This is a genomic window from Dysgonomonas sp. 511, assembly GCF_010501105.1.
Lineage (GTDB): Bacteria > Bacteroidota > Bacteroidia > Bacteroidales > Dysgonomonadaceae > Dysgonomonas.
Genome location: NZ_QVMQ01000020.1, coordinates 1 through 57518 on the forward strand (window position 1 = coordinate 1; position 57518 = coordinate 57518).

General features: G+C 43.2%; 49 protein-coding genes, 1 tRNA gene and 1 pseudogene. 30 read left to right on the forward strand and 21 right to left on the reverse strand.

The annotated features are described in order from the left end of the window. Positions 1-203: 203 nt before the first annotated feature. Together D0T57_RS10035 and D0T57_RS10040 are read right to left on the reverse strand one after the other, a co-directional pair. The gene (locus D0T57_RS10035) at positions 204-818 is read right to left on the reverse strand and encodes a hypothetical protein (RefSeq protein WP_163273362.1); all 615 of its coding nucleotides are present in this window, start codon (positions 816-818) and stop codon (positions 204-206) included. A 94-nt stretch (positions 819-912) separates the two neighbouring features. Continuing rightward, entirely contained in the window at positions 913-1236 is a 324-nt protein-coding gene (locus D0T57_RS10040; protein ID WP_163273363.1) for a hypothetical protein, read from the reverse strand. Positions 1237-1749: 513 nt separating this feature from the next. Here D0T57_RS10040 and D0T57_RS10045 point away from each other — a divergent pair. Continuing rightward, positions 1750-2766, forward strand: coding sequence for a helix-turn-helix domain-containing protein (locus D0T57_RS10045; RefSeq protein WP_163273364.1), 1017 nt, complete (start codon positions 1750-1752; stop codon positions 2764-2766). Positions 2767-3109: 343 nt separating this feature from the next. Here the strand turns inward: D0T57_RS10045 and D0T57_RS10050 are convergent, their stop codons facing one another. The 3 genes from D0T57_RS10050 to D0T57_RS10060 all read right to left on the reverse strand — a co-directional run bounded on the left by D0T57_RS10050 (position 3110) and on the right by D0T57_RS10060 (position 6804). Continuing rightward, entirely contained in the window at positions 3110-5692 is a 2583-nt protein-coding gene (locus D0T57_RS10050; RefSeq protein WP_163273365.1) for a hypothetical protein, read from the reverse strand. 98 nt (positions 5693-5790) lie between these two features. Continuing rightward, positions 5791-6252, reverse strand: coding sequence for a hypothetical protein (locus tag D0T57_RS10055; RefSeq protein ID WP_163273366.1), 462 nt, complete (start codon positions 6250-6252; stop codon positions 5791-5793). Positions 6253-6261: 9 nt separating this feature from the next. Continuing rightward, positions 6262-6804, reverse strand: coding sequence for a hypothetical protein (locus D0T57_RS10060; RefSeq protein WP_163273367.1), 543 nt, complete (start codon positions 6802-6804; stop codon positions 6262-6264). A gap of 187 nt (positions 6805-6991) precedes the next feature. Here D0T57_RS10060 and pnuC point away from each other — a divergent pair, with 187 nt between their 5' ends. The 13 genes from pnuC (at position 6992) to D0T57_RS10125 (ending at position 21861) form a co-directional block, all read left to right on the forward strand. Continuing rightward, on the forward strand, positions 6992-7585 hold the full coding sequence (gene pnuC, locus D0T57_RS10065) for a nicotinamide riboside transporter PnuC (RefSeq protein ID WP_163273368.1): 594 nt from the start codon (positions 6992-6994) through the stop codon (positions 7583-7585). An 89-nt stretch (positions 7586-7674) separates the two neighbouring features. Then, positions 7675-8739: a glycosyltransferase gene (locus D0T57_RS10070; RefSeq protein ID WP_163273369.1), complete on the forward strand. Its 1065-nt coding sequence runs from the start codon at positions 7675-7677 to the stop codon at positions 8737-8739. Next, entirely contained in the window at positions 8736-9800 is a 1065-nt protein-coding gene (locus D0T57_RS10075; protein WP_163273370.1) for a glycosyltransferase family 2 protein, read from the forward strand. Before D0T57_RS10070 ends, D0T57_RS10075 begins: the two co-directional genes overlap by 4 nt. Before the next feature lie 9 nt (positions 9801-9809). Further along, positions 9810-11108, forward strand: a complete 1299-nt coding sequence (locus tag D0T57_RS10080) for a hypothetical protein (RefSeq protein WP_185154665.1) — start codon at positions 9810-9812, stop codon at positions 11106-11108. Continuing rightward, positions 11105-11809 carry a nucleotidyltransferase family protein gene (locus D0T57_RS10085; RefSeq protein ID WP_163273371.1) on the forward strand — a complete coding sequence of 235 codons (705 nt, stop codon included), beginning with the start codon at positions 11105-11107 and terminating at the stop codon, positions 11807-11809. The genes D0T57_RS10080 and D0T57_RS10085 overlap by 4 nt, the downstream gene beginning before the upstream one ends. Next, positions 11806-12393, forward strand: a complete 588-nt coding sequence (locus tag D0T57_RS10090) for an HAD-IIIA family hydrolase (protein ID WP_163273372.1) — start codon at positions 11806-11808, stop codon at positions 12391-12393. Before D0T57_RS10085 ends, D0T57_RS10090 begins: the two co-directional genes overlap by 4 nt. After that, positions 12390-13418, forward strand: coding sequence for a dehydrogenase (locus tag D0T57_RS10095; RefSeq protein WP_163273373.1), 1029 nt, complete (start codon positions 12390-12392; stop codon positions 13416-13418). Before D0T57_RS10090 ends, D0T57_RS10095 begins: the two co-directional genes overlap by 4 nt. Positions 13419-13420: 2 nt before the next feature. Further along, positions 13421-14263, forward strand: a complete 843-nt coding sequence (locus tag D0T57_RS10100) for a hypothetical protein (RefSeq protein WP_163273374.1) — start codon at positions 13421-13423, stop codon at positions 14261-14263. A 252-nt stretch (positions 14264-14515) separates the two neighbouring features. After that, complete coding sequence (locus tag D0T57_RS10105) at positions 14516-15967, forward strand: MBOAT family protein (protein WP_163273375.1); 1452 nt, start codon at positions 14516-14518, stop codon at positions 15965-15967. Positions 15968-16395: 428 nt separating this feature from the next. Then, positions 16396-17493 carry a hypothetical protein gene (locus D0T57_RS10110; protein WP_163273376.1) on the forward strand — a complete coding sequence of 366 codons (1098 nt, stop codon included), beginning with the start codon at positions 16396-16398 and terminating at the stop codon, positions 17491-17493. Positions 17494-17538: 45 nt separating this feature from the next. Beyond that, positions 17539-18603 carry a glycosyltransferase family 1 protein gene (locus tag D0T57_RS10115; protein WP_163273377.1) on the forward strand — a complete coding sequence of 355 codons (1065 nt, stop codon included), beginning with the start codon at positions 17539-17541 and terminating at the stop codon, positions 18601-18603. A 275-nt stretch (positions 18604-18878) separates the two neighbouring features. Then, positions 18879-20297: a glycosyltransferase family 39 protein gene (locus D0T57_RS10120; protein ID WP_163273378.1), complete on the forward strand. Its 1419-nt coding sequence runs from the start codon at positions 18879-18881 to the stop codon at positions 20295-20297. A 58-nt stretch (positions 20298-20355) separates the two neighbouring features. Further along, a complete protein-coding gene (locus D0T57_RS10125) occupies positions 20356-21861 on the forward strand; it encodes a glycosyltransferase family 39 protein (RefSeq protein WP_163273379.1) in 1506 nt (501 codons plus the stop codon). Between the two features lie 46 nt (positions 21862-21907). Here the strand turns inward: D0T57_RS10125 and D0T57_RS10130 are convergent, their stop codons facing one another. The 4 genes from D0T57_RS10130 to D0T57_RS10145 form a co-directional block, all read right to left on the reverse strand. Continuing rightward, positions 21908-24547 (reverse strand): TonB-dependent receptor, encoded by a 2640-nt coding sequence (locus D0T57_RS10130; protein WP_163273380.1) that lies wholly within the window; start codon positions 24545-24547, stop codon positions 21908-21910. A 98-nt stretch (positions 24548-24645) separates the two neighbouring features. Next, on the reverse strand, positions 24646-24930 hold the full coding sequence (locus tag D0T57_RS10135; protein WP_163273381.1) for a hypothetical protein: 285 nt from the start codon (positions 24928-24930) through the stop codon (positions 24646-24648). A gap of 36 nt (positions 24931-24966) precedes the next feature. Beyond that, the gene (gene lipA, locus D0T57_RS10140; protein ID WP_163273382.1) at positions 24967-25818 is read right to left on the reverse strand and encodes a lipoyl synthase; all 852 of its coding nucleotides are present in this window, start codon (positions 25816-25818) and stop codon (positions 24967-24969) included. 357 nt (positions 25819-26175) lie between these two features. After that, on the reverse strand, positions 26176-26358 hold the full coding sequence (locus D0T57_RS10145; protein ID WP_185154667.1) for a hypothetical protein: 183 nt from the start codon (positions 26356-26358) through the stop codon (positions 26176-26178). A 221-nt stretch (positions 26359-26579) separates the two neighbouring features. Here D0T57_RS10145 and D0T57_RS10150 point away from each other — a divergent pair, with 221 nt between their 5' ends. From D0T57_RS10150 to D0T57_RS10190, 9 genes are all read left to right on the forward strand, one after another. Then, positions 26580-27272, forward strand: a complete 693-nt coding sequence (locus D0T57_RS10150; RefSeq protein ID WP_163273383.1) for a hypothetical protein — start codon at positions 26580-26582, stop codon at positions 27270-27272. A 264-nt stretch (positions 27273-27536) separates the two neighbouring features. After that, positions 27537-27761 carry a hypothetical protein gene (locus D0T57_RS10155; RefSeq protein WP_163273384.1) on the forward strand — a complete coding sequence of 75 codons (225 nt, stop codon included), beginning with the start codon at positions 27537-27539 and terminating at the stop codon, positions 27759-27761. A 232-nt stretch (positions 27762-27993) separates the two neighbouring features. Further along, on the forward strand, positions 27994-28482 hold the full coding sequence (locus D0T57_RS10160) for a hypothetical protein (RefSeq protein WP_163273385.1): 489 nt from the start codon (positions 27994-27996) through the stop codon (positions 28480-28482). A 637-nt stretch (positions 28483-29119) separates the two neighbouring features. After that, positions 29120-31666 carry a hypothetical protein gene (locus D0T57_RS10165; protein ID WP_185154666.1) on the forward strand — a complete coding sequence of 849 codons (2547 nt, stop codon included), beginning with the start codon at positions 29120-29122 and terminating at the stop codon, positions 31664-31666. 284 nt (positions 31667-31950) lie between these two features. Continuing rightward, on the forward strand, positions 31951-33939 hold the full coding sequence (locus D0T57_RS10170) for a DUF4954 family protein (RefSeq protein ID WP_163273386.1): 1989 nt from the start codon (positions 31951-31953) through the stop codon (positions 33937-33939). A 124-nt stretch (positions 33940-34063) separates the two neighbouring features. Continuing rightward, positions 34064-34342 carry a hypothetical protein gene (locus D0T57_RS10175; RefSeq protein WP_163273387.1) on the forward strand — a complete coding sequence of 93 codons (279 nt, stop codon included), beginning with the start codon at positions 34064-34066 and terminating at the stop codon, positions 34340-34342. After that, positions 34339-34566 (forward strand): hypothetical protein, encoded by a 228-nt coding sequence (locus D0T57_RS10180; RefSeq protein ID WP_163273388.1) that lies wholly within the window; start codon positions 34339-34341, stop codon positions 34564-34566. The genes D0T57_RS10175 and D0T57_RS10180 overlap by 4 nt, the downstream gene beginning before the upstream one ends. Continuing rightward, positions 34563-35033: a terminase small subunit gene (locus D0T57_RS10185; RefSeq protein WP_163273389.1), complete on the forward strand. Its 471-nt coding sequence runs from the start codon at positions 34563-34565 to the stop codon at positions 35031-35033. Before D0T57_RS10180 ends, D0T57_RS10185 begins: the two co-directional genes overlap by 4 nt. A 197-nt stretch (positions 35034-35230) precedes the next feature. Further along, complete coding sequence (locus tag D0T57_RS10190) at positions 35231-36664, forward strand: carbon starvation protein A (protein WP_163273390.1); 1434 nt, start codon at positions 35231-35233, stop codon at positions 36662-36664. 73 nt (positions 36665-36737) lie between these two features. On the opposite strand, the gene D0T57_RS10195 is transcribed toward D0T57_RS10190, so the two are convergent. The 3 genes from D0T57_RS10195 to D0T57_RS10205 form a co-directional block, all read right to left on the reverse strand. After that, positions 36738-37664, reverse strand: a complete 927-nt coding sequence (locus tag D0T57_RS10195; RefSeq protein WP_163273391.1) for a putative 2-dehydropantoate 2-reductase — start codon at positions 37662-37664, stop codon at positions 36738-36740. A gap of 134 nt (positions 37665-37798) precedes the next feature. After that, positions 37799-38182 (reverse strand): hypothetical protein, encoded by a 384-nt coding sequence (locus D0T57_RS10200; RefSeq protein WP_163273392.1) that lies wholly within the window; start codon positions 38180-38182, stop codon positions 37799-37801. 229 nt (positions 38183-38411) lie between these two features. Next, positions 38412-39656, reverse strand: coding sequence for a DUF1015 domain-containing protein (locus D0T57_RS10205; RefSeq protein ID WP_163273393.1), 1245 nt, complete (start codon positions 39654-39656; stop codon positions 38412-38414). A 352-nt stretch (positions 39657-40008) separates the two neighbouring features. Here D0T57_RS10205 and serC point away from each other — a divergent pair, with 352 nt between their 5' ends. Then, a complete protein-coding gene (gene serC / locus D0T57_RS10210; RefSeq protein WP_163273394.1) occupies positions 40009-41082 on the forward strand; it encodes a 3-phosphoserine/phosphohydroxythreonine transaminase in 1074 nt (357 codons plus the stop codon). A gap of 121 nt (positions 41083-41203) precedes the next feature. Beyond that, a complete protein-coding gene (locus tag D0T57_RS10215; RefSeq protein WP_163273395.1) occupies positions 41204-42130 on the forward strand; it encodes a 3-phosphoglycerate dehydrogenase in 927 nt (308 codons plus the stop codon). 78 nt (positions 42131-42208) lie between these two features. Here D0T57_RS10215 and D0T57_RS10220 read toward each other — a convergent pair whose 3' ends face one another. The 4 genes from D0T57_RS10220 to D0T57_RS10235 all read right to left on the reverse strand — a co-directional run bounded on the left by D0T57_RS10220 (position 42209) and on the right by D0T57_RS10235 (position 45775). Further along, entirely contained in the window at positions 42209-43165 is a 957-nt protein-coding gene (locus D0T57_RS10220) for a CPBP family intramembrane glutamic endopeptidase (RefSeq protein ID WP_221412300.1), read from the reverse strand. Positions 43166-43326: 161 nt separating this feature from the next. Next, a complete protein-coding gene (locus tag D0T57_RS10225; protein ID WP_163273397.1) occupies positions 43327-44199 on the reverse strand; it encodes a hypothetical protein in 873 nt (290 codons plus the stop codon). Positions 44200-44235: 36 nt separating this feature from the next. Beyond that, entirely contained in the window at positions 44236-44910 is a 675-nt protein-coding gene (gene rsmI / locus D0T57_RS10230; RefSeq protein WP_163273398.1) for a 16S rRNA (cytidine(1402)-2'-O)-methyltransferase, read from the reverse strand. 88 nt (positions 44911-44998) lie between these two features. After that, positions 44999-45775: a TIGR02757 family protein gene (locus tag D0T57_RS10235; RefSeq protein ID WP_163273399.1), complete on the reverse strand. Its 777-nt coding sequence runs from the start codon at positions 45773-45775 to the stop codon at positions 44999-45001. Between the two features lie 153 nt (positions 45776-45928). Here D0T57_RS10235 and D0T57_RS10240 point away from each other — a divergent pair, with 153 nt between their 5' ends. The 5 genes from D0T57_RS10240 to D0T57_RS10260 all read left to right on the forward strand — a co-directional run bounded on the left by D0T57_RS10240 (position 45929) and on the right by D0T57_RS10260 (position 51829). Further along, positions 45929-46801: a mechanosensitive ion channel family protein gene (locus tag D0T57_RS10240; RefSeq protein WP_163273400.1), complete on the forward strand. Its 873-nt coding sequence runs from the start codon at positions 45929-45931 to the stop codon at positions 46799-46801. A 148-nt stretch (positions 46802-46949) separates the two neighbouring features. Beyond that, positions 46950-48650 (forward strand): lipopolysaccharide assembly protein LapB, encoded by a 1701-nt coding sequence (locus tag D0T57_RS10245; protein WP_163273401.1) that lies wholly within the window; start codon positions 46950-46952, stop codon positions 48648-48650. Between the two features lie 338 nt (positions 48651-48988). Continuing rightward, positions 48989-50503, forward strand: a complete 1515-nt coding sequence (locus tag D0T57_RS10250) for a Do family serine endopeptidase (protein WP_163273402.1) — start codon at positions 48989-48991, stop codon at positions 50501-50503. A gap of 238 nt (positions 50504-50741) precedes the next feature. Then, positions 50742-51602, forward strand: coding sequence for an RNA polymerase sigma factor RpoD/SigA (locus D0T57_RS10255; RefSeq protein WP_006797564.1), 861 nt, complete (start codon positions 50742-50744; stop codon positions 51600-51602). 144 nt (positions 51603-51746) lie between these two features. Then, positions 51747-51829, forward strand: a tRNA-Leu gene (locus D0T57_RS10260). A gap of 78 nt (positions 51830-51907) precedes the next feature. Here the strand turns inward: D0T57_RS10260 and D0T57_RS10265 are convergent. From D0T57_RS10265 to D0T57_RS15685, 5 genes and pseudogenes are all read right to left on the reverse strand, one after another. Then, entirely contained in the window at positions 51908-53938 is a 2031-nt protein-coding gene (locus tag D0T57_RS10265; RefSeq protein WP_163273403.1) for a TonB-dependent siderophore receptor, read from the reverse strand. Between the two features lie 135 nt (positions 53939-54073). Continuing rightward, positions 54074-54688: a hypothetical protein gene (locus D0T57_RS10270; protein WP_163273404.1), complete on the reverse strand. Its 615-nt coding sequence runs from the start codon at positions 54686-54688 to the stop codon at positions 54074-54076. An 86-nt stretch (positions 54689-54774) separates the two neighbouring features. Further along, positions 54775-55908, reverse strand: a complete 1134-nt coding sequence (locus tag D0T57_RS10275) for an ABC transporter substrate-binding protein (RefSeq protein ID WP_163273405.1) — start codon at positions 55906-55908, stop codon at positions 54775-54777. Between the two features lie 6 nt (positions 55909-55914). After that, positions 55915-57012, reverse strand: a complete 1098-nt coding sequence (locus D0T57_RS10280) for a YncE family protein (protein ID WP_163273406.1) — start codon at positions 57010-57012, stop codon at positions 55915-55917. 208 nt (positions 57013-57220) lie between these two features. Further along, a pseudogene (locus D0T57_RS15685) lies at positions 57221-57518 on the reverse strand (IS4 family transposase); the annotation flags it as partial.

Genomic DNA, 57518 nt, shown 5'->3' on the forward strand with positions numbered 1-57518 from the left:
TAGAGATTTGAAATATACACGTAAAATAAATCAATGTTATTGATTGCATATCAGATAATTACATCACTTGTTAATGACTTTTAGTGGACACTAGTGAATGATAATTCGCCCCTACAATGCCCAGAATTGAGTTTGGATAAATTTCATGCGTTTGCCCTGCTTCTTGTCTTTATATTTTTCATTCCTAATTCTTAATTTTCAACCTATTTCACCTCCCTATACCTCTCCATCAGCTTCTTGTTCGACCGTATATCTGTCAAAATACCTGATATGATACGCTGTATGGTATGCACCTTGATGTGAGTAAGGTCGGCAAGAGTGTGGTAATTGATTGCCGGCTTGAGGCTGACATACAGCTTGAACAGCTCAAACTCCTTGAGGGCGTAGTGCTGGTACACATAGTCGAACACATCGAGTTCGAGTTGCACCTGCTGACGCTCCCTTTCGTAAGGGTTGGTATGATGCGCCTCGAAACTGTCGTGGCGAGGCATAGCTACATAGCGATCGGCAGCTATGCGCCCCTGTATGTAATTGGTATAATACGAACGGCAAAAATAAGCCTTATAGTCGTTCACATCGGCACCGGTGAACAGCAGCTTTTCGCTGATGCGCATAAATGTGTAGCTGAAAGCATCCTCATCGAAAGAATTTTGCCCGATAAGGAAGTTGCGCAAATGGTCGTAATTGGCTGCAAACCATTGGTTGAAGTCATCGGCTTTGGCACGGTTTGCGTCACTTATCTTTTGTTGTTTTTCGCTATGGCTGCGAACGAAGTATTTTTTTCCTGTATTGTTTCCTTTGCTGTTTCCCAGTTTCATAATTATCTTTTTTAATGTACGGATTGGCTAATCTGCCAGTGTTTTCAAATTAATATTCTATTTTACTCTTTACTTTTTGTTTTTCACTCTTCACCTAAAAATTTAGAACGTGGTGCGCCTGATAAATACTCTCTTTGTGGTTGCGGTTGTACTCTTCGAGCAAGCTGCGGAGGCGCGAAGCGAGCACCGCCGAATCTTCGCTAAGCAAGTCCCAGTCGCTATCGAGCACCTCTGCCGACCTGAGTGTCACCACATCCATATACGTATCGAACTCCACACACACGCGCACATCTTCCATCACATCGTCGAAGTCTGCCACATCCCTCCTGTCGGCATCGCGCAGGTGGGCAGATAGCATCCTTACTATTTTTTCCATTTGGTTCTCGTTGCAATAACAGTCGATTTTCAATGCTCCCATAATGAATTTTGTTGTTTTAAGATTTTAGAAAGTTTATTGTTCTTCTATGGATAGATAATTTTTTTCTTTTTTAATTCAAATATTTCACTTACCAAGGTTTATTTTCGAATTATCATAGTTCAAAATTAATCTATTTTGAATCAAAAACAAAATATTCTACCCATTAATTCATTATTGAACCAAAATTTAGAATGAGGTATAAATAAGGATATAAGTAAGGAGTTAGCAGTAAGAATGTTATGTAAAAAAACAGTAAAAAAAGAAAAGACACCAACATATAACACACTACTAACCAATAGATTAGAAACATAGAAACACACCAATAGAGAGAAAACCAGAAATATTTTTGATACATCTTCCACAGACGGGCAAACAACTGTAAAGAATGTTAAAAAAAAGAAGCTTCCGGTATTGATTTTGTCAAATATTTCGTTAATTTTACGTTCAGTATATGTAAATGATATCGAAAGGAGACAATTTGAAAGAAAAAGAAATTAAAGGGGAGGTATTGCCATGACTATTACAAAAGACATATTAAACAGGAAACTTGTATCGGCTCTTCACGACATTTTTCCGAAGAATAAAGATATTGCAGACTTCCTTACAGATTTGCTCGATTTAAGCAAAGAATCGGTACATCGCCGCCTGAGAGGCGAAGTCACATTTAGCTTCGATGAAGTAGTCAAAATTTCGCACAAGCTGGAACTGTCGATCGACAAGCTTATCAACCACAACTCGTCGACTGTGTTTTTCAGTATGCAGATGTGCAAACCACCAAAAACCGAGGATATATACATAGATGTTCTCAACAGCAATATACAGTCGAGAGACCGGGCAAGAAAAGCAAAAAATGCCGAAATATTCACCGTGCTGAACAGGGTGCCTTTCGACCTAACACTGTACCACGAATATTTATGCAAGTTTTCGTACTACAAATGGGTTGTAAGCCGCTCTAATGCTGGCATGAAGGTAGATTTCGAAAACTTTGTGATGCCCGAAGTTATAAAGGAAAAGCAGCAGGAATACCTCGATGCCAGAAGCCTGGAAGGAGCCAGGCTCAACCTTATAATAGACGAGAATATATTCCTCTATAAGATAAGGGAGATAAACTACTTCAGGAAAAGGGGGCTGATAAAAGATTCGGACATACCGCACCTGCAAAAAGACCTCCACAGCGTAGTCGAACACCTGCAACACCTAACACGTACAGGTATAAGCAAAGGTGGATTTGACATCCGTATCTACCTGTCGGCAATAGATATAGAACCAAGCTATTCGTACAGCGAATGCGACGGAATATGCTCGCTGGTATTCTGGTCGCCGGCCGGCGAAGTGGTCACCACCAACAACCACGAGATGTGTGCACGCCAAAAAGAATGGATAGACTCGCTGGTGAGGTACACCACACTGATAACGCAATGCAATGAGATACAACAACTGGAGTTTTTCCAAAAACAATATAAATATATCAACGAAATGAGCGAAAACACGTGCAACAAGTATCTGGCTCACCAGACTCCGTGCTTTTAGCCTGCCAGTTGACGCGAAACCTTCTTTAACACTGTTAATTAACTATATGCAGCAAACATTTATCAATCGAGCAAGGTTATAGATGATGCGTAGTTTGTATAGTTTGTGATAAGGTGTTGGAAGTCTGCGATGAGATGTCGCGGGCTTTTTTTCATTGCTGTTTTTAGATGGATTTTATGTAAAAAGTTGCTAAGAACTATATTAACGTGAGTTCGATATAAAGAACCTATAAGAAATATTTTCGCTAAAATTTAAACAGGCCCTTAGTAACAAAGTTACTTTGCCCTGCGGGCAGTTACGAGTTACAAGCCGCTATATCAGCATTGCAACTCGTAACCTGTAACTATTTTATCCTCGCATTATACGAATCGGAATAATGATACTTCATTTGCAGAGTGAAAAGGTCGTCTTTGGTACTATGTTTCACATTCAGGTCGTCGATCAGCACATAACGCCCTGTCGATAGCTCGTAAACGGCAGGCGAAGCACTCATTTCCTTGAGCCAGTCGGCTACCGAAGCTGTGATAGGCGAAGTATAAGCCGTAAACTCCTCGGTCACATCCTTGTTAAATACCGATTCTATCTCGCTCGAAATGGTGTAATCGGGCGTTTGCGTCTTGAAAATACTCTCGCCATCAGTCTTGAAATCGGTCTGATGGTCGCCGCCGAAATTAAAAGAACTCCATCCGCCCAGCGCATTGAGGAAAGCAAAATCGTTGACCTTGTGCAGATGCGGCGGCAGCACCTTGTAGGTTTGCGCTTGGCTCACCACATGCCCGTTGCACCACAACTGCACCTTAACGATGCCTGTAGCTGGATAAGCTTCACTCAGGGCATCTATGCTCAGGCTGATAGTATTCACAACATGCAATTCCTCTGCCGGAATATTGTGCAGCACTTGTGTTGCCAGCTTCCTGCCCGACTGGGTGTAGAGGGTATATTGCAAGCCCAGTTCTGCGGAAACATTACCGGGGTTGTGCGACAATACAAAATTGAAATATTGCTTCTGCCCTTTTATATGTGAAAACTCGGTGCAGTTGGACAGAGGTTTTACGACATTGTTTTCCGTTGTACTATAAATATAGCTATCAAGATTGTTTTTGTTGAGGTTGCGGCAAAACCCTGTCAATGTATAAAATACGTCGGAACGGAAGAATGTTTCGGTATTGCAACCATCGAAACGTTTGGCTACAAAGCGAAAATCCTGCACAGTGCCGGCATCGCACCATCCGGCGGCCGTAAGGAATTGGTTGGAATATATTTTGCTGTTCGACCACAAGGCATTGACATCAAACCACAGCGGCCTGCCATAATAAGCCTTTGTGAGCGATGCCGCCAGCAAACCGCCGGAAGGCAGGCCTTCTTTCCCCAACGGGATGCCAGTATTCTTGTAAATATCGAGTTGTACTTCGCAAAGGTCGCTTTCGCCCAGTAGTGTATCGGTCTGCTCCTGCTGGTTTATCTGCCCTTCTTTTTTCACAAAAGTAGGGTCTGCAACCTCTACTGTGAGGTTATAAGCTTTGCCAATACCTTTGGCCGTGATGTGGATAACCGAACCGTTGCTCAGCCTATTTCCTTTCTCTACAGGAGGCACCGATATGTTGAAATTGCTGCTCAACGACGAATGCTGCATCATACAGGTACGGATATTTTCGGCCGAGATGCTTTTATCTTCGTCGAGGAAGAATGTCGTAGAATTGACCTTGTCGCGCGTCTTGGTTCCTTTCAGTTCGATGGAAGTTTCGTCTGTTTCGCGCTTGAGGGTTATTTTCGACTTCGATTCGTCTATCGCAGGATCTATCACTTCGAAGGTAAACCCTTTGGCTTCGACAGATGGGGATGGAGATGGTGCTTCTCCACGAACCTTCTGCACAGCATACACCGGACTGAAAGAAGCATTGAGCAACTCTATTTCGAAAGCGGGAGAGTTGGCATACCCCCTGATTCGCAATTTATTGGTAAAATCCCCTATCATCGACACATTGTAGCCGTTACGGGTAAAAAACGGATGGTTTGCCAGGCAATAAACCAGGTTGATGGTAGTTATCTCAAGGTTATCTTCATTGTACCCTGTCTCGAACAGGTTGAAGCCATCATAGACATTTCCGTCTTCAATTCCCATATGCTCCAGCATATTTATATACGATTCGCACGGCTTGCCCTTAAAATAATGCCTTTCGCCCGTAGACAAATCCAATATGCTAAATGCCGATGAGTTTGCCACAGTTCCTTTCCCGCCTATTTCCATATATACAAAATCGAATATATCCCTCAAAAACGATAGTTCGACATACGAATTGCTTAATGCAGCTTCACCTTCTGTTATAGTTTCCGTTTTGAATACAGATGGGTGCATTTCATGCTCATACACTATCTTGAAAGGGGTTGAATCGGCATTTCCCCTTATCTGTACGGTTTTGGGATCGGTATCTTCGTCTACCCATACCCTGTAATTATTATTTACAAAAAACGGGTGAGATACCATGCAAAGCTGCATGCTCATAGCGGCATATATCATATTTTCATTCGAATCGAACATATTGGTCATCGGATATACGCTGTAGCCATTGTAGTTGTCGGCATCAATAATATCCATACGGCCTAAATCCTCGTAAAAATCTTCGTCGGGACGTCCTTTGAAGTAATGTCTTTCGCCCGACACAAGGTCTTCTATATAAAAGGGAGTAGCATTTATCAGATAAGTGTTTCCATCATCAAAATCGTAATCAGCGTTTATTCCGAGGTCTAAGCGGGTTATTTTTGTTATTATATTGCTCAGTTCCGTTTCATCACCATCACCGTTATCACCGCCAGCCTCTTTCTTCGTCACATTTATCTCAAAGAAATTTGGGTTGCTGCCAAGCGATACTTTTGCCGGCTCTATTATATCTTCTTTTTTTATAATATCTTTTGTAATATATCCCATGATTTTTTTTGTTTTAAGCCCCTCCAACCTCCGCGATGGGGAGGCTACAAAGAGCGTATAGTTGAGTATGTAAAATATTTATATTATTCCGTGGCGGGCTAGAGAGCCAACCCGTGGCTTATAGCCTCTAGCAGTTCGTCGTTCCACTTTTCGTCCATCATCCGCTCCACCTCTTCTTCCAATGTGGCCAGTATGGGACGCGGCTGCTGCCCATCGCGCCAGATAGCCCTGCTGATGAGAAAAAGCGTACTATTATCGGTAGGAATACCTCGCGAGAGCGCCCAGTCGCGCAAGGCATCTATGGGCGGTTGCTTCCCCTGCCGGGGCCGGCGTCCATGCTCCAGATAATCTATATAGTTGGAGAAAAGCGTTTCTACAACCAGCGAGCCGTTTTTCTCGGCAACATTCACTTCCACCTCGTCTTTCAGCCGGCTATCGGCTAATGTATTCCGGCCTGTTTTCGGATTTTTCCCTATGCGGTCGGTTTCCATCAGGCTGCGGGCTATTTGTAGCACATCGGCAGAAATAGCGTGCAATACTTTGTTTACAGCATCATCCATCCTACCTCCTTATTTACTGGTTTTTATATCAAAATCGGGCAACTTATAGGCATACACTTCATACCCTCCGGCATCTATATCAAAACCTGCCAGCGAAGCATTTTCCACTAGCTGCCCCTCTGTATCGAACTGCTCTTCTATGAGGCACAGGTTTTGCATATTCACCTGCGTGAAGTTGATAGTAAAGCGGCATCCACAGGCATTGTTGTCGTAGTAGTTGCGCAAGGTGGTATATGTCCAGTCGGGGCGGATGGTGATGCCATATGACGGATTTTGCTTTATGCGCTCCACAATGTTGAGCCCGATGGAAAAGGCAAGGTTTTGCATCTGGGCAACCATTTCTTCGGTTTCGGGGACGAACAGTACGGAAAAATTCACAGTATTGACAAACAGTTTATCGTGGTTCTTTCCTGTCAACGGGTCTTCGAGCCACAAGAGGGGATGGTTTTCGTTGCCGCTGCCCAGCTCGTAGTTACGATTGTAGTAAAAGGCTTTTATCGTTTTGTGTTCGCGCGCCTGCTGGCGGAAAATGTTTAGAATGTCATTTATCATATTTTTTATTTGTTTTGAGGATTGGGTGTTGTAGTATGAAAGTTACAAGCCAATCCACTTATTCATAAAAACAGTTATCAATAGATAGATAAAGTTTTTCGAAAATGATTGATTTTTTTAATTACCAAACCCGTAGCCTATAACTCACAATTAAAAAAACATTACTTTTGCCGGAAACAATAAAACGATGGACGACATATTCCTCTTTTTGCAAGCCAACTGGGTGAGCCTTGCCGGAGCTGCTATCGGCATCCTGTTCCTCTATCTGGAATACAAGGCAAATGTATGGATGTGGGCGGCAAGCATACTGATGGCGGCATTCTATATCTATATCTTCTACCGTTCGTCGCTCTTTGCCAGCATGGGCATCTACATCTATTTCTTTCTGGCATCGGTCTACGGGTGGGTGATGTGGGTTACTCGCAACCGCAACCGGGATACAGGCAACGAAATCATCAGCCGCACGCCCTCCCGCTATTCATCACCTATATTTGCAGCTACAATTATCATAGCCATCGCCATTTACTTCATACTCGTAGCCTCTGGGCACAACCTGCAACTGATAACCATAGGCGATGCCCTCACCACCTCGCTCAATATTGTAGCCCTGTGGATGATATCGCGCAAATGGGCCGAGCAATGGCTGCTGGTGATCCCCGCCAATCTATTGTCGGCAATATTGCTTTTCGCACAAAACGATGCCCTGTCGGGCGTACTTTTCGCTATTTATTTCGTCGTTTCCATTTTCGGGTATCGCAAGTGGGTGAAAATGGCTGCTTAAAAAAACAAAACACCGATAAATGATTTGTCCGTTTTCAGAGAAAATCCTTTATCTTTGTCAACTTAAACCATACCCGACCAAGGCATAGGATGAGAATATTTCAAGTAATCACAGTATCCGAATACGGAGGAGCCCAAACTATAGTAGCCAACCTTGTAGAAGCACTTGCCCCCGAACACGAACTATTTATCCTCTACGGAGGAAATGGTGAAGCATGGAAGAAACTGGAAGGCAAATTTACCGGAATAAGACTCAACGACCACCGCAAAGGCGTGTCGTGGAAAGATCTCGGCTTGTTTTTCAAACTGCTTTACTACCGCTTGAAGTACAAACCCGATGTAATACATCTGCACTCGTCGAAAATGGGTGTGCTGGGCAGGCTTGCTTTTTCAAAAAAGAAGACAGTATATACCGTACACGGTTTCGACTCGGTGAGGAAAGCCTATCCGCGCTACCTTGCCGTAGAAAAAAAGCTTAAAGACCGCGCATTCCGCATAGTAGGAGTCAGCCGCTACGATGTAGAAGCCCTTGCCGAAGAAGATATAACACGCAATGTGGCACTGGTTTACAATGGAGTTTCGGATGTCTACCATTCACATTGCGACTTGTACACGCCAATGATGCACCTGCTGAGGGGAATAAAGAAAAAATACCCTAAGATAGTGATGTGCATATCGCGCCTGTCGAAACAAAAGAAATTCGACCTCTTTGTCGATATAGCAGCACAGATGCCGCAATACGCTTTTGTATGGATAGGCAACAAAGAACCCATAGAAGGGATGCCTGCAAACGTGTTCTGCCTGGGCGAAACCCATGCCGCCCATTGCTGCCTGCATTATGCCGATATGTTTATATTGCCCTCCAACTACGAAGGATTGCCCATGTCGATGCTCGAAGCATTGGCTATGGAAAAGCCTGTAGTGGCTTCGGCCGTAGGAGGCATACCCGAAGTGCTGGACGGGCGCAACGGATTTGCAGTAGAAAACACGACTGAGAATTTCTGCCAAAAGATAGAACACATACTTTCGGACGATAAAGTGCAGAAAAGTATGTCGCAACATGCACGGCTCACATACCTTTCCAACTTTACCGTAGGCAAAATGATAGACGGCTACCTTGCCATCTTTAACCAAATAGAGCAAAACAATAAATGACAAAGCCCCTGGTTTCGGTACTCATGCCCTGCTACAATGCTGAGGAATATGTGGAAGACGCTATAAGCTCTATCCTCAAACAAACGTACCCCAACCTGGAGATAATAGCCATCGACGACTGCTCGACCGACAGCACAGGCGCAATACTACGCCGTATGGCAGCCTCCGACAGCCGCCTGAACGTGATAAAAAACCCCGAAAACCTAAAGCTGATAAAAACCCTCAACAAAGGGATAACGCTCTGCAACGGCGAATATATAGCCCGTATGGATGCCGACGACATCTCTATGCACCAGCGGCTAGAACTACAAGTAGAGTTTTTGGAAACCCACCGCGACCACGATATCGTGAGTACGATGTTCTACACATTCAGGTCGATGAACCCGGGAAAGTTGCACCTATACACCAGTCCGCTGCGCGATGAGGAAATACGGGCGTTTATCCTCTTCAAACCCGGTATCTGCCACCCTGCGGTGATGATACGCCGCCGTGTATTTACCGAACTGGGTCTTAGCTTCGAGCAGGAATACCTTCATGTAGAAGATTATGCCCTTTGGTCGAAAGCCATTTACCTGACGCGCCTTGCCAACCTGCCACAGCCGTTGTTGCTCTACAGGGTACACAGGCATCAGGTATCGGCATTATACGAAGACCTGCAACTCGAAAACAAGAAAAAAGTATTTGAGATACACTGCCGGCATCTGGGCTTGCCAACCGACGATGAGGCAATGGACATTTACGCTTCGGTAGCCGAAAGCGTACCCTCCCAGTCGTCGTTTGCCTACGTAGACAAATGCGAAGCACTGATGCTGAGAATAATAGAAATAAACGGCGAAAAGCCTTTTTGCGACGACAAATACCTCAGGTATATGATGTCGATGCACTGGTTGCGGCTATGCGCCAATTCGCAGTTGGGACTAAAGGTGATAACCAGGCTGAAAAATTCCCCATTGTACAAAAAAGAGAATTACACAACGCGCGATTTGGTTATCCTCTATACAAAGTGTATTTTTAGGCTCAAATACAGAAAATCGTTTATATATAAAGTAATGTTCAGGTAAAAAGCAGCTATGATAGCGAAGATAAAAGAATGGATCCCGATGATCTTTCCCCTGCTGATGACTTTCTATCACATCTACCCGCAAGCGTTGGATGTGAGGGGCTCTTCGTATATATCGTTGGCAGGAGTAGTAGGACTTGGATTTTATGCCTACCACCGGTTTCCGTTCAAAGAAACGCTCGGAATACTAGCCGGTATGGGCATCATGCTCTTTTCGTTCTACACATCATCTTTCATCAACAACACTAACGACCCCTATACATTCGGATTCATCCGTAGCCAGATAGCCTGGCTGTTTTCAGCCTACCTCATCATACTCTTCATCTTCAAGATACACAAGCGCCCATCGCTCAACACCGTATTACTCTACATTGTGGGGGCAATACTCTTGCAATCTATTATCGCCTTTGCCATGAATATAAACGAATCCGTACACGACTTCTTTTTCGACCTACAGATGCAAGTCGAATATTCGGAAGCAATAGTAGACGAAGGACGCGCCCAACGCCTGATGGGATACGGAATCGGATTCTTCGGGGCGGGAGCCATCGCCGGTATTGCACTGGTGCTTATATCATACCTGTTTATGAGGATGGATCTGAAACCGGCCGGATTCTTCCTGCTCGTTGCCGCCTACGCCTTTATTTTCTACATTGGACTGTTTATGGCGCGTACCACAGTGGTAGGATGCGGAGTGGGGCTTCTAGTCATTGCCATATTGTACCTGTGGGATAACAGGTCGCTCAAGAAACAGGCAAGAAAATTTATCGTAGTTTCGGTATTCGCCATGTTTGCCGGATACACATTCGCCATGTTCTATTTCCCAAGCTTTTCCGACTGGGCTTTCGAGTTGTTTATCAACTTCATAAATACAGGAGAGATAAGCACTAGGTCGTCAAGCGGGCTGAGCCAGATGTTTATTATACCCGACGAGTTCGATACTCTGATGTGGGGTACAGGTCAGATGACATTTATGGGAACCGACGTAGGCTATTCGCGCATGCTCTTCTGGCTGGGAATCCCAGGTACCATTATTTTTTATTACTATCAGTTTTTTGTGGCTAGAATGAGTTTTACACGCGATTGGGGTGTGAATATAGCCGCCCTGTCGATGGTAGTGTACAGCCTGGCTCTGAATGTGAAAGGATGGATCGACCTCAATCTGGTTACATACCTGATCTTCTTTTTCTTTATGTTCTACAAATATTATGTCTATCTTCCTAAAGTGAACAAGACCGACAACTTCTGGGCACGTGCCCGCAGGCAGAAGATGGAAAACATTTATAACAAGAATAAGCAACTGAAATGAGAGAATGTATCATACTGGCTGGAGGATTGGGCACACGCCTGCAAAGCGTGGTGAACGACGTACCCAAATGCATGGCTGAAGTAGCCGGCAAGCCGTTTCTCGAACACCTGTTCAACTATGTTGAGGCACAAAAGACAGACCATGTTATACTCTCGCTGGGCTACAAAGCCGAAGTTGTCACCACCTGGCTGCAAACGCAAAACCGCCCATTCCACATTTCATCCGTAATAGAAAACGCCCCGTTGGGAACAGGAGGAGGGATAGCATTCGCCTTTACAAAAGTGAAGACTAACAGTGCATTCATAATAAACGGCGACACATTTTTCGATGTAAGTTTAAACTTGTTGAAAGAACAACACGATAAGAACAATGCGCATATATCACTGGCACTGAAAGCAATGCAAGACTTCGACCGCTACGGGTCGGTAGATGTAGACACCGATGGCAGGATAAAGCACTTCAACGAAAAAAAATATTGCAAAAAAGGACTGATAAACGGAGGAATCTATCTGGTAGAAAAAAGTATTTTTGCTGAATTAGGCCTACCTGAAAAATTCTCATTCGAAAAAGATATACTCGAAGCCCATATCGGCGATATGCCGATTTACGGCTTTGCCTACGATAATTACTTTATCGACATCGGTATTCCGGAAGACTTTGAGAAAGCAAACAGGGAGTTGAAAATAACGGATAAAAAATGAAGAATAAATCCCCGCTTGCACCCTCTCCCCTTCTTGGGACGGGAAGTTTCCTCTTCCTCGACCGCGATGGCGTTATCAACCAAGAGCTACCCGGCGACTATGTAAAGACTGTCGGCGAATTTATATTCACCCCACAGGCTACAGAAGCCATAGCGATACTTACCTCGTTGTTCGACCGCATATTTGTTGTCACCAACCAACGTGGCATAGGCAGGGGCGTGATGTCGCAGGCAGATGTAGACAATGTACACCAATATATGCTTGCCGAAATAGAAAAAGCAGGCGGACAGATAGACCGCATATACATATGCCCCGCTATCAGCCCCACCTGCGTAAACCGCAAGCCCAATACAGGAATGGCATTCAGGGCGCAAGCCGACTTCCCAGAAATAGACTTTCGCCGTTCGGTAATGGTAGGCAACAGCCTGTCGGACATCCAGTTCGGCAATAAACTGGGGATGTACACCGTATTGGTAGGCGATAAATACGAAAAAGAGCATAAAATATATGAACAGATAGACGCTTTTTGCGAAAATCTGTATAAGTTTGCAGATAATTTACAACACAACGTAAAACCTATATGATTGTAAGAAGTAAAGCCCCATTCAGGCTAGGCTTAGCCGGAGGCGGCACAGACGTATCGCCATATTCCGACCTGTATGGAGGTTGTATTTTAAATGCCACAATCAGCCTCTATGCCTACGCAAATATAGAGCCGAGAAACGACGATAAGATAGTTTTCCGCATACCGCAAACCGGAGAAGAATATATCTTCGATGCATCTATAGAACTCCCCATAACAGGCGACAAAGCCGACCTGATGAAAGGTATCTACAACCGTGTGGTAAGGGACTTCGCACAGCAACCGCTGTCGTTTACGCTTACCTGTGCGCTCGAAGTGCCGTTCGGTTCGGGATTGGGCACATCGTCTACTCTGGCAATAGCTATACTGGGCGCATACACCGAATGGCTCAAGTTGCCGCTGGGCGAATACGACCTTGCCTATCTGGCATACCTTATCGAACGTATCGATCTCGGTCAGGCAGGAGGCAAACAAGACCAGTATGCAGCAGCTTTCGGAGGGTTCAACTTCATGGAGTTCTATGCCGACGACAAGGTTATAGTCAACCCGCTGCGGGTACGCAACGAAACTATCAACGAACTGTCGAACAATATGTTGCTCTATTATACCAATTCGAGCCGCAATTCGGGCGACATCATCGTCAACCAGCAAAAAAATGTAAAAGAGCAAAAGGCAAAGTCTTTGGAGGCTATGCACCAGATAAAGAAACAGGCTTACGAAATAAAAGAAGCCATACTGAAAAACGACCTCGACGAGATAGGCTATATCCTGCATCGCGGATGGGAGTACAAGCGCAATATGGCAGACGGCATATCCACGCCATTTTTCGAGGAGATATACGATACCGCCATCAAAGCTGGAGCCACAGGAGGCAAGATTTCGGGCGCAGGCGGTGGCGGATATGTATTTTTCTACTGCCCGGGCAATACCCGATTTGCTGTAGGCAAGGCTCTCGACAAACTGGGTGGCAAAGTGCAGTCTTATTCATTCACTAAAAAAGGACTGGAAACCTGGCGTATAAAATAAGCATGAAAGTAGCAATACTTATAAGGGTTTACGACCGGACAGAAGACTTAGAACATAACCTCCGGGTAATACGCGACACCTGGAAGGAAAACGACTATTACATCATCGTAGTAAGCAACGGGAAGAACAACGGATACGAAATTCCCGCCGAATCGCTACCCCTTATCAATAAGCTGGTAATACTGGAACAAAACGCCGGACACAGGCGCGGCAATTCGCAACTATTGATGGAAGGTATGCACTATATACCCGACGATTGCGCCTACACGCTGATACTGGAAGCCGACACATGGATGTATGGCGACAGCGTGATAAGCAAATACACAGGGCTGCTTGCCGAAGATAAAACAAAGGTGTGGGCCAGTGCCGACTGGTACGACAAGTATTATGCCCTCGCCACCGATTTTGCCATTGTCAAGACAGAATATATAAAGGCTAACCGCGGAATATTCGATTTCGAACTTTTTCCCGAATGCCATATAGCCAATTTTCTGCGAGATACGAGCAAAGGATTCGTCTGGATAAGCGAAAATATGCCTGTGCACGTGCCCAGCTATATCCGGTGGGGTTATCCATATGTACCCAACATCAGGGAAGGGAGGTTTTACGTATTCCCAAAATCGAAAACAGTGACACATCATATAGAATTTCTGAAAGGCGGCATGACGGCAAAAAAACGCTATTTCAATATAGTGGCCGATACGGATTATTTTGCAGATGTACCGGTAGGAAATAAAAAATGGAACAGATTGAAAATGCGCTTCTGGATAGGGCTGAGCAAATGCTTTGTAAAAAGAAGCTGGTATAGTAAAAAAGTTTATAAAACTTTTTTAAATGAAGAATGAAAAATGAAGAATGAAAAATGAAAAATGAAGAATGAAAAATGAAAAATGAAGAATATTTTTGAGCTCTTTATTTTTCATTCTGGTTTTGAAAACGGTTTTTGAGATAATTTTTTCTTCCGCGAAGCGATAGTAACAGACTACTTAAACTGAGTGAAAGGGGAAATTTGCAAAAAACAGAATGAAAATGAAGAATGAAGAATATTTTTTGAGCCCTTAATTTTTCATTTTTAATTCTTAATTTTTAATTTAAAAATGGTTTTTTCTACATATAGCTTTGTACTGATATTCCTGCCTATTGTGCTGATTGTTTACTTCGGCATGGCACGGTTTGTACCCCGCAGGGTGCAGCAGGTATTTCTCATACTGGCATCGCTGGTGTTTTATGGGGCGTTGTTTTTCAACGGCTTTGGCAACCTGTCGTATATATGGCTTATACTATCGTCGGTGATAGTCAATTACAGTATATCGCTCGGCGTGCAAAATGCAAAAAACGGGACGGGACGGAAAATACTGTTTACAGCAGGTGTAGTGTTCAATGTCTGCCTGATAGGTTATTACAAATACTTCAATTTTTTTATAGAAAATATAAACCTTGTCTTCGGCACCGAATACCTGATTAAGTATATTGCGCTTCCTCTGGGAATCAGTTTCTTTACTTTCCAGCAGATAGCCTACCTCATTGGCGTATGGAAACGGCAGGAACGCGTGCCGCAGTTTTTCGACTACACTCTATTTATTGTCTTTTTCCCACAACTGGTGGCAGGGCCTATCGTTTTCCTCAACGATGTGATAGACCAGTACCGCGACGAAAAGAACCGCTTTTTCAACGTCGCTAATTTCTCACCGGGCATCTTCTTGTTTGCCATCGGGTTGTTCAAAAAAGCAGTGATAGCCGATACCTTCAGCGACTTCGTACTCAATGGGTACTTCCAAGTCGAAAATCTTGCTTTCGGACAAGCATGGATGACTTCGCTGTTCTATACCTTCCAGATATATTTCGACTTTAGCGGCTACTCCGATATGGCTATCGGCTTGGCGCGAATGATGAACATCGACCTCCCTGTCAACTTCTACTCGCCATATAAGTCGAAGAGTATCACCGAGTTTTGGCAACGCTGGCATATCACCCTGGGGCGTTCGCTCGCCGTACTTATCTATTTCCCGCTGGGAGGCAACCGCAAAGGAAAGGTGCGCACCTGCATCAACCTGCTCATGGTGTTCCTTGTCAGCGGTATATGGCACGGCGCGGCATGGGCGTTTGTGATATGGGGGCTGGCACACGGGGTGGTACGTGTATTCGAGAAAATATTCGAACGGCAGATAGTCAAAGTGCCTTCGCTGATACGGATATTCTTCACCTTCATGTTTGTAAATGCGGCATGGGTATTGTTCAGGCTGCAAGATACGGAAAGGGCACTCGTGGTGCTCAAGAAAATGTTCGTACCCGACAGTTTCAGTTTCGAAAATATCGGCATCCTGGCCTACAATGCCAATATCACATATCCCGACATATTGGCCACCATCTATATCTGTGTGGCTATGGCATTGGCATTCGTGATGGTTTTTGTATTCAGGAAAAACAGTATAGATTTGTATAATAATTTCCAACCTAAGGTAAAATGGGCGATAGTAGCGGCATTGCTGCTTGCTATCTCGCTTGTCCATTTTTCGAGGGTGGGAGCATTTATATATTTTAATTTTTAGGAAAAGTAGAAAAGTTTATCTATACAAGCCTAAGCCCCCTGCACCTCCCCCAATCCCTCCAAAGGGTGGGGAGTAGACAAGCGAAACTAAAATGGGGGAAAGTAACAATAAAAAAAGTAACGAAATGCTGTTACTTGTGTTACTTTTTAACTATATATTGTAAAATAAGGTTAAATAGATAAAGGTTTCACGAATATGAACGTTAACGAAAAAGCAAAAAGTAACAATGAAACACAGTACATGACAAAAAAATGATATTCCCTCGAAAGCCTGTAGGGGCGTAATATTTTACGCCCGATACAACCGACGGGCGAATGATAATTCGCCCCTACAAAGTTCATATTACAATGATTCAAATTTTTGTCATGTACGATGCAATGAAACCTGTTTGTTTATTCTTTAACTACAGATTAGCATAACGAATAAAGATGAGTTCGCCAGATAAAAATAAAAGTAAACGTTTCCTGCTGGTATTCACCATATCGGCAATCACGATGCTCTTCCTGATAGGATTGACAACTTATCTGGTAGACCCTTTTTTACAATTCAGGGTAAATCCCAATAAACGCTACCTGCTCAACGCCTGGTTTGTGAATGGAGGCCTGGCAAAGAACTACGACTTCAATACCGTTGTATTGGGATCGTCGATGATACAAAACTGCGACCTGAACGTAATCAGGAATAAATATCCGGGAGCAAAACCGTTGAGGTTGTCTATCGGAGGTATAAAACTGCTCGAAATGGAGCACCTCTATTCGCTGATAGACAAGCAAAAGGTAGACAGGTTTATCATCTGTCTCGACCTGCCACCTCTCAACGACCGCGAGGATGCCATACGCTATCCCCGCTACTTGTACGATGATGGGCTGCTAAACAAACTGCAATATCTGTACAGCTACGAATCTGTTGTCCGCTTCCTGCCCGTAGATGTAGGGGTAGACCTTTACCTGAAAAACAAGACCCATATCCCCGACGACTATGAGCAAAAAACCAATATAGACAACATCGGGAATAATTTCAAGGAAAGCTTCTATTACAATGCCGAGCAAACGAAAACTATATTCTCGGCAGGGATTACCGTAACGCCACAGTATCTCGATTCTATGGATACATTTATGCCGGCAAGGCTCGATTCTATGCTCAGCAGAATAGCTCCCGACAAATATCCCGATATAGATTATATCTTCATATTGCCACCCTATTCCGCACTATATTGGATTACAGCCCAAAACAGGAATTATTACGATTATTTCATGCATTTTCCACAATATATAGCCACACGCATGGCAATGTATAAAAATGTACGGCTGATGTATTTCTTCGATATACCCCAAGTTGCCGATCTCGAAAACTACCGCGATGTAACCCACTTCAGTCCGGCCATGACCGACTGGATGATGGACAATATAGACAATGACGACTATCTGGCCAACAGCCGGAATATAGACGACAAAATAGCACGGACTGACAGCATTGTAAAGGCGTTTATAAAAGAAAACGACTGGATACCCGATTTTATGAAATAAAAACCTTTTCCCCTCAGGGGGATACTTGTAACCCACAACAAAAAAATGTTTGTAGTAAACGGACGATTTCTTACACAAAAAGCAACAGGCGTACACCGCTATGCCTTCGAAATATGCAACAAGCTGCACGAGATGGGCGTAGACTTTCATGTAGCCACTCCGCAGGAGATAGACCCCGGCTATAAGTTCAGCTTCAAGACGGTGAAATGCGGTTCGCTCAGCTCGCACTTGTGGGAGCAGATTTCATTGCCCTGCTACCTGAAAAAGATAGGGAAACCGCTTTTGGTAAGCTTCACGGGTTGCGGCCCGTTGATGTACAACAACCAGATAATAACCATCCACGATGTGTCGCACGAGCGTTACCCCGAATGGTTTTCGCCCAATTATTACCGTTTCTACCACTTTATGATGCCGCGCACAGGCAGGAAAGCACATGCTGTGCTTACGGTCAGCGAGTTTTCGAAAAACGAAATAGTAGACACACTAAAGCTAGATGCCGACAAAATACATGTGGTACACAGCAATGTACCCTTCCACGATAAGCCCACCAAAGAAGAAGTAATGAATGATGAGCGCGACGAAGATGCCGGGCGGTATATAATAGCCGTATCGTCGATGGATCCGCGCAAAAACTTTGTACGGCTCGTTGAGGCATTCGCCGACATAGAAGACAAGTCGGTAAAGCTATACATCATAGGTATGTCGTTCAAAGCATTCAATACGCCCGATATGCAAAAGCTCATAAGCGAAAACGTACACCTGCCGGGCTATATTCCCGATGAGGATTTACAGAAAATGTACCGCAATGCCCTGATGTCGGTCTATCCATCGCTTTACGAAGGCTTCGGGCTGCCACCACTGGAGTCGATGACGTACGGTTGTCCTGCATTGGTATCGGACATACCTGCCCTGCGCGAGATAAGCGGCGATGCCGCCCTCTATGCCGACCCTTACGACAAGAAAGATATTACAATGAAAATAAACAGGCTGCTTGCCGACCAACAGTTGAGGCACGAACTAAGGATAAAAGGATTGGAGCAAACCACCCTCTACTCGTGGGACAAATCGGCTGCACAGGTGTATCGGATAGTAAAGAAATACATTTCGTAACTTACAGATATGATAGAGTGCTTGTTATGCAAAAAGAAGATAAAAAAGATCAACAAGGATAGCCATACGCTTGCTCTTGCGCCCATTCTTGTTAAAACGGCAGGTTTTCCCGTTCCGATTTCCATCTTCGGTTTTCCTAACCCGCGTTTTATTAGTACCTTTGTCGTCAGAGAGGTTTTTCACAAGCTACAATGACAGCATACACAACTTACGAATGGCCCAGGAGATTTCTGCGCTCTAACGAGTTATATTTACTTATACTCTCGTTTTTGATAATGTTCTTTGCTTCAAAGTGTTCCCCCCTTTATCTTTTCAATGAATGGGGCGATCCCCACATCTATTTCTCTATAGGCAAAGGCATCGTCAACGGCAAGGTGCTGTACAAAGACTTGTTCGACCACAAAGGCCCGCTGATATTCTTCATTTATGGATTGGGCTACCTGACATCTTCCTCCTCGTTTACAGGCATATACATACTCGAATCATTGTTTTTGTTTGCCAGCCTGCTGTTTGTGTACAAATCGGCAAAGCTCTTTGTGGCAAAAGAATATGCTTTCTTGAGCGCATTGCTATTTACCATCATATTCATATGGAGAAACGAAAAAGGAGGTTCGGCCGACGAATTTGCCGTACCGTTCCTTGTAGTCAGTCTCTACTATACGTTGCGATACAGCCTCAACACAGCAATGGATATAAAGCTACTGAAAAGGTACTACCTGATACACGGGCTTATGTTCGCAGCCGTATTCCTCATCAAGTTTTCCATCTGCGTGTTCTGGCCTTTCCTGCTGTTGATACCCGTTGTAGACATTATAAGGGAGAAACGCTATAAAGATATATTTGCCATATCGTTGAGCTTTGCATCGGGTTTTGCTCTTGTATTGCTGCCTGTATTGCTCTATTTTGCCGTGAACGGGGCTACCGGCGACTTTATTTTTGCCTACTTCACCATCAACAGCCTGTATGCAAGCAGCACCGGCGACACCATTACCGCCATTGCTGAAGCCATTGCCGGAAAGATACGCGGCATAGACCTTTACACATACCTGCTGTTGGCAGGGGTTGCAATAGCCGTATTGTCGAAAAGGTTTTTCGGGTGCACCCTTCACCGAATATGCTTCGTTGCTGCATTTTGCGTGACTTTTGCTGCTGCATCGCGCCCTTTCGATATGTCTTACCCGTATGTGGTGTTAAGTGTATTTGCCATTCCCGCGCTGATATGGTGTATGGCGATTCTGGCGGTGCGCGTTAAGATGAAAATAGATATAGCCGTCAAAGTTGCGTTTGCGTTGGGCGTACTTACGATAAGCATTTATAGTAAAAAACTGTTCGACTACGATATACCGTCGCTACTCAGGACTGAAGAACACAGCTATATGCAAAAAGAATTTGCCTCGATAGTAAATATGAAAGAAAACCCTACCCTGCTCGAACTAGAACACGACACAGGGGTCTTCACCGAGGCCAACCTCGTACCGGCATACAAATACTTCTTCCACCCTAATATAAAGAACGCTCTTTTTCCCGACATCAGGCTGTCGCACATCGAACTGGTGAAGGAAAAAGAACCGACATTCGTCATCACCCGCAACCTCGATTTTCCGTTCCTGCTCGACAACTACCATATAGTTGCCCGGCACTCCCTTTACAGCTGGGACGAAGAATATGTTTATTTGCTCGAAAGAAATAATTAACTTTGCCTGCTCAAGTGAGAAATAATCAACAATGCCCGGAGGGGATAAGAAAACTGCTATGACTGCAAATATCTTAAGAAAAAACACTTTTCTGAGCAACGAACCTATATTGTTTGCCCTATCGTTTATCGTACTGTTTTTTTGTTCGCAATGCTCGCCATTGTACCTGTTCAACGACTGGGGCGACCCGAATATCTATTTCTCCATAGGCAAGGGTATGTTTAATGGCAAGGTGATCTATAAAGACCTGTTCGACCACAAAGGGCCGCTTATATTCCTCATCTACGGGTTGGGATACCTTATTTCGCATACCACATTTTGGGGCGTATATATTTTCGAATCCCTGTTTCTGTTTGTCAACCTGCTGTTTGCCTATAAGATAGCTAAACTTTTCCTCGACAAAGACAAGTCGCTGCTAGTATCGCTTCTTTACCTTTTTTTCTTCCTCTGCCGTACCAAGCAGGGAGGCTCTGCCGACGAACTGATAACCCCTTGCCTGATGGTAAGCCTTTACTATACGCTGCGATATTGCACAAACAGGCAAAAAAGTGAAAGCCGCCTTAACCGCCACTTCGCCATACATGGGGTTATGTTCGGTATCGTATTTTTTGTAAAACTGAGTATCTGCACTTTCTGGCCGCCCTTGCTCGCCATTCCCGTTCTTTACCTGCTGAAAGAGCATAAATATAAGAAATTACTGTCGGCATCACTTTTCTTCGTATATGGATTCCTGCTGGTTGCGATTCCTGTTGTAGCATATTTTGTATGCAATTCGGCTTTCAACGATTTCAAATTTGCCTACTTCGAATTTAACTCATTGTATGCAAGTGCAAGTATGGGGCTTCATTTCGATGCCTTCGCCAATATTGTCGCCCGTTTTCTTCTTAGGCTCATTAGTCCCGACTTCTACGTTTATATGCTTTTGCTAAGCATGGCATTCTTGTTGTTCTCGAAAAAATATATATGCGATATCTTACCTAAAGTATGTATATTGCTCTCTTTCGTTCTCGTGTATATCATAGTCACCTCAGGCCCGTTCGACATGGACTATTATTACATTACTCTGAGTGTGTTTTCTATCATAGGTTTCATACATATTATTGGACTGGCAGACAGCAAGATGGAAAAATATAAATGGCTGAAACCAACAGCTTTGACAGTGGTATTATTTGCCTGTATTGCTTTTAAAGGCTTCTTTGGACAAAAAGCTGCCTGCCTGCTAAGAACAGAGGAATGTTCTTTCTGGCAAAAAGACTTCGCTGCCATTATCAACACCGCTCCCGATGCCATACTTATCGACCTCGAACACGAAACAGGTGTGAATACCATTGCAGGAATCGTGCCGGCATACAAGTATTTCTTCCACCCCAATATACACGACGACGCGTTCCCCCAACTGAAAGAATACCATATCAATCTGGTAAAAGACGGGAAGCCGGACTTCGTGATAACCAATAACAAGGAATTTCCGTATATCAACGAGAATTACCATATTGCTGCGCGTCATCGCCAATACGAGGGCGAAGAACATTTCATATACCTTTTCAGGCGGAACGGGCTGTAACGCCTGATGGCAAAAAATGGCTTGCGAAGAATAGTTAGCCCTATTGCTATTTATCCGTCCTCGATATCTTCCGCACTGTGCGCACAGGCATGCCATTACTCGTAACACCCTCTATCACTACCGAGTAGGTAGTAGAGCCATCGGCTGTATAGAAACTGAAAGCAGCATTGCCATCGTCGCCAGCCCTAAGATCGGGATTCCAATAAATGGTAGTCCTGAGATCGGGATTAGGATCAGCTAGTTGTTCGCGTGTTTCGTATTGCGGAGAGTAAAACTCCTTTGCTGTCTGATAACCTAGTGGCGTATATCTCTTTATATTAAACTTTTCCGGATTCCTGAACGGCATTTCACCCTTTTTTGTGGTGATGAGGATTGCACCACCTCCTCCCCTTACGCCAAAAATGGCAGCTCCGGCTCCTTTTACAATTTCTATTGCAGCCACATCCTGCATTATCAGGTCGGAAAGCATAGAGACTTCATATTCTACGTCGTCTACCAGTACCAAAGGAGGGTTACTGTTTCCCCGTATAAAGACTTCTTCATTCATGACCCTTACTCCGGCAAAGCGGCTGAGAACCTGAAATATGTCGCGCGGATGGTATTTATCAAATTCTTCGCTCGTCATACGCGGGTTCATAGCCGACGAATACATAGAAGCACTCTTTTCTATCCGTTCAGCTTTTATTTCTATTTCCTTCAGATAAATCATACGCATACCGTTGAGCATGGTGAAATTCTGGTCGGCCTTTCCCATATAGCTTTCAAACTGCGACTTATCTCCGGCATATGTAAAAGGCAATGACGTGAGGTGCGACGGATATTTTTCGTAATCGAGAAGCAACTCTACCCTGCTGCCTCCTTTCTTGGTATTGCCCTGTATGATAAAACCGGTACTATCGGGAGCTTCGAATCCCTGGAAAACGAACTTCCCGTCATCGTCGGTCAATGTCTGGGTAAATATTCCGTTGCGGATAGAAATAAGAGTGACAGGATATCCCGCCGATTTTTTATTCATAAAGAAACCGCCCTTGATAGTGCCCGATATTGCCTGTCCGCGCTCCAAATAGCCTGTTATCTTATCAAAATCCCCCTTCAGAAACTTGGATACATTGTAGCGGCTCCATCCCTGTGTCATCATCAACGCATCGAGGTCGATCGGTTTCGCTACAACATTGCCATCGAAATAGGACGCAGGCGATTCGATATACCCTTTTAGTTCAGAGGCAAGCAATAATGACGAAAGTATGCTTGTACAACTATCGGGTTTGATATCCTTATCGTCGGTTACGGCAATAGAAAGCCCTGCTGCTACTTTTTCTTTTCCACCTTGGGTAAGCAACAGCGAAGCCTTCACCAACTTACGATTCCCGTAATTATCCTTATCTGCCTCGAAACCGATAGTCGCCATTTCGGCATCATTTGCATTAAAGACCATCCGTTCGCTCAAAGGATTCATAGCGGCATCTACCAACAGGAATTGTATGACGCCCGTAGGGAGTCTTTCCATCGGCACAATCGCAAACGATTCTTTTCCGTCCCATTTATTGACAAACAACACATTACCTCTGCAATGCGCTGCAAGATATAGCGGAACACCATCCAACGGTTTACCGTAAGGAGTGCGCACCGATACTACAAAGTTGCCTTTATGCTGGTTGACCTGCAATGCTACCTGCGAAGCCGAGGGAGAAGGCAAGACGTATCTCTTTTCCATCCCTGCTTTGTTGCGGCAAACAGCATACAATACACTATCCGTCTCGTTGGAGAAAGACATCAAATATCCCATACCCAGATATCCCGACCGGAAAGCAGTCAGTGTATCGCCGCCAGTGGTCACTACCACGCCTTCTATGTCTTCGCCGCGCCCCTCACTGTTTATTGCCTTGAATGCTACGCGGTTTGCTATTCCCACAATATTGTGTCCACCTTCGGGCAGGAAAGACACCTCATAATCGCGACGATGAGGCACAGGGATAAATTCTTTGTGGAATTTACCTGCATAGTCGTATTCTATATAAAGAGACTTCTGCCTCCCCTTCCGAGGAGCTTTCAATGTAAGGCGCGCCACACTATCTTTGCCCATGCGCAGATTTTCGGTAAATCCCTTATCGGCTATCATCCGCATCTCTTCGGGCTTTATACGGTTGCCACTCTGCAAATCGGTGATCGAGAGTTCTACATTTACCCGCTTTTCGTTTTCGTATTCGAATACCGGTTCTATACGGTACAAGGCTGTGAGCGGGCCGCCAATGGTTATGGTGCGCTTGAAAAAATGTTCTTCGCCAAGACTCTCCATCAACCGCGTATAGAAGCGCAACTGGTATTGTCCTTCGGGCAATTCTTCGTCGAGCGTAATATGTCCGTGATATGCTCCGCGGTGAGGTTTTATCTTTACCCTGTTTACTACAGAATCTATAGGGTTTATCAGTTCGGCATATATGTAGCGGCTCAGGGTGTCGGGCAGGTGCGAATAAGCATCTACGAGATATGCCCTGAACCAGATATCTTCGCCCGTGATATAAAACGATTTATCTATCTGTGCATATACTTTTTCCTGAGGAAAAATTGCCAGTTGCCGCCGGAAGTTATACACTATAGAATCGGTAATATTATCGTTTTGCGCCTGCAAACTAGCGAATAGCGGCAAGATGATGAATATTGGCAGCAATATAAATCTTTTATACATGTTTTTCATCGGTATAGTTAGTATTTGCAAACATAAACAATTATTTGATATCCCGATGAAAAGCAATACTATATTTTATCTCTTCTTTGGAGGATATATCAAAGGTCGATATCGAAATCAATGTCAATATCAATATCGCTCAACGCCTCGCCAATAGCGCCAGTCACCTTCCCTGCCCCTTCGGCAACTTTCGACATACCATCGGCTACGAGCCCCACAGTACCGCCAACCACATCCTTTGCCGACGACAGTGAATCTATTACAGCATCGGCAACGATTTCGGTGGTAGCGATAACTGCTTCCGCCACAAAACCGGCCACGGGAGCAAAAGCACTTTTCTCCTCCTGCTCATTTTTCTCCTGAGGTGTTACGTTATCATTCATATCTTCCATATTATCAGTACATATAAGGTTAACAAACTATCTATTTCCCAAACAGTTTTCGGCATGGTAAGACGAACGCACCAACGGCCCGCTCTCTACATGGCTAAAGCCTTTCGACAATGCGATCTCTTTCAGGCGGCTGAATTCGTCGGGGTGGATGTATGCTTCCACAGGCAAATGACGGCGTGTAGGCTGCAAATACTGCCCCATAGTAAGCACCAGGCAATTTGCCGAAAGCAGGTCGTCCATTGTTTCCAATATTTCATCGGTAGTCTCGCCCAATCCGAGCATAATGCCCGATTTGGCTTTGCAACCGTTGGCAGCTATACGAGCTAGCACGCTGAGGCTTACGTCGTAGCGGGCAGCACTACGCACCTGAGGAGTGAGCCGTCGCACGGTTTCCATATTGTGCGATATCACTTCGGGGGCTGCTGCACACACCATATCTACCAACTCCGGCTTTCCCTGAAAATCGGGGATAAGGACTTCGATGGTGGTAGCAGGGTTCACTTCGCGAATCTTATTAATTGTTGCCACCCAGTGCAATGCGCCCATGTCGGGCAGGTCGTCGCGATCGACAGAGGTCACTACTGCATGCTTCAGTTCCATTAGCTTTACCGATTCGGCAACCTTCATCGGCTCGTCGGTATCGAGGGGCAATGGCTTTCCCGTTTTGGTATTGCAGAATTTACACGAACGGGTGCAGATATCGCCGCCAATCATAAAGGTAGCCGTTCCCCTACCCCAGCATTCGCCCTGATTGGGGCAACGTCCGCTGGAACAGATGGTATGCAGCCCATGCGATTCTAAGATGTTGTGTGTGTGGGAGTAGCCTCCTTCTCCACCGAGTTTCACTTTGAGCCATTCGGGCTTTTTTATGTGTGCCATATATGATTGTCTTTTCTATTTAGAACCGGAAAGCTAAGATAGTAAATATTCATTATTAATGCGAATCAGCAGTTGGGATTTAATAGTAAAATCATTCTTTTTTATACTGCGCGCAATCACAGATTGCTTGCGTTCCTTTTGGCCTAAGCCCCAAAAGGAACCAAAAACGCTTTTGCGCCCCGCTTAGCCGTACGACCCACTTTGCGCTTTGCCGGCTAAATGAAGTGAACTAACAACAATCCTTTTGTTGGCTTGGCAAAGTTGCATAACAGCAGCCCCACTTCATTCTACGCCGCCTGCATCGCGTGGGTACCCCGTACGCAAAGCTAAGGGCGCGAGCTGACGCAGGACAAGAGTTTACGACAATTCTTGTCGTGCGCCAGCTTTCCGTGCATTAGTTCCGCAGGCGGGAACCTGTCCGGTGAAGGCGGCGGAGAAAGGGATGGGGCGAAGCCCGTTTATCCCTTTCTGCCGGCAAACCGATGACAGGTCGCCGAGGGACGAAGCACTAGCCTTTTGCTTCCTTTTGGGCAATGCCAAAAGGAAGGGTAAGCCCAGGAGGGCGCGGCAGGATGAGCTAAAGATGAAATGTTTAACTCAAGATTGCTTTTATGCAGTATAAAAAAAGAACATATTAATGCGAATCAGCACGAACTAGCAATAAAAACCACGGAGTTTTATTAAAAAAATCCATCGAACTGCATTTTTTTTATCTATATACCAGAAAAGGTCATTACAGTACAATAAAACCAATAAAAACTATGCTAAAAATTGAATTTAACGACAAAAAAATCCTTCTGCCCGATTCGTGGGACGACATCACTCTGGGCGATTACGAAAGATGGTTTATGCACACTCCTGCCGACAAACAGGAATATGTAAAACTGGTAGCCGACATCTGCAAGATGGAAGAAGATGAGCTACTTAAAGCCCCGGCTCAACTGTTCGATGTGATAACGAACGCTATAGGCTTTATTTTCGAACCCGATTTTGAGCCAGCCTCGAAGGTAGAAATCGGAGGCAGGGAATATTTCATCGCCATGTCGGACAGGCTTACGCTGGGCGAATGGATAGACATAGAAGAAATACTTGGTAGCGACAGCACCACCAAGGTGTCGGAAATACTAGCTGTAGTATGCCGCCAGGCGGGCGAAAGCTACAATACCGAAACGGCCGCCAGGCGCAAAGACATGTTCCGCAACCTGCCCTGCACGAAAGCCTTGCCGCTGATCGCTTTTTTTTTGTTCAAAAAGAAAGAATCAGAAGCGATTTTGAACCATTATTCAGAGGTGGTGGCTCAGGCAAACCAGTTTCTAAAGGATACAAAGACTTTTGTGGTAAATGGGGGTGGTATAAAACGATTGCCGATCTGGCAGAGGATAAGATATATTTATTTGACCAAATCACTGGAAAAACAGTTGTCGAAGTTTTCGGCTTCCTGCTCTATCGAATAGATAAGGTGCGTGCCGAAGACGAGCAGCATCGGTTCGAAAGACAGATAAGGAGATAAAGATATCTTTGCGCCTTTATGTCCTTATCTATATTTAAAAATCAAGATAAGTTCTTATCTTTGTAGTCTCTATACGTTACTAAGTCATGAAAAAAAAGAAACTGTTACAGCCCTGCTATGGTGTGGTGTGTGGAAACGCCCCAATGCGTGGTGACGTGCAAGAGCACCTAAGGCGGGGTTTTTATTTTACTCTCTAAACTCACTAATTATGTCAAAAAAATTTGATCTGCATCCTGTAGAAAACCTACTGGATGATGTTGTTCACCCACACCGTCTCGCACAAATATTAGACGATATGGCGTTTTACTATGCTGAGGCTGTTATCGAATTGAAAATTGCAAAACCCGCCATGACCTTAGACAAAAACACAGCTGAATATTTGCATTGGCTGCACACCTTACGCAATGTATTTAAAGACTGCTCGGTGAAATAACTTTATGAATAGAAGCGGTTTGGGAATACCCCAGCCGCTTTCTTCATGTTTTGCTAAAAGACGCCTATTGATTTTAACATATTTTTAAACACATACACTAAATATAATTACACAGCGTAACTCATTGAGAAAAAATCACTTTTTTACTGTTTCCTATTAAAAAAAACACAATAAATATCGCGTGTTTTTCGTTTTAATTATGTATTTTTGTGAAATAAACTTAAAGAGAGACATGAAAAGTGTTATCACAACATATATCCTTCTGCCATTTATAATGGTCGCAGCGTGGTTGTTTACATCATGCGACAGCCTAAGCGACGACAATTCGGCGCTTAAGGGAATAGAAGGACACTGGATATACACTTCTACCAAAGCTGAGGTACAGGTCGCCGACCCCTCTGTAAGACAGAAAATTATAGACTACATAGAAAACAGATACAAAGGCTACCATGTGAGCTACGAACTGAAAAACGACAAGACCTACTACTATTACATAAACTACGCCGAACCACTGAAAGGAATATACCAGATGACAGGCAAAAACCTGTACTCGCTCGACGACATCAGGGGGATGAAAACAGTAGTGCGCGAAAACTCATACATACACATCGTGTCTGACCTCAAAGAAGACATCGCCAGCATACTCGACATCGACGAAAATACAATACAAAAGGCCAATGCGGTAGACAGCTTCGAAAGAGGATTGGCTGTCAGCGAATAACCGGAATTTTGCACCTTTCCACATTATTTTTCCCCAAAAGGCGGAAAGAATAAATTGTTATACCCCTTGCTACTATACCAACAAACCCAGAAAAAACCCGAAATTGATAGCCTACAGACTTTCTTCGAAGCAAAAAAAACAAGCATCACTGAAACTTCACCCCGCCATAAACACTTATTTAACAAGCACATAATTCCAGAGAAATCACCAATCTTTCGATTTAATATTTTTTAAGAAAACATAATCCGAAGTTTACCGTTTATATGGTTGTAGTTTTGTAAAGTTTGTGTTAAGGTTTTAGGAAGTCTGTGACGTGATGTTACGGGCTTTTTTGTTACAAAAAATTAGCATGAAATCGTTTGCTAATATGCAGATTATGCTTATTTTTGCAGCTAAATTTTGTGTGTAGCATAATGCACAGTTGCAAAAACAAAGATGAATTTTGTTAAAAACATAGTTTATACCCAACAAATGAACCGACATAAGCACCTTTGTTTCAAGACAATAAACTTTACAAGATATATTTTCGGATTTAATGATATAGTAATATTATAATGTTGTACTTTAAAGCAAACTTTAAGCTACTCAATTTGTGTTTGAGTCAGTTATAGTGATTTTATGCCTTTATTTATAAAATATGAAAAAAAAGATTATCAAACTATCTTCTTCGGTTTCAGCCAAAACTCTTTCGCTGTTTACACTAATGGCATTAGTAGTTCTGTTCTCATGTAAATCGTCGCATTCGGTTCGCGAAATAAAAGCATCGCGCAACGGAGAGCAGACGTACATACCCAAACCCAAAAAGATAAAAGAGCCTAAAACAAAAGGCGACGCCAAGACTAAAAACCTCTTCATGAACCCTCTGGAGCCAAACATTGAGCTCCCATACGCCGATGGTAGCGATGCTGTGGTTTCGGAACAAGTGACTTATACCCATGCCGAAGTAATAACCCGCGAGGGAACAGGAAATGCAGGATCGGTAAACCTGAGCGAGGTGCAACGCCTGAATGAAGTAGTGGTTACAGCCAAATCGCGTTTTACGCCGGAACAAGACGGGCGTATCAACGTCGACTTTATAGTAAAAGTGCCCAAAAGTATCCTGTCATCCGACTACAGGGTAACCCTTTCGCCAAAACTTATCCACAACGACTCTATAATTCCTTTAGAAAATGTGGTATTGAAAGGACAAAAATTCGCCGACAAGCAAAAACAATCGTATAAAGATTTTGAAGCATATAAAAATTCGATAGTAAGCAAAAATAAGTACGATAGCGTATTCGTCGATTACGACGGAGTAAGAAAAGATATTGACTTTTATCAAAACTACTACTACGGGCAATACCATAAAGAATGGAGCCGCCAAAAAGACTATCAGCAATGGAAAGCCCAGAAAGACGAATCGGAGGCATATTATGCCGCTCAAACTATAGGCCAGTCTCAAAAAGCATATTATGAAAAAGCCCGTAAAGCCCGCCAACAGGCGATGAAAGAATATGCCAAAGGAAAAGACACTACAGGCTATTTTGCACGGTATATGAAACATGTTGTCAAGCCATTGGAACTGAATAAAGGACGTATGGAAGTAGAACAACGCGAAGATTACCGTCTCGACTTTTTCAAAGAATTTTCGCGCAGAGCCAACGAACAGGCCATGCGTGACTGGGCCAACGGAAAAGATACTACAGGTGCTTATATGCGCTATATGAAGGCTTACGACAGGAACTATAAAGATATGGTACTCGATGGCGAAGACCTGAAAAAAATACCAAAACGATTCAGAGACATCTACCGTTCGGGCCGTAACTTCGACCAGCTGGACAGTAAGAGCGTATCGGCCGAAGACTCTATAGCTATTGCGCAATTGCGTTACCTGTTCGATAAAATAGCGCTTAACGACATGAAGCTAGACAGGCTGGACGATAAGATGAACGAAATAATAATCTTCCCTTACGAAACCAATGTCCGTGTAGACAGCGTAGTACAAACAGATAAAGACATCGCTTACTATTACAAGCAAGACTACCCCGTGCTTCCGGGTATGCGCAAGCTTCGCCTTGTGATGAACAGCCGTGTAGATGCTGTAGACCAAAGCCGTTTCGACTATAGCCCTTCCGATACTTTATCATACTTTATATCATCGCTATCGCAGTTGGTAGATACTACTTTGATAACAAAGACAACAACCATTCACCGCGATGTATATAATACAATGCTGATATATCCGAAATTCCTACCTAATAAGTTCAATTTCAACGTGAAATATCAGGACAACAAAGAGCAGACAGAAAAAGTAGCTGAGGCCTACAAAACATTTACCGAACAAGGAAACCTCTTGATAGACAGTATCGAGATCAGGGTTTCTACATCTCTCGATGGCGACTACGAAAAGAACATAGAGCTGACGATGAAACGTTCGGAAGCGTTAGCCGGATACTTTGCCAAAACATTTGGAACAAGCAAAGACCTGTTCAAACTGCGCTATATCGGAGAAGACTGGAGTTCGATGGTTCGCCTCATCGTCAAACGCAACGATATGCCTAACAAACAAGCTGTGTTGGATATGATTACACAGGCCGTTTATCCGGATCAGACAGAGAAAGACATGCAGAAAGAATATCCACAGGATTATAAGATTCTGAAAGACTCTATCTACCCGATGCTGAACAAGGCTGACATCATATTTAATATGACACGCCCGGGCATGACAGAAGAAATAACAGTAAACTCAGAAGTACGCCCAGAATATGCCAAAGCATTGCAATACCTGCAAGACCGCGAATACTGGAAAGCGTTGGATATCTTATCAGACTTCCCTGCCGACTACAATACAGCGCTTTGCCTTGTATGTATGGGCTACAACAACAAAGCTTTGGAAGTATTGGAAAAACTGCCGGAAACCGGAAATAACGAATACTTGCTGGCAATTCTTTCTATCCGTGCCAACGATGAAGATTCGGCTATAGCACACCTGATAAAGGCTTGCGAACTAGATCCGACTAAAGCTTACAGGGCTCCGCTCGATCCTGAGATTGCAGCGCTTGTGAAGAAACATAATCTACAAGATCGCCTGATAGAAGGATCGAATGTTTCGGATCAAACAATCGTAGAAGAAGAGTTGAAAACCGGAGAACAGACAGAAACCGCCCCTGCTGCCGAAGAACAAGCAGCAACTATCGAAGAATAAATAGTTAAAATAATATTATAGGAAACAGCCTTGGTAAAATGAATTACCAGGGCTGTTTTGTTTCGCAGAAAGAAAAAATATGAAACGAACTTTTCAGAATATCTGAATGTTATTGTTTAAATTTGTAATTCCTAGATGTGATAAAAAGATGTAAAAATTAGAGTTCAGGTTATAAATAAAGAGAAATAATGCCTTTATAACCTCATAATGGGTGCAATTGTACTATCATCATTGCATAGAGTATTTTTAAACCTGTGAACAATAACCATAATCAAAAAAATAAGATGAGTTATCGAATTCTTACCTTAGAAGAAATAGAAATATTGCAAAAACATGGCTGCAAAGCCGATAAATGGGAGAACATCATGGTTCACCCCTCATTCACTCCCGATTATATATACAACACCACCTTTTCGGGCCAGGTGAGGCTGGGTTTGTTCGAAAAAGAATTCAGCCTGCCCGGAGGACTGAAGAAGCATACAGGTATAAACCATGCCTGCCTGCACAATTGCGTTTTGGGTGATAATGTACTGATAGAGAATGTGCAAAATTACATAGCCAATTACCGTATAGGCGATAACGTACGTATTCAGAACATCCACCACCTGTATGTCGATGGAGTTTCCACTTTTGGCAATGGCGTAGAAGTTTCCGTACTGAACGAAACCGGAGGACGCGAAGTTATGATATACGATAAACTTAGCGCCCATTTTGCATATATACTTTCCTTCTATCGCCATCGTCCGGCATTGACAAAGAGATTGCAAGAGATGGTGAAAACATACGCCGCCCAACAATCGTCCAACATAGGCACTATAGGCAACGATGTGATTATTGTAAATGCCGGGGCCATCATAAACGTACGTATTGGCGATTGTGCAGTGCTAGAAGGCGCACGGCATCTCGAAAACGGAAGTATAAACAGTAACCGCCACGACCCTGTACACATAGGTTATAGTGTAATGGCAAAAGATTTTATAATCTGTTCGGGTTCGCACGTAGAAGACGGGACAATGCTCACCCGCTGTTTTGTAGGGCAAGCTTGCCAGTTGGGGCATACATATTCGGCGAGCGACTCGTTGTTTTTCAGCAATTGCCAGGGCGAGAACGGAGAAGCATGCGCACTGTTTGCAGGGCCATATACCGTAACGCACCACAAATCTACGTTGCTTATTGCGGGCATGTTCTCGTTTATGAATGCAGGGTCGGGTTCTAACCAGAGCAACCATATGTATAAGCTTGGCCCTATCCATCAGGGAATAGTAGAACGTGGCGGAAAAACGACCAGCGACTCCTACATATTGTGGCCTTCGCGTATCGGTGCTTTCTCGTTGATAATGGGACGCCACTATCATAATACCGACACATCGAATATGCCGTTCTCGTACCTGATAGAAGACAAAAACGAGACAGTACTGGTACCCGGCGTCAACATACGCAGTGTAGGTACAATCCGCGATGCACAGAAATTTCCGAAACGCGATAAACGTAAAGACCCGGACAAGCTCGACCAGATAAATTTCAACCTGCTCAGCCCTTATACAGTACAGAAAATGTTTAAGGCTATAGATATCCTCAGCGAAATGCTCGACACCTGTGGCGAAGCCAGCGACTTCTATTCATACAAAGGTTGCCGTATAAAAAACTCTTCATTAAGAAACGGATTGAAGTTGTATAATATGGCTATAATCAAGTTTTTAGGAAACTCTATTATATCGAGACTTTCTAAATGCGACTTTACCTCCAACCAGGAAATACGCGCCTGCCTGAAACCCGATACCGAAGTTGGGCTATCTGTGTGGAGCGACATCGGCGGTGTGCTTGTTCCCCGTTCGGAAGTGGATATACTGATCGACGATATTGAGTCGGGAAAAATAGCGGCGGTCGAAGAGATAAGCAATGTATTCAGGTCGTTGCACGAGAATTATTATTCACTGGAATGGACGTGGGCATGGGACAAAATAAAACAATACTACAACCTTTCGCTCGAAACTATAACCGCTCAAGACATAATCGAAATTGTCAAACGCTGGTGTCACTCGGTAGTAGAACTCGACAAGATGATATATAATGATGCCAAGAAGGAGTTCTCCCTGTCGTCGCGTACAGGCTTTGGTGTCGACGGCGACCGCCATCAGCAGAAAACAGACTTCGAACAAGTAAGGGGCGTATTCGAAGAAAATGCCTTTGTGGAAGTGGTATTGAAACATATAGATACAAAAACCAAGCTTGGCGACAGCATGATCGAACGCTTGAGCAAGGTAGTGCAATAACATATACTAATTTATACAAGCACTCTCCCCTCCGTAGGTCTGCGACAGATTAAGGAGGGGAATTTTTTTTATAAAAACCTGCATTTTTTTCATGTGCCTTTATCTATACTGTAAAAAAAGCAGTATGGAACTAATTTTAATTTTTGTCATTCTTTTGTTGATAGCTACTACAGCTATTTATTGGGGTCTTACACTTTCGTTGCACTTGCCCGAACTGAGCCGGCATTTCGACCGGAAACCATTCAATTGCACACCATGTTTCACTTTTCACCTGGCATGGATACTTTCTGTAATATGCAGTTATTTGCTCCATTGTTTCACCATTCTTGTAGGAGGTTTTGGCCTATCATTGGTACTGTTTTGTATGCTGAAATATTTCGACAGTAAAAAAATAAGCAAATGAGCAATTCCGATATAAAGCAGCGAGTAAGGCACTTGTTGGACGAAACAGACAAAACACACCGTTATTCGATGTCGGGAATATATACACTTTATAACGAAGTATTCGACCGCAACGAAACCCCGCAATCGTGCGCCAGTTGCCTGATACGCAAGGCTAGGGAACTGCGCCGGTGGCTCGAATCGCAAGAAGGTTGCAATACAACAAATCAGGAGGATAAAACATGAAAAAACGTAAATTGAGAAACGGCAAGGAAAGGCTCTATACCCATTCGGATAAATTATTGAATACGGCATTCGAATATTTCGCATGGTGCGACGAAAACCCATTGCTCAAAAAAGAACTGATGCGTTCGGGAGAGCGCAAAGGAGAATTGATAGAAGTCCCGGTTTCCCGTCCATACACGATTTCGGGGTTGTGTGTCTTTTGCCAGATAAGCGAAGCTACATTCAGGTCATTTTTCCGGTCGGACGAAATGTGTGCAGCAGCTTTGCATATTCAGGATATTATCAAGCAGAATCAGATGGAAGGTGCGATTGCCGGCATTTACAACTCTGCCATTGTCTGCCGTCTGGTAGATTCTTCAAACGTAGAAGAGGAAGAGCAGCTCAAGCGTATTCCTTTCGTCGTAAAGGTTATTGACAACGAAACAAAGGAAGAATTGGAAGACCTTAGAGACCATTTTATGTCGTAAGGTAAATTGCGAAAAAGAATATAAGGGACTGTCTAAAGATGAAATAGGGCTATCAAAGTGATAGTAAAAATTGCTTTTTGGACAGCCCCTTATTTTTTATTATACCCAAAAACTTATTATTTGACAATAACTTCTTTTTCTTTATATTTGTATATCCGACAGCGACCCGGAAGACTAATACCTAAAACATATTTTCTATGATTTCATTCTTTATTGCCGTAGCCGTCCTTATCGGAGGATACTTCGTTTACGGTTCTTTTGTCGAAAAAGTATTTGGAGCGGATAAAAACCGGCAGACACCTGCGTTCACACATCAAGACGGGGTAGACTATGTACCTATGGGATGGGGCAGGATATTCCTTATCCAGTTTCTCAATATCGCAGGGCTCGGTCCTATCTTCGGGGCGATAATGGGCGCGATATACGGACCGGCTGCTTTCCTGTGGATTGTATTCGGCACAATATTGGGTGGAGCCGTCCACGATTATATGTCGGGGATGCTTTCGTTGCGCAACGGCGGCAAAAGCCTGCCCGAACTGGCAGGTATATACATGGGCGTAAGTTTCAAGCAATTTATGCGCCTGTTTACTCTCTTCCTGATGATATTGGTCGGAGCGGTGTTTATTGCAGGGCCCGCACGTTTGCTGACCAATATGACGCCGGGATATTTCGACTTTACATTTTGGAGCATCGTTATCTTCGTTTACTATATGTTGGCTACCCTGTTGCCCATCGACAAACTGATAGGAAAGATATATCCGCTTTTCGGCTTCGCCATACTGTTTATGGCTGTAGGCGTAGGCGGGTCTATTATATACCACTGGATGCCTGTTCCGGAAGTTGTCCCGTCCAATCTGGTAAATATGCACCCCAACCCGAGCCAATACCCGCTTTTCCCGATGATGTTCATATCCATAGCCTGTGGGGCTATATCGGGCTTTCATGCTACACAATCGCCCATGATGGCACGTTGCCTGAAAAATGAGAAACAGGGCCGAAGAGTATTTTATGGGGCGATGGTAGCCGAAGGCCTGGTGGCACTGATATGGGCTGCTGCTGCTATGAGCTTCTTTGGCACTGTGGGCGGACTACAGGCATTTCTTGCCGAAAACGGGAATAATGCGGCCGTAGTAGTAGATAAAATCACGCATACATGGCTGGGTAAGGTAGGTGCTATATTGGCTATACTGGGAGTAATAGCCGCTCCGATAACATCGGGAGACACGGCATTCCGTTCTGCCCGCCTTATCGTGAGCGATTTTGTCAATTTCGACCAAAAGCCTTTGAAGAACCGCTTATTTGTGTCCATACCCCTGTTTGTAGTAGGTTTCATCCTACTGCAAGTCAATTTCGATATACTGTGGCGTTATTTTGCGTGGGCAAACCAGATGCTTGCTACAGCAACCCTGTGGACGATAACTGTATATCTATGTCGCGAAAAGAAATGTTTCTGGATTACTTTCCTGCCTGCCATGTTTATGACAATGGTGGTTTCTACCTATATCGTAATTGCACCCGAAGGGCTTGGACTACCGCTTATATATGGCAACATCACCGGGGCTGTGTGTACAGTGCTGGCTACAGGGATGTTTGTCTATTGGAAGAAGAAAAGAGAGAAGGTATTGCTGTAGAAGAAATGAAAAGGACTGTGCCTGATTCCCTCAAAAGCAACGAATTTAATTAAACAGTACTTTGTATCTCTTTTTACTTACCTGATATTTGCTGATTTATAAAACGAAGTTGCTTTTCCAGCATAGCTACCCTCGTCATTTCCACCCCTACCCTTTTTGCTTCGAGTACCGGGCGCGAATAAATATATTCCACTTCCAACGGGCGACGAGCATCATAATCCAACTTCATACTTGGCGAATAGGGTGTCATCTTGCGGGTCATTTCCAGCATTTCATCTGCATACGATTCGGGGATTTCCTGTTTTAGCCCCGTATTATTGGCCGCCCTTATTACTTCGAGCATCATATTTCTGATAAGTCCTTCTGTTGCCTGATTTTCCATCAACAAATCTGTACGGGTATTCAAAACTACAGTCATGCCGTTGTATGGAATATTCCAGACCAGTTTCATCCAACGCGCACTTTTCAGGTCTACATTCTGTGCGTCAATTCCTGATTCGCGAAAATCGGAAATGACTTTATCTATCAAGCCCTGATCGGGGCAAGAATACGAACCGATATTCACCTTGCCGTAATCCATATGAGCAATATGCCCCTTACCAATCTTACTGGAACAGATAAAAGCCAACCCTCCTGCAATATACAGTTCCGGAAAGTCCTTTTGCAAGTCCTCTTCCAATCCTAGCCCGTTTTGGATAAGGATCACCAATGTATCTTTTTTCAGCAGAGGTGGAAGCATCTCTTTCAATAAGGAATTGTTTGTTGATTTAAGCCCGACAAGTACAATATCGCACTCAGGCATATCTTTTGTATTGTTGTATGCTTTTAGTTGTGAGATATGAAAATCGCCATTGACAGAATCGACTTTCAACCCGTTTTGCTTTACATATTCATAGTCGGAATGGAACAGAAAATGTACGTCTTTGCCAGCATTAGCAAGCCGCCCTCCATAGTATCCGCCAATAGCACCTGTGCCGATTACTGCATATTTGAGTGACATAATTCTTATTTTTGGTGCAAAGATAAGACTTTGTAACAACAAAAGACAAGTGGTGTTGACATTTCAAAAAAAATAAGCAGCGACTTCTTGAGCCACTGCTTACCTTTATACGATTATAATTATCCAATCAAGGATTAGTCTTCTACTTCCGGTTCGCTATATGAATCTACCCTGATGTAATCATGCCAATGAGAAAATTCACATAACGAGAGAATATTATCCTCCTTAAATTTATATTTTATTCCACCATAAATATTGTCATCAAAGATAATTTCATCGGAAGAAACTTTATAAGAAAGATTGTTAGCATAGTCAAGAGTAGGAACCCAAATGTATCTCCAATGTTCGCGAACACATACCCCGTCTCTCTTGAAAATATAGACTGTAGAATCATTTTTTGCATTCAGATAATACCATGCACCATAAAATCCGCTACTGTCAATGTATTGAGGCTCTTCATCGTCACTACAAGCTATAAAGCCTAATAATATAACTAAAAAGGGTAGTAATTTTTTCATTTTATAGTTTTAATGTCAGTTTGTATGCGCAAAATTAGAAAAAATAAATAAGCTATACAAGCCCATAGCAAGACTATCTCTGTTAAACTTTTTGCCTCTTTAGTTTATTGAATCCCTAATAAGCAGATGATTCCCATCCTTTAGAAAGCTACCGGGGAATTTCCAAAGAATTATATTCACAAAAAATGGTTAATAAATTAATCTATCAACCATTTCTAAGCCTCTTTATTTACTCCAGCTTATGTATCACCAAGCCCGACCGTAATTTGGGCTCGAACCAGGTCGTTTTCGGAGGCATAATATTACCCGAATCGGCAATGTCCATCAATTGCTTCATGGTTACGGGATAGAGGGCAATAGCAAGCTTCATTTCGCCACTATCCACCCGTTTTTTCAACTCTCCCAATCCGCGAATACCACCTACAAAGTCGATACGCTTATCCGAACGCAGGTCTTTTATACCCAATATATCATCGAGTATATATTTAGAAGAAATGGTTACATCCAATACGCCGATAGGGTCGTTGTCATCGTAAGTACCTTCCTTTGCCGTCAAGCTATAGCATTTACCATCCAGATAGATAGAAAAATTATGTAATCCTGTTGGTGATTCTATTTCCCGACCTTTTTCTTCGACTACAAAATGAGCCTCCAGTTTTTCCAGAAATTCGGCTGGCGTCAAGCCGTTCAGGTCTTTTACCAAGCGGTTGTAATCTATTATATTCAGCTGGGTATCAGGAAAACAGACAGCCATAAAATAGTTATATTCTTCATCCCCTTTATGATTTGGATTTTGTGCTGCCTTTTCTGCCCCAACCAATGCTGCTGCTGCCGAACGGTGATGCCCATCGGCTATATATAGCTGAGGTATAGCCGCAAAAAGTGATGTTATTCTGGCAATTATATTTTTATCGTCTACCACCCAAAAGTGATGCCCTACTCCATCTGCCGCAATAAAATCGTATTCGGCAGGGGTATCTATTACTGAGCGTACAATTGCATCCAGTTCCTTATTGTCGGGATATGCAAAAAAGACAGGCTCAATATTGGCATTATTCACCCTTACATGCTTCATGCGGTCTTCTTCCTTGTCGCGGCGCGTAAGCTCGTGTTTCTTTATCTTATCTGTCATATAATCATCCACATGCGAACAAACGACAAGTCCGTACTGGGTCTTACCGTTCATAGTCTGGGCATATACATAATAACATTCTTCCGGGTCTTGCACCAGCCATCCTTTTTCCTGAAACTTATTGAAATTGCAGACTGCACGTTCATAAACATCGGGGTGATGCTCGTCTATTACGTCATCGAAATCTATTTCGGGCTTGATAATGCGGTAAAGGGATTTTTCATTACCCGCTGCTTCGAGGCGCGCTTCAAGCGAACTAAGCACATCATACGGGCGCGAAACCACTTCTTCTACGATATTTTTTGGAGGTCTTACTCCTTTGAACGGTTTAATTATAGCCATCTTTTTATTCTTTTGGTATAAGGTTAAACAATCTCGATGAATAAATGACAAAAAACGGCAAAATATTTTTTATCTCCAGTTTCTTACTTTTTATTACTTACAAATATAACAAAACAATAAAATATTGCGTCCGTTTTTCCAAAAATAGAAAGAAAACATTTTACGAAAAACATTTTGACAAAACAGTGATATTGCATTAAAATAATATTTTGCTTTAAATAATGCCAATTAAGATATAATTAGTAATTTTGGAAACCTAATAAGGATACATTTAACTATAAAAACAGCAAAGAGACTAGTAAACGAAAAGAATAACAATAGATAAACTTAATTACCTAATTTTTATAACACGATGAAGAAATACAATTTTAGCGCCGGACCATCTATCCTTCCTCAACAGACAATAGAGGAAACTGCAAAAGCAATACTCGATTTCAATGGTTCATCGTTCTCCCTTATGGAGGTCAGCCACCGCAGCAAAGATTTCCAGGCTGTAATGGACGAAGCTGTAGAGTTGTTTAAAGAATTGCTGGACATACCTGCCGGCTATTCAGTACTTTTCTTAGGTGGTGGGGCGAGCCTTCAGTTCTGTATGATTCCTTTCAACCTGATGGAAAAGAAAGCGGCTTACCTCAATACCGGTACGTGGGCAAGCAAGGCTATAAAGGAGGCTAAATTGTTTGGCGAGGTAGTTGAAGTGGCTACATCTAAGCCTGCAAACTTCACATACATACCAAAAGATTATGTAATACCTACCGATGCCGATTATTTCCACATCACCACCAATAATACTATTTTTGGTACCGAACTTCATACCGATATAGACTCTCCGGTGCCGTTGGTTGCCGATATGTCGTCGGATATATTCTCACGCCCTGTAGACATTTCTAAATATGCACTTATATATGGCGGAGCGCAAAAAAACCTTGCACCTGCCGGAGTAACCTTCGTGATAGTGAAAGATGAAATACTAGGCAAGGTAAACCGCCAGATACCGACTATGCTCGACTATCGCACACATATCGAAAACGGTTCGATGTTCAATACTCCTCCGGTAGTGCCTGTATATGCAGCAATGCAAACATTGCGCTGGCTGAAAGCCAATGGTGGCGTACAAGCAATGTATAAACGCAATAAAGAAAAAGCAGAATTGCTATACAACGAAATCGACCGCAACCCTGTATTCAAAGGCACTTGCCAGGTAGAAGACCGCTCGTTGATGAACGTATGTTTCGTACTTACCCCCGAGTATGAAGGAAACGAAGCTGCATTCCTCGAATTTGCTAAGGAAAGAGGACTATACGAACTGAAAGGACACCGTTCGGTAGGTGGATTCCGCGCTTCTATCTACAACGCTATGCCAAAAGAAGGCGTACAGGCATTAGTAGATGCTATGCAGGAGTTTGAAAAGAAAATGAGTAAGTAAGCCCCCTAAATCCCCCTTGAGGGACTTAAGGGTAAACCATAAAAAATGAATAGTAATTTTAATTAAAAAACACTCTCTTTGTAGCCTCCCTCTGGGGGAGGTTGGAGGGGCTTCTATAATAATGAAGATACTAATAGCAACAGACAAACCATTTGCAGCCGAAGCTGTAAACGGTATCAGAGACGTAATAGAAAAAGCAGGCTACGAATTGGTACTGCTTGAGAAATATACAGAAAAGCAACAGTTGCTCGATGCTGTTGCAACGGCCAACGCCGCCATTATCCGCAGCGATATTTTCGATAAAGAAGTATTGGATGCAGCCAAAGAGATGAAAATAGTAGTTCGCGCCGGAGCAGGGTTCGACAACATAGACCTCGATGCGGCAACAGCCAACGATATCTGTGTGATGAACACACCGGGGCAAAATGCCAATGCTGTGGCAGAACTTGCTCTCGGACTAGCAGTATATGCTGTACGCAACTTCTACAACGGCACATCGGGAACTGAGCTGATGGGCAAGAAACTGGGTATCCACGCCTATGGCAATGTAGGGCGCAATGTGGCGCGTGTAGCCAAAGGTTTCGGTATGGAAGTGTATGCTTTCGACCCGTTCCTTACAGCAGAGCAGATAGAGAGCGAAGGCGTGAAAGCAGTAGCATCGGCAGAAGAATTGTATGAAACTTGCCAATTCGTATCGTTGCACATCCCTGCCACTGCCGAGACTAAAAACTCTATCAACTACGCTTTGCTGAACAAGATGCCTAAAAACGCATTACTTATCAATACTGCCCGCAAGGAAGTGATAAACGAGGCCGAGATGGTAAAATTGATGGAAGATCGTAAGGACTTCAAATACGTTACCGACATCATGCCGGGTAATAACGCAGAAATGGCTGAAAAATTTGCAGGACGCTACTTCTCTACTCCTAAGAAAATGGGTGCGCAAACTGCCGAAGCTAATACAAATGCAGGTATTGCAGCCGCAAACCAGATTGTAGATTTCATCAAGAACGGCAACGAGCGTTTCCGTGTGAATAAGAAAAAATAAGGATTGAAACAGTTACTTACTTTTCATTACAAACAATAAAAAAAACCGATAGATGATTCATTTATCGGTTTTTTTATATTATTGAGCCTGACAACTTCCTGTATCGGCTACTTCTTCTATTCTCCTATTCATTACCGAAAACTTCCAGCCGTAAAGTTTATGGAAAACAGCGATTGAAACGACTCCAAACAAGACCGTGCTAATCAAACTGCCCACGGGGTCGATATCAGCAACACTAAACAGTGCCGGGGTTTGCAATGCCGACGAAGAATGTGTAATAAACAAACTGGCAAATATATTATTGGCAGCATGGATGCCCAGAGCCACTTCGATACCATCATCGAGAATACTCGTAAGTCCCATAATCGCCCCCATGATAATATACTGAGGCAACATAAGGGCGATACCAAACTCCGCTACTTCGGGATTAGATATATGCAGCAAGCCAAATACTAGGGACGGAATGATCAACACCCACCAACGATTGCGGGTAAGATTGCCCACAGTCTGAGCCAGATAGCCCCTGAATGCCAACTCTTCGAAAGAGGTCTGAAAAGGTAATAATATAAGCGAAAGCAGTACCAAAGGAATGAATGTAGAAATATCGAACTGTAGGGTAAAATCGGCAGGATGGAGCATATATTCCACAGCAAGCGATATGATAGAAAGAGCCGCCCATACGCCTGCTCCTACCCATACGTGGTTCCACCTGATCTTATTTGTACCGTTGACTATTTGTGTAAAGCTCCATTTATGAAAAGCCTTTATTAAAAATAAGAGAACAAAAAAGGCGAATACCAATGGCAAAACCATCAAAGCAAAAAGCATATTTTGTGACAATCCGGAAGATGCCATATCCGATAGATAAGCGTCAACTGATTGACCGTTGGCCAATGCTTTCGCTACAAGGGCTATAGGAATAGACCCAACAAGGCTGGCTATAACAAAACTCAGCACCAAAACAATTACAGATACGACAAAGAGCTTAATTCTTTTGTCTCCATTGAGCGCAAATTCCAGATGTTTCATAGTCATTTTGTTCGTTTTATTAATAGTTTTGTTATATATGTCGCCACAAAACCGAATAAGTCACACAAAATAACAAAATAATAACAGACCGGCAAAACCTGTATAAATAATAATCCCGATAAAACAATAAAGTTTACCGGGATTACAAATTATATAGATATGTTCTTTTATCCTACCTGCACCACTAGGAATTTGGTCAGGCTCCAGAATTTCTTATAGTCCGACACTTTCAACACCATTTTTCCATTGGCGTCTTTTTCCAGCGTATAGCTGTCTTTAGGATGGTCTGACAATACTTTTGCTTTCTTGTCGTACAAAGGTATTTCCAATGTTTTGCGGATATCTACCTGAATAAATTTGCTAGCCTCGATACCTTCGTTCAATATCTTGTTCGAAGCAAGGAATCCGCCTGTTACCACTTTAGCCTCTTTCAGTTCTTTCGATGTGCCGAACATATAATAAGCTGTGTGCAGTTCCTGATCCTGAGCTTTAATTTTCGAAGCCTGCTCTGCTGTCTGGGTAGCTAGTTCGTCTACATTTGCAGCCAGCGATTGCACATCTGTTTTGAGGGCTGCAATTTGCTCGTCGCGTGTTGCCAGCGATTGTTGCAGTTCCGATATTGTTTTAGCTCTTTCTGTCAGTTCAGCATTCAGGTTCTCGATAGTTTTCTTGAATGTAGCCATCTGTCCCGAATTGCTCTTCAACTGGCGGTTCAGCTTTTCGATATTTTCTTTGTTTTTCTTCAATATCTCGTTTAGCATTTCGAAGTTTTCCTTTATCTCGGTTTTCTTATCTACTGACAACTCACCTTTGCCCTTCGATTCTATGGCCAGCCATTTCTCTGTTTCTCTGATTTGTCTGAAATTTTCTTCTATTTCGTTTATCAAATCGGTTGTCTCCGACAGTTCGTTGTTGCTTTGCGCATTAGCTTGCATCAAAGAATCCCTTTCTGCCTGCAATCTTTTGTATTCGTCCGAATTTTTCACATTACATGATGCCAATGCTAATAAACACAAGCATCCTACTAACATTTTTTTCATAAAATTAATATTAAAAATTTAGTTTATATTCTGATTTCAATTTTCCTTACTTGATAGCACTATAACAAATTCACCTCTGGGTTCGTTCACCGAAAAGTGAGATATTAATTCTCTGAGAGTTCCTCTGAGGGTTTCCTCGTGTATTTTCGATATCTCGCGGCATGTAGCAGCCTGCCTTTCTTCGCCCATATATTCAGCCAGTTGAGTGAGGGTCTTTAACACACGGTGGGGCGATTCGTAGAAAATAATTGTGCGCGATTCTTCCGCTAAAAACTTCAAACGGGTCATTCTTCCTTTTTTCTGGGGCAGAAACCCTTCGAAGCAAAACCTATCGGAAGGAATGCCCGACGACACCAATGCCGGCACAAACGCTGTTGCCCCGGGCAGGCACTCTACTTCAACTCCGGCTTTGACACATTCGCGAACCACCAAAAAACCAGGATCGGATATGCCCGGCGTCCCGGCATCGGAAACCAGTGCTATATCTTCTGTTCCTTTCAGCCTTTCTACTATCTGGGAAACCACCTTATGTTCGTTGAACTTATGGTACGACTGCATTTTGTTTTGTATCTCGAAATGCTTCAGGAGAATACCCGTAGTACGCGTATCTTCTGCCAGTATGAGCGATACTTCTTTTAGCAGCCGTATGGCTCTAAACGTCATATCTTCGAGATTTCCCACCGGGGTAGGGATAACATATAATTTACCCATTTACCTTTTTTATCTTAATTTGAGAGTACAAATATAGATTAAAAAACAAACCGTCTAAATGAATAGTACAAAAAATAAAACGATATCGTTACAATTTGTCTATCATACATTTCTCTTCTATAGACACTCCGAATAGCGCAAAGTCATATTTCACAGGGTCATCCGGATCTAATTTCCTCAGATTCCCGGTCAGTTCTACCGCCGCAGCCCAATCGGCTTTTTCGCGGTTGAGCAAGCCCAAGAGCCGTGCTGTCCGTTCCACATGTACATCCAGAGGGCAGATCAGCGATGCCGGCAATACCTTTTTCCACAGACCGAAATCAACACCCTTGTCGTCGCACCTCACCATCCATCTCAGATACATATTCAACCTTTTGCAAGCCGACCGCTGCCGGGGCGAAGAAATATGCTTGCGGGTTCTTTGAGGGGCATTGGGGTGTAGGAAAAAGTAATCCTGAAAATGATTCAGCCCCTCTTCTACCGACATACTTTCGCGAGGAAAAAATGCAGATTCAAGGCTTTCCTGTTCCTGATAATGCCGTTTCAGGAAATCGACAGAATAAAGCAAATCGGTATCGTTGAATGTACGATGCTTAAAACCAAGCAAGTGTTTCAAGTCTTGGTCTCCATGCCCTTTTATATATTCATAAGGAGTGCCATCCATTCGCGATGCCAATTCTTTACATTTATTTATAATCGTCTTGCGCTGCCCCCACGCAAATATGGCGGCAAAAAAGCCCATAATCTCTATATCTTGTTTCGCAGAAAAAGAATGAGGTATCGACACCGGATCGTTTGCTATAAAATCGCTGGTGTTGTATTCATTTACTTTTCTGTCGAGAAAATCTTTTAATTTATCGTTCATACGGCTAAAAGAATATATTGGCAATCAAAATTACTGATATAAAGGAGATATAACTTTTCAAGTATCGAAAAAAATGCTTTATTTCGAAAAATTTTATAATAAGTTTAACAATATACACTTTTGGGATGTTTAGTTAAAAAAACATCAATTCCTATGCTACAGTTAAACATTCTACTTGCCGACAGTATCGACATTACCGATACTGCATCTACGATAAGCACTTTAGACCGCTTATTCGAACAACTATTAGACCATGCCATATCTTTAGGAATAAAGATAACAGCAGCAGTCGTCGTTTTTATAATAGGCCGATGGCTAATAAAATGGCTGCGCAGATTTTTCGACAGGTTTCTCAACCGCAGGCATATAGAAAAGACTGTACGGAGCTTCCTCGACAGCCTTATCAATATTACACTACAGCTCGTCCTATTCCTGATGATAGTAAATGTGCTAGGGATACAGACCACATCATTCGCTGCCATAATAGCTGCCGCAGGCCTAGCGATAGGTATGTCGATGAAAGACAACTTGTCTAACTTTGCAGGAGGCGTCATGCTGCTTATTAACAAGCCATTCAGGGTGGGCGACCGCGTTGTAGCCCAAGGTTCGGACGGCACTGTACAATCCATAGGCATACTGTACACTGTGCTACTTACAGGCGACAATATAACCATCTTCCTGCCTAATGGGCCACTGTCTACCGGAAGCATAACCAACTATTCGGCACAAAAAGACAGACGGGTGGACATCACGTTCAATATCAATTATGGAGCAGATATTAACGAGGTAAAAGATATTCTTTCTTCTATAATAAAAAGCAATAGCCTGATAAAGCAAGACCCTGCACCTTTTGTCGGCGTTACGACCGTAAATAATGGGACGATAGACATCACTATCAGAGCATGGGTAAACAGCGGAGACTATAGCACCGTCAGTGTCGGGCTGAATGAAGAAATCTACTCTACACTAAGCTCTAAGGGTATATACGTACCTTCGTCGCTAAGTGTAAGGATGATTAAAGATTAAGAAACAGCTTTGCCTCCTAAAAAATATTAAATGTGCATTATATAGCAAAAAATCGCTTTTCAGATTTCTTAATCAAAAAGAAAAAAGGTAGTTTTGCGTTATAGATGCAATCTCTTAAAAAACTAAAAGACTAAACATTTTTTCAACTATGAAAAGGCAAAAATTACAGTTATTCTTTTCTACAATCATGCTGGTTGCTATTTTGGCGACATCATGTAGCAAAAAGGCGATCAGCCCGTTGGGCAATTCGCTGTTTTCGGTCAATCCCTCCCCGCTAGAACTAGTGGGAAATAAAGTACCTGTTACTATCAACGGACGCTTCCCTGCTAAATGGTTCGATAAAAACACTTCGGTAGTGGTTACTCCATACTTGAAATATAACGGAGGCGAAGCTCTGGGTACATCATACACTTTCCAAGGAGAAAAAGTTGCCGGCAACGGAACCGTTGTAAACTACGAAACGGGAAGCACCTTCGTTATGAGATCGGAATTTACTTATACTGAGGCAATGAAAAAATCTGAACTATACCTCAGATTCGCTTTCAGCAGAGACGGAAAGACTATTCCCGGATTCGGCGATCTTAAAATTGCCGACGGCGTAGTATCTACAGCATCATTGGCTAGTGCAGCAAACGTATCGCCGGCTGTAGCTCCCGATGCGTTCCAACGGATAATAAAAGAAACTTATGATGCCGATATCATGTTCCTTATACAACAAGCGCAACTGCGTTCGAGCGAACTAAACTCATCGAATCTAGCTGCATGGAAAGACCTTGTGAAAGAAGCTGATGAAAATACCCGCAAAAACATAGATGTAGAAGTAGCTGCATACGCATCGCCAGACGGTGGTTTCAAATTGAACGAAAAACTTGCTGAGCAACGTGAGAAAAACACATCAGACTACCTGAAAAAAGAATTTAAGAAAAAAGCAATCGACACCGAAATCAATGCTAAATATACAGCACAAGACTGGGAAGGATTTAAGAAACTGGTTGAGGCTTCGAGCCTGCAAGACAAACGCCTTATCCTCGATGTATTGTCTATGTATCCGGATCCTGAAACAAGAGAACGTGAAATAAAGAATATCTCTGTTATCTACTCCGACCTTGCCGAAACTATCCTGCCAAAACTTCGCCGTTCGCGCCTGATCGCCAATGTAGAAGTTATCGGGAAAACAGACCAGGAACTAAAAGCTGCTGCAACTTCGGATATGTCGGGACTTTCGGTAGAAGAGCTGTTATATGCTGCCAACCTCGACGGAGTATCGAAAGAAAAAGTATATACATACATCACTCAAAAATATCCTAACGACTATCGCGGATGGAACAACCTCGGTGCATACCACTATGCAAACGGGCAAGCAGCTAAAGCAGCTCAAGCATTCGCCAAAGCATCTTCTGCATCATCCAAATCGCCGGAAGCAAGCATGAACCAGGCTCTATTGGCTATGGCAGAAGGCAATACCGCAAAAGCCGAACAACTGCTGGGTAATGCAGCAGGCGCGTCATCGTTGGGCGAAGCCCTTGGTTTGCTCTATCTTCAAAAAGGAGATTACAACAAAGCAGTACAATCGTTTGGTGATGCTAAAACAAACAATGCAGCTTTGGCTCAACTACTGACCCAAAACTACAACAAAGCGCAACAAACATTGAATGCCGTAACTAAGAAAGATGCAACTACTTACTACCTGTCGGCAATCGTTGCTGCACGTACAAACAATACGTCGGGAGTAGTAGGAAACCTGAAATCGGCAATCCAAAACGGTGTTTCGGCAAAAGCTATAGCCAACGATATCGAGTTCTCTAAATTCCTGACAAACTCAGACATCAAAAACATGCTTTTCAAGTAAAAGTATAATGACATAATTATCTTCTGAAAACAAGCCCGGAGTATTTCCAGGCTTGTTTTTTTTGAATAATGAGCTGTCTGGAATATTAAACCGCAGCATGCCAACGAAAGCTGGCGGACTGACAAAAAGTCTTATCGAAACTGTTAAAATTGCAATAAAGATCATTCTCTCGGTTAAAAGTGTTAAAAAAGAACTTGGGTATATACCAAGTGTATGATTTTTGTGTTTAAATTTGGGTAAAACAAAACGTATCCTCGCAGGATGCTTTTAAGAGATTATAAATCTATATTGAAGATAATTATATAAAGGAAATTATTAAACAATAAAAATACTTGCATATGAAAAACTTTTGGAAGAATATTTCAACCTATGTACTGGTTGCATTAGTGAGTATAGGAGCTACATATGGGATGTACAGCTTCATGGAATACAAAAAAGACTACAGCAGTACAGACGTGTACAACTATGGCGGTAACTTCGGACAAGAAGGTGTTCAGCTCGTTGGATTGACCGCCGACGGCTATCCCGATTTCACCAAAGCCGCAGAAAACTCTATACACGCAGTAGTACATATAAAATCGACAGTAAAAGCGCAAGCTTCGCAAGGAGGACGCCAACAAATAGACCCGTTTGAGTATTTCTTCGGTTTTGGCGACCGTGGCGGACGCGATTATGGAACCCCACAGCCAAGTGTAGGATTCGGCTCGGGTGTTATTATTTCGAAAGACGGCTATATTATTACAAACAACCACGTAATAGAAAAAGCTGATGAAATAGAGGTTACCATGAATGACAATCGTAAATTCAACGCCAAGCTATTGGGTACAGACCCGCAAACAGATATCGCGCTATTGAAAATAGAAGGTAACGACTTCTCATATATTCCTTTCGGCAACTCCGACAACCTGAAAGTGGGCGAATGGGTATTGGCAGTCGGCAACCCTTTCAACCTGACTTCGACTGTAACAGCCGGTATCGTTAGTGCCAAAGGACGTGGCGGAATAGGCTCGTCAGGCCCGGGTAACATACAATCGTATATCCAGACAGACGCAGCTATCAACCGTGGCAACAGTGGCGGAGCATTGGTGAACACAAACGGCGAACTGGTTGGCATCAATACTGCCATCTACTCGCAAACAGGCGACTTTGCCGGATACGGCTTCGCAGTACCTATTTCTATTGCCGGAAAAGTAGTGGCCGACATCAAAGAGTTTGGCACAGTACAACGTGCCGTATTAGGTGTAATGATTCAGGATATCTCAGTAGCAAAAGAAGTAAGCCCCGACAAGACTAAGAATATAACAATAAACGAAGGCGCTTTTGTTGCCGAATTTGCTGAAATGAGTCCTGCCAAACAAGCCGGATTGGAAGAAGGTGACGTAATAACAGCCGTAAATGGTGTTAAAGTAAGAAGCGTAAGCGAACTGCAAGACCAGGTAAACAGGCATCGTCCGGGCGACAAGGTGAAAGTGGTAGTAAAACGTGGTAATGCCGACAAGACTTTCGATGTAACACTGAAGACAAGCACCGGCAGCACATCCGTAGTGAAGAAAAGCGACGCCCTCGGCACTATAGGTGCAGCATTCAAAGAACTGACCGCAGAGAAGAAGAAATCGCTGGGTATCAGTTATGGAGTAGAAGTTGCAGGTGTAGACCCTGCCGGAAAATTCCATAAAGAAGGTATCTCCAAAGGATTTATTATACAGAAAATAAACAACCAACCTGTATCGACACCTGCCGATGTGGAAAAAATAATACAAACGACAGCAAACGGCCAGGATAAAGGCCTGTTTATTTCGGGACTAAATGCTAACGGTTCACGGAAATATTATGCAGTAGACCTTAGCGAATAACCAGCACCGCTAATAATATTTAATTAACGCTTAAGCATAAAACATTCGCTATGCTTAAGCGTTATATTTTAGGAGACACCCGAAATAAATAACTTGATGCAAAAGACCGCAAAAAATATCTTTTTGGATAAAATTAACAAGCAAGGTAAATAATAAAGCCGGACTAAGGACCCGCATTTGCTATTTTTTTGCTATATTTGCAAACATTTTTGAGATGTATTAATACACAAATCTGTATATGAGGCAGTTAAAGATTACAAAGTCAATCACAAATCGTGAAAGTGCGTCTTTAGACAAATATTTACAAGAAATTGGTCGCGAAGATCTCATAACGGTTGAGGAAGAAGTAGAATTGGCCCAGGCTATAAAAAAAGGCGACAGGGCTGCATTGGAAAAACTGACAAGAGCAAACTTAAGATTTGTTGTTTCGGTTGCCAAGCAATACCAAAATCAAGGGCTCAGTCTACCAGACTTAATCAACGAAGGGAATCTCGGGCTAATCAAAGCTGCTGAAAAATTCGACGAAACAAGGGGATTTAAATTTATCAGTTATGCAGTATGGTGGATTCGACAATCCATTTTGCAAGCATTGGCAGAACAGTCGCGTATTGTACGTCTTCCGCTCAATCAGGTAGGTTCGCTGAATAAAATCAGCAAAGCTTTCTCTAAATTTGAGCAGGAAAACGAACGTAAGCCATCGGCCGAAGAACTTGCCGAGCAACTGGATATACCTGTAGATAAAATCGCCGATTCGCTGAAAGTTTCAGGACGCCACATCTCAATGGATGCGCCTTTTGTAGAAGGTGAAGACAACAGCCTGTTGGATGTACTTGTAAACGACGATGCACCAATTGCCGACCGCACGTTGATAAACGAATCGCTACAACAAGAAATTGAGCGCGCTTTATCGACGCTGACAGAAAGGGAAAGTGAAATTATCAAAATGTTCTTCGGTATAGGATATCAGGAAATGACCTTGGAAGAAATCGGTGATAAATTTCAGCTCACACGCGAACGCGTACGTCAGATAAAGGAAAAGGCAATAAAACGTCTGCGTCAAAATTCACGCAGCAAATTACTAAAAAGCTACTTAGGTTAACAAACCATTAACCGTAAGTCTGAAATGATAAGGGGAGCTCGGTAGGGCTTCCTTTTTTATTTCCGGCTGAAGGGTAAAAATTTCCGGTTATTGTTTAGCAAATGAAAAAAATATATTAATTTTGTACTAGCGAGAAGCAGAAATGCGCATGTGGCGTAATTGGTAGCCGCGCTGTCTTCAGGTGGCAGTGAACTACGTTCGTGGGGGTTCGAGTCCCTTCATGCGCACAAACAGGATTGAGAATCAATTGATTCTCAATCCTGTTTCATTTTTATTCCTCCCAATAAATCAGGCTACCCTGACCCTCAACGGAATGTATAGCTGAGACCTCCCATCAGCCAGAAGCCCGGCTGAGGAATATTACCCTTGTCGAAATAATGCGTATCGTACAAGTTATTCAGGTTCAGGTAAAACGACATATCGTTGTATTTATAGTCCAGCTTGAGGTCGAGAGTGGAGAACGAAGGGAATCCGACATCGCCGATCTTCACTTTATCCTCATACTTTTCATAGGTTCCCATACGTTTCTGGAAACGGAAATACCAGCTGGCAGAGAAGTCCTTATATATACGATGGTGAAAACGCGTAGTGAATTTATCTCGCAGATAATTAAGGCTGTATAAAGATATCATATTGCGGGTGTCACTATCCTGGTGCATACGCGTATAATCTATTGCCAGCAACGATTGCTCGCCCAGTACAGGCAGGATGTCACCCAATAGAAACTCTGCTCCCATTTCCACGCCCTGCGTATTTATCTTCGAGTGGTTCCACGAAGTGTAAACCACAGATGCGGGGTCTTCTTTTACCCAGTCTATCATATTGCGCCCCCATTGCAAGAAGCCTGTCAGATAAGCTTTAAAGAATGACTTTCTATATTTGAGTCCCAGTTCAAGAGATTCTGAGTTCTCCGGTTTCAGGTCGTTCTTCGCATTGTGTGTCGGAGCCTTATAATACAAGTCGACAAACGTGGGCATACGGGTCGACTTGCTCCACGATGACGATACCGAAAAGCTATTATCCGGCCGGTAAGTAACGCTCACCGATGGGTAGAACCTGTATTTGCCATCGAGCAAAGTATTATGGTTCATCAATACCCCTGCCGATACTACAAGCTTGTCGGTTATGCCGGCAGTATGTTCCAGAGATACACTTGTATTCGTACGGTCGTCATATTTGGTATATTTGCGGTGCGGTTCAGCCATTACCAACCCGAGGTTGGTGCTCATAATGTCTTCCCTGCGCAGTTCGCCCCCCAACGATGTCGTCCCCAGTTTTGATTTATAGGCAAAGATAAGATTGGCTCCATAGGTATCGTTGCGGTGGAAGTTGCGCCCGGCTTCCGTGTCTTTTATCCAGTCGTACTGGTCGTGATGCCTGTTCCAGTATATGATCGGTACTATTTTCAGTTTCGAGCCGAACTCGCCTTTCAGGCTACCCATATACGTGCTGGTTCGCTCGTATTGGTCGTTTGACAGTGCCGAATAGAAGGTGGTAGCTCCATATTGCTTATCATTATAGCCTAGTTGCAAGTCCATCTTCGATTCGCCTCCAAACCGGAAACGGGTTTGCCACAACACATTGTAGATGTCGTAGTCACTATTGTGTATATACCCGTCCGAAGAGTTATAGCCAACCGATAGGCTATGATTGGCCAGGCCTGTCTTTGCCGTGCCGCGTACCTCTATGCCGCGCAGCTTATGCATTCCGGCTTCTACGTTGGCATAGGCCTTATAGTCTATATTCTTCTTCGTAATGATGTTGATTCCTCCCGAGAAAGCTCCGGCTCCGAAGATGAGGGCAGATGGGCCGTGGATGATTTCTATACGTTCGATGTCGGAAAGGTTGACAGGAAAGTCGAAACTGTAGTGTCCTGTGTGTGGGTTAGATAGGTTTACTCCATTGAGTAGTATTGTAGTCTGGTCGAAAGTACCACCTCGTAGCGAGATATCGGCTTGCACTCCATGTCCGCCGCGCTGCACTACATCTACATTGGCAGCATAAATCAGCAGGTCTTGGATACTCCGGACGGGAGCCTGCGCTATCTGCTCTTTGGAAATAATTGTAACCAGCTTGGCCGTCTGGTTGATAGGTAGTTCTACCCGCGAGGCTGTAACCATCACCTCATCCAGCTCTTTTTCCATCACTTTTTGCTGCTCTCCGCTTTCGGCCGACTTTTGTGCCGATACTGTACCCGATGGCAGGCAAATTAATGCGCAACCTGTTACTACGCCCATGTTTACAACGCGGTGCATACTGTTGAATGCACTGTAAGCTTTCCGTGCAAACCGTTTGAAACGGAAAGCTCCATGTCCTTTAAAATGTCTTTGTTTCATTTTGTTAATTAAATTAAAATTATCGCCGCAAAAGTAACTATAATATGCAGCCTTGCCAATAAATATTCAAAATAAAAAGCATGAACCTTTCGATATGGATTCATGCTATAGATAAAGTTTTTTAGATTTGATTTATCAGGGTTCAGGATCGGGTGTCGCAGGCGTACTATTGTCTTCTATTATCGTCTTGCGGCGAACATACTTCACCGGAATCCTCAAAGTATCGGGACTAGTATTCATATTGCCTGCCCTGTCCATAGCCACTATGTAGATATGGTGATCCTTTTCTTCGCGAAGCGCATACGAAGCCACTCCGCCCACATTCAATGTATCTTCTATACGCATCACCCGGTGGCGGATTATAGTAGAATCTTTGGCTCCGAATATACCTCGTCCGAGTTTTACAAACCGCAGAGTGGAATCTCTCCCTTCTTTCAGGCTTTTGTATGTTATCCGTCCGCCCACAATGTAGGAAGACAAAGAAATATCGTCGGAGAAGTGCGCCGAAACATACAACCATTTGTCTATCGGAACGATATCTATCCTGCCGGGATCTGTATCCAGACTGTCGTTTAGCTTTATAGTACGGACCACCTCGCCATCGAGATAACGTACCGTATCGTTTATATTGATACGTATATCGGTTACCTCCGGGGCTTGATTATCATCATCATCTACCTTGGCACACGATGAGAGGTAAAGTACCGGCAACAATAAACACAGAACGATAAATAAACAAAAATATCTCATTTGTAGTCAGAATTTGTAACTGCGAAAATACGATATAATTGCGAGTTATAAGACACAAGTAACAAATTTTTAATTCTCCCGGATACCTATTCCGCCAGTTTCTTATAATACCTTAACTCATAACCGGAAAACAATCCGGGGTGAAAAATCTTTGCAAAATCCATCAACACATAATCGGGATGAATAGCAAGGTCTTCGAAATAAGTAGAATAAGAGGTATTACATCCATATATATTACGTTGCTTGAATGCCTTGAAATGAGAATAAGGCTTATATTCCTTTTCCAGACTACCGTAAGTCATGTCTTCGGGCGCAAAATAGCGGATAATCCAGATATCGGCATCGCCGGCCTTATCAAGCACCGTTTCGAAAGTAAGCGGCAGGAATGTAGTGGAATTATCGTCGGCCCAGACATAAGCACCTCCGGCATCGGCAAGCATATTGGCCATATAACTTTTACCGCCCGGCATATTCCACGTACCCATATAGCGCGTGTCGGTGAATACAGTAGGTGCTGCCGAAAGCTGCTGTACCGCATTTTTCACCGCATTGTAATTCTCTACTGTGGCGGCAAACAGGGAGTCGGCCAGTTGTTCCCGGCCTACAAACAGCGAATAGAAGCGTATCCACTCTGCACGCCCCAACGGATGAGGCTCGGTATAGTCGGGTATTTCTATTACGGGAATTTTAGTCTTATCTACATTGCCATATGTCTGTCCTACGATGGGCGAAGCCAGAATAGCTTCGGGCGAAAGCATTATCAGTTTTTCCACATCGGGCTTAGATGCCTCTCCCAAGTCTTCTATTGTTCCGTTGGCAATGCCTTCTCTTATTTCGTCCAGTTTAATGTATTGCTTTTCAAATACACCTTTTATGACACCAGCTTTTCCCAGCTCAGACAAGGTTGCACATTGCAAAGTGTTGTATGTAGCTACCGATTTCAAAGGAATTTTCACCATTGTCCCTTTTGGCAAGTCTGCCGGGATTTCCTTCTCGCGGTCTACCAGAATATATTTCTGCAACAAGCGGGTTGTATCCCAAGGGTTTACCACAGAGACTTCTGTATATCCGGCATATTTGTTTACAGTAAATCCTTTGGCATATTGTACCGTATATTCTTCGCTATGCCCCCCTTCCTTTTGTCCGGCAGGCTTGATGGTGCAACCTGCCAGGACAAGAAGAAAAATAGTGAATGTAAAAGGTATTTTAGAAAAAGTCATTTCCTTTTAATTTTTCTGCAAGAAATATGCCCCCATCGGAAAATATCCATCGGTACTGAATTGCGTTTTAAGCTGTCCGGCAGAAGAATATACATACATCTTGCCTTTTTCGCCAAAAGACGAAACTGTGATATAAATATCGCCATTGTAAGGATTGACAGAGATATCGCTTGCATCGTCGAGATTGGCATCCCCCGAAACAAAGCTCTCTTTTACAACTTTACCCTCTGCTATATCATAATAGTAAGGAATGGTAGGCCCCCAGTTTTCAACATCCTTTGCTAACAACAGAACGCGGTTTCCGGCCAAAGCCATACGGTATGCCACATCGGTACCAATAACCGTTACGGCCCGTGTTTCAGGATTGATCTTCTGGAAAGTAGGTCTCACCTCTGCGTAATTGCCTGTAGCTATCACATATATATTATTGTGGCTATCGCTTATAATCCTTTCAGGGTTCTGGCCTTCTATTTCTATATCATCTTCTTTTGCAAATGTGCTTAAATTGACTACCGATACAATATTTGATGTTCCTGTATATCTTTGCGAATTAACCACATACATTTTGTTATTCACCACTGTCATTGTCTCAGGATACGAGGTAAGCTCCAGTTTCCCGTCTATTTGCAGGGTGGTGGTATCTATACGCAAAAGGTGAGCCGATTCGGTAGTTACATACACTTTTCCGCCATGTGCGTAAGTGTAACGGGGAAGCATTGGCTGGTCGCCGTCGGTTTTGGGATCTATAATGCCATTGTTGAGCAGTTTGCCCATACGGTTTGCAATATAGATTTTATTCGATCCGTTTACGGATACATACATCTTGTTTCCGTATATTGACATATCTTGCACCAGATCGCCCAATGGTAGTTCTTCGTTCATATTATAGAACAGTTTAGAGGTGAACACTCCCGCTTCGGAATAATAGCCCATATTGCCATCATTCTTGCCCCAGTTGCCATTGTTGAGGATGTAAGCCCCCTTGTCGGTTAATATCGGCGCTTTCCAGCCATCTTCGATGTTGTTGTCGTCGTCTGAGTCGCACGAGATGAATGGCAAAGCCACAAATAATACTAACAAAATTTTCAATAGGTACTTTTTCATTTTTGTATTTATTTTATTATTAATTAGTTTCAAAAAGTAACACTTTATTCAGTTATCAATCAACAGTTATCAGTTAACGCTATCTAAGGACTAAAAAGTAACACATGTAACACATTTTTTGCTATTTCTCATTGTTACTTTTTCACCTTCCAAAGCCATCCAAGGGAATGGTCTAAAGCGTAAAGCAAAGAAAAAAGTAACACATGTACTAAGTACATGACAAAAATATCATAGGGTTCATATTTTCTTTAAAATCAAGTTTATCTAACCACTGAAAAATATAATCAAGTCCATATTTGAAATAACTTTTGGCCAGTCTTCCATGCTTCAATAGTCTTATCTTTCTGATTTTCTTATGGATATACAATCCGGTGAGATATGCCCAAAAGAATGCGATGAAAACAATAGAAAGTAATTTTTCGAAACGTTGCATATCATTGATGTGCGTTTTTTCGATATTAAAACCGCTGGTTTTCAAAGCTCTGAAACAGGATTCTATTTGCCAG

Bases quoted from the DNA above. Each gene is read 5' to 3' on its own strand.
- rsmI (WP_163273398.1), bottom strand. From the start codon at position 44,910: ATGGGTAAATTATATGTTATCCCTACCCCGGTGGGAAATCTCGAAGAT.
- D0T57_RS10090 (WP_163273372.1), top strand. From the start codon at position 11,806: ATGAAGAATAAATCCCCGCTTGCACCCTCTCCCCTTCTTGGGACGGGA.
- D0T57_RS10160 (WP_163273385.1), top strand. From the start codon at position 27,994: ATGAAAAGTGTTATCACAACATATATCCTTCTGCCATTTATAATGGTC.
- D0T57_RS10275 (WP_163273405.1), bottom strand. From the start codon at position 55,908: ATGACTTTTTCTAAAATACCTTTTACATTCACTATTTTTCTTCTTGTC.
- pnuC (WP_163273368.1), top strand. From the start codon at position 6,992: ATGGACGACATATTCCTCTTTTTGCAAGCCAACTGGGTGAGCCTTGCC.
- D0T57_RS10220 (WP_221412300.1), bottom strand. From the start codon at position 43,165: ATGACTATGAAACATCTGGAATTTGCGCTCAATGGAGACAAAAGAATT.
- D0T57_RS10280 (WP_163273406.1), bottom strand. From the start codon at position 57,012: ATGAAAAAGTACCTATTGAAAATTTTGTTAGTATTATTTGTGGCTTTG.
- D0T57_RS10075 (WP_163273370.1), top strand. From the start codon at position 8,736: ATGACAAAGCCCCTGGTTTCGGTACTCATGCCCTGCTACAATGCTGAG.
- D0T57_RS10070 (WP_163273369.1), top strand. From the start codon at position 7,675: ATGAGAATATTTCAAGTAATCACAGTATCCGAATACGGAGGAGCCCAA.
- D0T57_RS10060 (WP_163273367.1), bottom strand. From the start codon at position 6,804: ATGATAAATGACATTCTAAACATTTTCCGCCAGCAGGCGCGCGAACAC.
- D0T57_RS10130 (WP_163273380.1), bottom strand. From the start codon at position 24,547: ATGTATAAAAGATTTATATTGCTGCCAATATTCATCATCTTGCCGCTA.
- D0T57_RS10235 (WP_163273399.1), bottom strand. From the start codon at position 45,775: ATGAACGATAAATTAAAAGATTTTCTCGACAGAAAAGTAAATGAATAC.
- D0T57_RS10085 (WP_163273371.1), top strand. From the start codon at position 11,105: ATGAGAGAATGTATCATACTGGCTGGAGGATTGGGCACACGCCTGCAA.
- D0T57_RS10180 (WP_163273388.1), top strand. From the start codon at position 34,339: ATGAGCAATTCCGATATAAAGCAGCGAGTAAGGCACTTGTTGGACGAA.
- D0T57_RS10200 (WP_163273392.1), bottom strand. From the start codon at position 38,182: ATGAAAAAATTACTACCCTTTTTAGTTATATTATTAGGCTTTATAGCT.
- D0T57_RS10175 (WP_163273387.1), top strand. From the start codon at position 34,064: ATGGAACTAATTTTAATTTTTGTCATTCTTTTGTTGATAGCTACTACA.
- D0T57_RS10135 (WP_163273381.1), bottom strand. From the start codon at position 24,930: ATGAATGATAACGTAACACCTCAGGAGAAAAATGAGCAGGAGGAGAAA.
- D0T57_RS10080 (WP_185154665.1), top strand. From the start codon at position 9,810: ATGATAGCGAAGATAAAAGAATGGATCCCGATGATCTTTCCCCTGCTG.
- D0T57_RS10105 (WP_163273375.1), top strand. From the start codon at position 14,516: ATGGTTTTTTCTACATATAGCTTTGTACTGATATTCCTGCCTATTGTG.
- D0T57_RS10040 (WP_163273363.1), bottom strand. From the start codon at position 1,236: ATGGGAGCATTGAAAATCGACTGTTATTGCAACGAGAACCAAATGGAA.
- D0T57_RS10045 (WP_163273364.1), top strand. From the start codon at position 1,750: ATGACTATTACAAAAGACATATTAAACAGGAAACTTGTATCGGCTCTT.
- D0T57_RS10215 (WP_163273395.1), top strand. From the start codon at position 41,204: ATGAAGATACTAATAGCAACAGACAAACCATTTGCAGCCGAAGCTGTA.
- D0T57_RS10245 (WP_163273401.1), top strand. From the start codon at position 46,950: ATGAAAAGGCAAAAATTACAGTTATTCTTTTCTACAATCATGCTGGTT.
- serC (WP_163273394.1), top strand. From the start codon at position 40,009: ATGAAGAAATACAATTTTAGCGCCGGACCATCTATCCTTCCTCAACAG.
- D0T57_RS10240 (WP_163273400.1), top strand. From the start codon at position 45,929: ATGCTACAGTTAAACATTCTACTTGCCGACAGTATCGACATTACCGAT.
- D0T57_RS10250 (WP_163273402.1), top strand. From the start codon at position 48,989: ATGAAAAACTTTTGGAAGAATATTTCAACCTATGTACTGGTTGCATTA.
- D0T57_RS10125 (WP_163273379.1), top strand. From the start codon at position 20,356: ATGACTGCAAATATCTTAAGAAAAAACACTTTTCTGAGCAACGAACCT.
- D0T57_RS10195 (WP_163273391.1), bottom strand. From the start codon at position 37,664: ATGTCACTCAAATATGCAGTAATCGGCACAGGTGCTATTGGCGGATAC.
- D0T57_RS10185 (WP_163273389.1), top strand. From the start codon at position 34,563: ATGAAAAAACGTAAATTGAGAAACGGCAAGGAAAGGCTCTATACCCAT.
- D0T57_RS10100 (WP_163273374.1), top strand. From the start codon at position 13,421: ATGAAAGTAGCAATACTTATAAGGGTTTACGACCGGACAGAAGACTTA.
- D0T57_RS10150 (WP_163273383.1), top strand. From the start codon at position 26,580: ATGCTAAAAATTGAATTTAACGACAAAAAAATCCTTCTGCCCGATTCG.
- D0T57_RS10110 (WP_163273376.1), top strand. From the start codon at position 16,396: ATGAGTTCGCCAGATAAAAATAAAAGTAAACGTTTCCTGCTGGTATTC.
- D0T57_RS10270 (WP_163273404.1), bottom strand. From the start codon at position 54,688: ATGAGATATTTTTGTTTATTTATCGTTCTGTGTTTATTGTTGCCGGTA.
- D0T57_RS10190 (WP_163273390.1), top strand. From the start codon at position 35,231: ATGATTTCATTCTTTATTGCCGTAGCCGTCCTTATCGGAGGATACTTC.
- D0T57_RS10265 (WP_163273403.1), bottom strand. From the start codon at position 53,938: ATGAAACAAAGACATTTTAAAGGACATGGAGCTTTCCGTTTCAAACGG.
- D0T57_RS10095 (WP_163273373.1), top strand. From the start codon at position 12,390: ATGATTGTAAGAAGTAAAGCCCCATTCAGGCTAGGCTTAGCCGGAGGC.
- D0T57_RS10205 (WP_163273393.1), bottom strand. From the start codon at position 39,656: ATGGCTATAATTAAACCGTTCAAAGGAGTAAGACCTCCAAAAAATATC.
- D0T57_RS10035 (WP_163273362.1), bottom strand. From the start codon at position 818: ATGAAACTGGGAAACAGCAAAGGAAACAATACAGGAAAAAAATACTTC.
- D0T57_RS10225 (WP_163273397.1), bottom strand. From the start codon at position 44,199: ATGAAAAAAATGTTAGTAGGATGCTTGTGTTTATTAGCATTGGCATCA.
- D0T57_RS10155 (WP_163273384.1), top strand. From the start codon at position 27,537: ATGTCAAAAAAATTTGATCTGCATCCTGTAGAAAACCTACTGGATGAT.
- D0T57_RS10170 (WP_163273386.1), top strand. From the start codon at position 31,951: ATGAGTTATCGAATTCTTACCTTAGAAGAAATAGAAATATTGCAAAAA.
- D0T57_RS10115 (WP_163273377.1), top strand. From the start codon at position 17,539: ATGTTTGTAGTAAACGGACGATTTCTTACACAAAAAGCAACAGGCGTA.
- D0T57_RS10255 (WP_006797564.1), top strand. From the start codon at position 50,742: ATGAGGCAGTTAAAGATTACAAAGTCAATCACAAATCGTGAAAGTGCG.
- D0T57_RS10120 (WP_163273378.1), top strand. From the start codon at position 18,879: ATGTTCTTTGCTTCAAAGTGTTCCCCCCTTTATCTTTTCAATGAATGG.
- D0T57_RS10050 (WP_163273365.1), bottom strand. From the start codon at position 5,692: ATGGGATATATTACAAAAGATATTATAAAAAAAGAAGATATAATAGAG.
- D0T57_RS10055 (WP_163273366.1), bottom strand. From the start codon at position 6,252: ATGGATGATGCTGTAAACAAAGTATTGCACGCTATTTCTGCCGATGTG.
- D0T57_RS10165 (WP_185154666.1), top strand. From the start codon at position 29,120: ATGAAAAAAAAGATTATCAAACTATCTTCTTCGGTTTCAGCCAAAACT.
- lipA (WP_163273382.1), bottom strand. From the start codon at position 25,818: ATGGCACACATAAAAAAGCCCGAATGGCTCAAAGTGAAACTCGGTGGA.